52 protein-coding genes and 4 pseudogenes (1 of these 56 cut by a window edge) are annotated in these 55,705 nt (G+C 72.1%); 28 read left to right on the forward strand and 28 right to left on the reverse strand.

The genetic code is table 11. The features are described 5' to 3' along the window. Positions 1–89 precede the first annotated feature (89 nt). Positions 90–653, forward strand: a complete 564-nt coding sequence (locus ACIBJF_RS24700; protein WP_399176727.1) for an FG-GAP repeat protein — start codon at positions 90–92, stop codon at positions 651–653. Further along, positions 653–1,513, forward strand: a complete 861-nt coding sequence (locus ACIBJF_RS24705; protein ID WP_399176730.1) for an FG-GAP repeat protein — start codon at positions 653–655, stop codon at positions 1,511–1,513. The genes ACIBJF_RS24700 and ACIBJF_RS24705 overlap by 1 nt, the downstream gene beginning before the upstream one ends. A gap of 160 nt (positions 1,514–1,673) precedes the next feature. On the opposite strand, the gene ACIBJF_RS24710 is transcribed toward ACIBJF_RS24705, so the two are convergent. The 6 genes and pseudogenes from ACIBJF_RS24710 to ACIBJF_RS24735 form a co-directional block, all read right to left on the reverse strand. Next, on the reverse strand, positions 1,674–2,609 hold the full coding sequence (locus ACIBJF_RS24710) for an EamA family transporter (RefSeq protein ID WP_399176731.1): 936 nt from the start codon (positions 2,607–2,609) through the stop codon (positions 1,674–1,676). 112 nt (positions 2,610–2,721) lie between these two features. Further along, a pseudogene (locus ACIBJF_RS24715) lies at positions 2,722–4,639 on the reverse strand (ABC transporter ATP-binding protein). Positions 4,640–4,725: 86 nt separating this feature from the next. After that, positions 4,726–4,857 (reverse strand): hypothetical protein, encoded by a 132-nt coding sequence (locus tag ACIBJF_RS24720; RefSeq protein ID WP_399176733.1) that lies wholly within the window; start codon positions 4,855–4,857, stop codon positions 4,726–4,728. Between the two features lie 168 nt (positions 4,858–5,025). Further along, on the reverse strand, positions 5,026–6,147 hold the full coding sequence (locus ACIBJF_RS24725; RefSeq protein ID WP_399176735.1) for a lipid II:glycine glycyltransferase FemX: 1,122 nt from the start codon (positions 6,145–6,147) through the stop codon (positions 5,026–5,028). Between the two features lie 162 nt (positions 6,148–6,309). Then, positions 6,310–6,822: a DUF1772 domain-containing protein gene (locus ACIBJF_RS24730; RefSeq protein ID WP_399176737.1), complete on the reverse strand. Its 513-nt coding sequence runs from the start codon at positions 6,820–6,822 to the stop codon at positions 6,310–6,312. Between the two features lie 122 nt (positions 6,823–6,944). After that, positions 6,945–9,869, reverse strand: a complete 2,925-nt coding sequence (locus ACIBJF_RS24735) for an FAD-binding and (Fe-S)-binding domain-containing protein (RefSeq protein WP_399176738.1) — start codon at positions 9,867–9,869, stop codon at positions 6,945–6,947. Between the two features lie 157 nt (positions 9,870–10,026). Between ACIBJF_RS24735 and serC the strand changes: the two genes are divergently transcribed. Further along, the gene (gene serC, locus ACIBJF_RS24740; RefSeq protein ID WP_399176740.1) at positions 10,027–11,145 is read left to right on the forward strand and encodes a phosphoserine transaminase; all 1,119 of its coding nucleotides are present in this window, start codon (positions 10,027–10,029) and stop codon (positions 11,143–11,145) included. A 156-nt stretch (positions 11,146–11,301) separates the two neighbouring features. Here serC and ACIBJF_RS24745 read toward each other — a convergent pair whose 3' ends face one another. Next, a complete protein-coding gene (locus ACIBJF_RS24745) occupies positions 11,302–12,282 on the reverse strand; it encodes a WD40 repeat domain-containing protein (protein WP_399176742.1) in 981 nt (326 codons plus the stop codon). 113 nt (positions 12,283–12,395) lie between these two features. Here ACIBJF_RS24745 and ACIBJF_RS24750 point away from each other — a divergent pair, with 113 nt between their 5' ends. The 4 genes from ACIBJF_RS24750 to ACIBJF_RS24765 all read left to right on the forward strand — a co-directional run bounded on the left by ACIBJF_RS24750 (position 12,396) and on the right by ACIBJF_RS24765 (position 15,137). Then, positions 12,396–13,079 carry a GDSL-type esterase/lipase family protein gene (locus tag ACIBJF_RS24750; RefSeq protein WP_399176744.1) on the forward strand — a complete coding sequence of 228 codons (684 nt, stop codon included), beginning with the start codon at positions 12,396–12,398 and terminating at the stop codon, positions 13,077–13,079. An 88-nt stretch (positions 13,080–13,167) separates the two neighbouring features. Next, complete coding sequence (locus tag ACIBJF_RS24755; RefSeq protein ID WP_399176746.1) at positions 13,168–13,749, forward strand: Uma2 family endonuclease; 582 nt, start codon at positions 13,168–13,170, stop codon at positions 13,747–13,749. 25 nt (positions 13,750–13,774) lie between these two features. Further along, positions 13,775–14,074, forward strand: coding sequence for a putative quinol monooxygenase (locus ACIBJF_RS24760; RefSeq protein ID WP_390682219.1), 300 nt, complete (start codon positions 13,775–13,777; stop codon positions 14,072–14,074). A 67-nt stretch (positions 14,075–14,141) separates the two neighbouring features. Beyond that, positions 14,142–15,137 (forward strand): aldo/keto reductase, encoded by a 996-nt coding sequence (locus tag ACIBJF_RS24765; RefSeq protein WP_399176749.1) that lies wholly within the window; start codon positions 14,142–14,144, stop codon positions 15,135–15,137. A 166-nt stretch (positions 15,138–15,303) separates the two neighbouring features. On the opposite strand, the gene thpR is transcribed toward ACIBJF_RS24765, so the two are convergent. After that, positions 15,304–15,876: an RNA 2',3'-cyclic phosphodiesterase gene (thpR, locus tag ACIBJF_RS24770; RefSeq protein WP_399176750.1), complete on the reverse strand. Its 573-nt coding sequence runs from the start codon at positions 15,874–15,876 to the stop codon at positions 15,304–15,306. A gap of 39 nt (positions 15,877–15,915) precedes the next feature. Here thpR and ACIBJF_RS24775 point away from each other — a divergent pair. Further along, positions 15,916–16,435 (forward strand): annotated as a pseudogene (locus ACIBJF_RS24775) (GNAT family N-acetyltransferase). 34 nt (positions 16,436–16,469) lie between these two features. Here the strand turns inward: ACIBJF_RS24775 and ACIBJF_RS24780 are convergent. The 3 genes from ACIBJF_RS24780 to ACIBJF_RS24790 form a co-directional block, all read right to left on the reverse strand. Next, a complete protein-coding gene (locus ACIBJF_RS24780) occupies positions 16,470–17,651 on the reverse strand; it encodes a TIGR03118 family protein (RefSeq protein WP_399176752.1) in 1,182 nt (393 codons plus the stop codon). Positions 17,652–17,777: 126 nt separating this feature from the next. Continuing rightward, positions 17,778–19,124: an MFS transporter gene (locus ACIBJF_RS24785; protein WP_399176754.1), complete on the reverse strand. Its 1,347-nt coding sequence runs from the start codon at positions 19,122–19,124 to the stop codon at positions 17,778–17,780. Between the two features lie 28 nt (positions 19,125–19,152). Next, the gene (locus ACIBJF_RS24790) at positions 19,153–19,590 is read right to left on the reverse strand and encodes a MarR family winged helix-turn-helix transcriptional regulator (protein WP_399176756.1); all 438 of its coding nucleotides are present in this window, start codon (positions 19,588–19,590) and stop codon (positions 19,153–19,155) included. A 135-nt stretch (positions 19,591–19,725) separates the two neighbouring features. Between ACIBJF_RS24790 and ACIBJF_RS24795 the strand changes: the two genes are divergently transcribed. Further along, a complete protein-coding gene (locus tag ACIBJF_RS24795; RefSeq protein WP_399176758.1) occupies positions 19,726–19,980 on the forward strand; it encodes a ribbon-helix-helix protein, CopG family in 255 nt (84 codons plus the stop codon). On the opposite strand, the gene ACIBJF_RS24800 is transcribed toward ACIBJF_RS24795, so the two are convergent. Continuing rightward, positions 19,950–21,401, reverse strand: coding sequence for an NCS2 family permease (locus ACIBJF_RS24800; RefSeq protein ID WP_356303897.1), 1,452 nt, complete (start codon positions 21,399–21,401; stop codon positions 19,950–19,952). The genes ACIBJF_RS24795 and ACIBJF_RS24800 overlap by 31 nt on opposite strands. 171 nt (positions 21,402–21,572) lie before the next feature. On the opposite strand from ACIBJF_RS24800, the gene ACIBJF_RS24805 reads away from it, so the two are divergent. Together ACIBJF_RS24805 and ACIBJF_RS24810 are read left to right on the forward strand one after the other, a co-directional pair. After that, complete coding sequence (locus tag ACIBJF_RS24805) at positions 21,573–21,839, forward strand: DUF2530 domain-containing protein (RefSeq protein WP_399176760.1); 267 nt, start codon at positions 21,573–21,575, stop codon at positions 21,837–21,839. A 46-nt stretch (positions 21,840–21,885) separates the two neighbouring features. Then, complete coding sequence (locus tag ACIBJF_RS24810) at positions 21,886–24,285, forward strand: HAD-IC family P-type ATPase (RefSeq protein ID WP_399176761.1); 2,400 nt, start codon at positions 21,886–21,888, stop codon at positions 24,283–24,285. Positions 24,286–24,385: 100 nt separating this feature from the next. On the opposite strand, the gene ACIBJF_RS24815 is transcribed toward ACIBJF_RS24810, so the two are convergent. The 6 genes and pseudogenes from ACIBJF_RS24815 to ACIBJF_RS24840 all read right to left on the reverse strand — a co-directional run bounded on the left by ACIBJF_RS24815 (position 24,386) and on the right by ACIBJF_RS24840 (position 31,820). Beyond that, a complete protein-coding gene (locus tag ACIBJF_RS24815) occupies positions 24,386–25,216 on the reverse strand; it encodes a hypothetical protein (RefSeq protein WP_399176763.1) in 831 nt (276 codons plus the stop codon). A 129-nt stretch (positions 25,217–25,345) separates the two neighbouring features. Beyond that, positions 25,346–26,275: a hypothetical protein gene (locus tag ACIBJF_RS24820; RefSeq protein WP_399176764.1), complete on the reverse strand. Its 930-nt coding sequence runs from the start codon at positions 26,273–26,275 to the stop codon at positions 25,346–25,348. Positions 26,276–26,409: 134 nt separating this feature from the next. Continuing rightward, positions 26,410–27,168: a calcium-binding protein gene (locus ACIBJF_RS24825; protein ID WP_399176766.1), complete on the reverse strand. Its 759-nt coding sequence runs from the start codon at positions 27,166–27,168 to the stop codon at positions 26,410–26,412. Positions 27,169–27,299: 131 nt separating this feature from the next. After that, the gene (locus tag ACIBJF_RS24830; protein WP_399176768.1) at positions 27,300–30,449 is read right to left on the reverse strand and encodes a sacsin N-terminal ATP-binding-like domain-containing protein; all 3,150 of its coding nucleotides are present in this window, start codon (positions 30,447–30,449) and stop codon (positions 27,300–27,302) included. Positions 30,450–30,600: 151 nt separating this feature from the next. Then, positions 30,601–30,827 (reverse strand): annotated as a pseudogene (locus ACIBJF_RS24835) (hypothetical protein); the annotation flags it as partial. Positions 30,828–30,893: 66 nt separating this feature from the next. Further along, positions 30,894–31,820 (reverse strand): DUF3027 domain-containing protein, encoded by a 927-nt coding sequence (locus ACIBJF_RS24840; protein ID WP_399176769.1) that lies wholly within the window; start codon positions 31,818–31,820, stop codon positions 30,894–30,896. A gap of 288 nt (positions 31,821–32,108) precedes the next feature. Between ACIBJF_RS24840 and ACIBJF_RS24845 the strand changes: the two genes are divergently transcribed. The 4 genes from ACIBJF_RS24845 (at position 32,109) to ACIBJF_RS24860 (ending at position 35,705) form a co-directional block, all read left to right on the forward strand. After that, a complete protein-coding gene (locus ACIBJF_RS24845; RefSeq protein ID WP_399176770.1) occupies positions 32,109–33,515 on the forward strand; it encodes an MFS transporter in 1,407 nt (468 codons plus the stop codon). Between the two features lie 138 nt (positions 33,516–33,653). Beyond that, entirely contained in the window at positions 33,654–34,127 is a 474-nt protein-coding gene (locus ACIBJF_RS24850; RefSeq protein WP_399176772.1) for a DUF2771 domain-containing protein, read from the forward strand. Continuing rightward, complete coding sequence (locus tag ACIBJF_RS24855) at positions 34,100–34,858, forward strand: futalosine hydrolase (protein ID WP_399176773.1); 759 nt, start codon at positions 34,100–34,102, stop codon at positions 34,856–34,858. Before ACIBJF_RS24850 ends, ACIBJF_RS24855 begins: the two co-directional genes overlap by 28 nt. Continuing rightward, a complete protein-coding gene (locus tag ACIBJF_RS24860) occupies positions 34,845–35,705 on the forward strand; it encodes a 1,4-dihydroxy-6-naphthoate synthase (protein WP_399176775.1) in 861 nt (286 codons plus the stop codon). Before ACIBJF_RS24855 ends, ACIBJF_RS24860 begins: the two co-directional genes overlap by 14 nt. A 7-nt stretch (positions 35,706–35,712) precedes the next feature. Here the strand turns inward: ACIBJF_RS24860 and ACIBJF_RS24865 are convergent, their stop codons facing one another. After that, positions 35,713–36,096, reverse strand: coding sequence for a cold-shock protein (locus tag ACIBJF_RS24865; protein ID WP_351805449.1), 384 nt, complete (start codon positions 36,094–36,096; stop codon positions 35,713–35,715). 154 nt (positions 36,097–36,250) lie between these two features. Between ACIBJF_RS24865 and ACIBJF_RS24870 the strand changes: the two genes are divergently transcribed. Beyond that, positions 36,251–36,502: a hypothetical protein gene (locus tag ACIBJF_RS24870; protein ID WP_356303861.1), complete on the forward strand. Its 252-nt coding sequence runs from the start codon at positions 36,251–36,253 to the stop codon at positions 36,500–36,502. Here ACIBJF_RS24870 and ACIBJF_RS24875 read toward each other — a convergent pair. After that, entirely contained in the window at positions 36,478–37,104 is a 627-nt protein-coding gene (locus tag ACIBJF_RS24875; RefSeq protein WP_399176777.1) for an HAD family hydrolase, read from the reverse strand. The two genes, ACIBJF_RS24870 and ACIBJF_RS24875, sit on opposite strands and share 25 nt — an antisense overlap. A gap of 103 nt (positions 37,105–37,207) precedes the next feature. Beyond that, positions 37,208–38,251 (reverse strand): hypothetical protein, encoded by a 1,044-nt coding sequence (locus ACIBJF_RS24880; RefSeq protein ID WP_399176779.1) that lies wholly within the window; start codon positions 38,249–38,251, stop codon positions 37,208–37,210. Between the two features lie 133 nt (positions 38,252–38,384). On the opposite strand from ACIBJF_RS24880, the gene ACIBJF_RS24885 reads away from it, so the two are divergent. Together ACIBJF_RS24885 and ACIBJF_RS24890 are read left to right on the forward strand one after the other, a co-directional pair. Then, positions 38,385–40,961, forward strand: a complete 2,577-nt coding sequence (locus ACIBJF_RS24885) for a helicase-associated domain-containing protein (RefSeq protein ID WP_399176780.1) — start codon at positions 38,385–38,387, stop codon at positions 40,959–40,961. A gap of 65 nt (positions 40,962–41,026) precedes the next feature. Next, entirely contained in the window at positions 41,027–42,679 is a 1,653-nt protein-coding gene (locus tag ACIBJF_RS24890) for a DNA repair helicase XPB (protein WP_399176782.1), read from the forward strand. Between the two features lie 310 nt (positions 42,680–42,989). Here the strand turns inward: ACIBJF_RS24890 and ACIBJF_RS24895 are convergent. Further along, positions 42,990–43,127 (reverse strand): annotated as a pseudogene (locus ACIBJF_RS24895) (transferase); the annotation flags it as partial. Positions 43,128–43,159: 32 nt separating this feature from the next. After that, positions 43,160–43,342 (reverse strand): hypothetical protein, encoded by a 183-nt coding sequence (locus ACIBJF_RS24900; RefSeq protein ID WP_399176885.1) that lies wholly within the window; start codon positions 43,340–43,342, stop codon positions 43,160–43,162. A 282-nt stretch (positions 43,343–43,624) separates the two neighbouring features. Here ACIBJF_RS24900 and ACIBJF_RS24905 point away from each other — a divergent pair, with 282 nt between their 5' ends. After that, positions 43,625–45,670 carry a HelD family protein gene (locus ACIBJF_RS24905; protein WP_399176784.1) on the forward strand — a complete coding sequence of 682 codons (2,046 nt, stop codon included), beginning with the start codon at positions 43,625–43,627 and terminating at the stop codon, positions 45,668–45,670. Positions 45,671–45,726: 56 nt separating this feature from the next. Next, positions 45,727–46,416, forward strand: coding sequence for a hypothetical protein (locus ACIBJF_RS24910; RefSeq protein ID WP_399176786.1), 690 nt, complete (start codon positions 45,727–45,729; stop codon positions 46,414–46,416). Between the two features lie 21 nt (positions 46,417–46,437). On the opposite strand, the gene ACIBJF_RS24915 is transcribed toward ACIBJF_RS24910, so the two are convergent. Beyond that, entirely contained in the window at positions 46,438–47,130 is a 693-nt protein-coding gene (locus ACIBJF_RS24915; protein WP_399176788.1) for a copper homeostasis protein CutC, read from the reverse strand. A gap of 72 nt (positions 47,131–47,202) precedes the next feature. Then, on the reverse strand, positions 47,203–47,871 hold the full coding sequence (locus tag ACIBJF_RS24920; RefSeq protein WP_399176790.1) for a maleylpyruvate isomerase family mycothiol-dependent enzyme: 669 nt from the start codon (positions 47,869–47,871) through the stop codon (positions 47,203–47,205). A gap of 72 nt (positions 47,872–47,943) precedes the next feature. On the opposite strand from ACIBJF_RS24920, the gene ACIBJF_RS24925 reads away from it, so the two are divergent. Both ACIBJF_RS24925 and ACIBJF_RS24930 read left to right on the forward strand, forming a co-directional pair. After that, positions 47,944–48,588, forward strand: coding sequence for a hypothetical protein (locus tag ACIBJF_RS24925; protein WP_399176791.1), 645 nt, complete (start codon positions 47,944–47,946; stop codon positions 48,586–48,588). Between the two features lie 26 nt (positions 48,589–48,614). Beyond that, positions 48,615–49,700 carry a GNAT family N-acetyltransferase gene (locus ACIBJF_RS24930; RefSeq protein WP_399176793.1) on the forward strand — a complete coding sequence of 362 codons (1,086 nt, stop codon included), beginning with the start codon at positions 48,615–48,617 and terminating at the stop codon, positions 49,698–49,700. 36 nt (positions 49,701–49,736) lie between these two features. Here the strand turns inward: ACIBJF_RS24930 and ACIBJF_RS24935 are convergent, their stop codons facing one another. Both ACIBJF_RS24935 and ACIBJF_RS24940 read right to left on the reverse strand, forming a co-directional pair. After that, positions 49,737–50,015 (reverse strand): DUF4031 domain-containing protein, encoded by a 279-nt coding sequence (locus ACIBJF_RS24935; protein WP_399176795.1) that lies wholly within the window; start codon positions 50,013–50,015, stop codon positions 49,737–49,739. Further along, positions 50,012–50,395 (reverse strand): hypothetical protein, encoded by a 384-nt coding sequence (locus tag ACIBJF_RS24940; protein WP_399176797.1) that lies wholly within the window; start codon positions 50,393–50,395, stop codon positions 50,012–50,014. Before ACIBJF_RS24940 ends, ACIBJF_RS24935 begins: the two co-directional genes overlap by 4 nt. A gap of 56 nt (positions 50,396–50,451) precedes the next feature. Here ACIBJF_RS24940 and ACIBJF_RS24945 point away from each other — a divergent pair, with 56 nt between their 5' ends. The 4 genes from ACIBJF_RS24945 (at position 50,452) to ACIBJF_RS24960 (ending at position 54,019) form a co-directional block, all read left to right on the forward strand. Next, positions 50,452–51,357, forward strand: a complete 906-nt coding sequence (locus ACIBJF_RS24945) for a MurR/RpiR family transcriptional regulator (RefSeq protein ID WP_399176799.1) — start codon at positions 50,452–50,454, stop codon at positions 51,355–51,357. Positions 51,358–51,445: 88 nt separating this feature from the next. Continuing rightward, on the forward strand, positions 51,446–52,369 hold the full coding sequence (gene murQ / locus ACIBJF_RS24950; RefSeq protein WP_399176801.1) for an N-acetylmuramic acid 6-phosphate etherase: 924 nt from the start codon (positions 51,446–51,448) through the stop codon (positions 52,367–52,369). Positions 52,370–52,385: 16 nt separating this feature from the next. Next, positions 52,386–53,801: a PTS transporter subunit EIIC gene (locus ACIBJF_RS24955; protein ID WP_399176802.1), complete on the forward strand. Its 1,416-nt coding sequence runs from the start codon at positions 52,386–52,388 to the stop codon at positions 53,799–53,801. Then, the gene (locus ACIBJF_RS24960) at positions 53,798–54,019 is read left to right on the forward strand and encodes a hypothetical protein (RefSeq protein ID WP_399176804.1); all 222 of its coding nucleotides are present in this window, start codon (positions 53,798–53,800) and stop codon (positions 54,017–54,019) included. Before ACIBJF_RS24955 ends, ACIBJF_RS24960 begins: the two co-directional genes overlap by 4 nt. 10 nt (positions 54,020–54,029) lie before the next feature. Here the strand turns inward: ACIBJF_RS24960 and ACIBJF_RS24965 are convergent, their stop codons facing one another. Next, positions 54,030–54,689 (reverse strand): class I SAM-dependent methyltransferase, encoded by a 660-nt coding sequence (locus tag ACIBJF_RS24965; RefSeq protein WP_399176806.1) that lies wholly within the window; start codon positions 54,687–54,689, stop codon positions 54,030–54,032. A gap of 95 nt (positions 54,690–54,784) precedes the next feature. Between ACIBJF_RS24965 and ACIBJF_RS24970 the strand changes: the two genes are divergently transcribed. Then, on the forward strand, positions 54,785–55,555 hold the full coding sequence (locus tag ACIBJF_RS24970; protein WP_399176808.1) for a calcium-binding protein: 771 nt from the start codon (positions 54,785–54,787) through the stop codon (positions 55,553–55,555). 102 nt (positions 55,556–55,657) lie between these two features. Next, positions 55,658–55,705, forward strand: partial view of a hypothetical protein gene (locus tag ACIBJF_RS24975; RefSeq protein WP_399176810.1) — the 5' portion only. Its footprint extends 522 nt past the window's final position; 48 of the gene's 570 nt are visible here — the first part of the coding sequence; its start codon is at positions 55,658–55,660; the stop codon falls past the right edge of the window.

The following is a 55,705-nucleotide window of genomic DNA, read 5'->3' on the forward strand; positions in this document are numbered from 1 at the left end:
CCTGACGGCGATCCGGCTATCCCTGCCCTGCTCCGCAGGAGTCCGATTCCTCCCCGGCCTGAAGGCCGGGGCATCCTCGGAGGAACCCGGTGAACAAGCTTGGTCTGCGCGGCGGATGGAGAACGGGAGCGGTGGTGAGCGCCGTCGTCATGGGCGCTTCGCTGCTGTCGGCCACGCCCGCGGCAGCCGTGCACGGCGCGGTCCCCGGCGACTTCAACGGTGACGGTTACCGCGACGCGGTCCTGCCCGCGCCCGGCGCGAACGTCGCCGGCAAGGAGGGAGCCGGTGCCGTGGTCGTGCTCTACGGAGCCAGGTCGGGGCTGTCGACGGCCAGGCGGGCGACCATCACGCAGAACACCGCCGGCGTGCCGGGCACAGCCGAGGCGAACGACGGCTTCGGCGCCTCCACCGCGACGGCCGACCTGAACCGGGACGGCTACGCCGACCTGGTGGTCTCCGCCCCCTACGAGGACACCGCGGCGGGCAAGGACGCCGGCACCGTGACGGTCCTGTGGGGCAGTCAGAAGGGGTTGACCGCCGGCCGGACCTGCCGGCGACCACTCCCGGCACGTACTACGGCCTGGACGTGCAGGCGCTCAGCACGGGCCCCGGCGCGAAGACGGAGGTTGTCGTCGCCGGGTACGAGGGGTTGATGCGCTTCTTGGGACCGTTCAGCCGCCGCGGCACCTACGGCCAGGCCGTGGAGAACCGGGCCACAGCTTCCGTCGGAAGCGTCGCTCTGGGCGACTTCGACAACGGGGGCTCCCCCGACGAGGTGGCCGTCACCGTCCGGCTGAGCGGTCTGAGCGGCGGCGAGGTGTACGTCGACCCCGTCTACGGGGGCGCGCAGCAGGCGGGCAACGGCCTGATCGCGGCCAGTGGGGACGTCAACGGCGACGGATACGCCGATCTCGTGGTCGGCGACCCCGACGAGCCGGACAGGGCCGGAGCCGACGGGGCGCTCGGCGGCCGGGTCCTCGTCTGGTACGGCTCGGCGCACGGCATCGCGCGGGACGCGAAGCCCGTGCAGCTGACCCAGAACACCCCGGGTGTGCCGGGTTCGAGCGAGAAGGGGGACGCCTTCGGTGGCGCCCTCGCGGTGGCCGACCTGAACGGTGACGGGCTGGCGGACATCGTGATCGGCTCGCCGTTCGAGGACACGGGCAAGAGAAACGCCGGCCAGGTGACGGTCGTCCCCGGCCGCCGCACGGGCGCCCTGGGCGGCAACGCCTACGCCTTCACCCAGGACACCGCCGGCATCCCCGGCACCGGTGAGGTCGACGATTCTTTCGGGACCACCGTCGCCGTGGGTGACATCGACAAGGACGGCAGACCGGAACTCTTCATCAGCGCCGCGGAGGAGGACAGCTCCACCGGCGCCGTCTGGGTCCTTCCAGGCGGAACCGGCGGCCCCACCGCCAAGGGCAGCCGCATGATCACCGCCCCGTCCGTCGGCTTCTCCCAGAAGGAGAACACCCTCCTCGGTGGCTACGGACTACTCGGAGTCATCTGACGCCCGCCACCTGCGCACCAGGTCCCCCTCCGTCGTCAGCCAGGTCCCGTCGCCGAGGGCCCGTGGGTCGGAACACGTCGTGCCGGGACAGTCGGCCTCGGCCACCGGCTGGAGGTCGGGCTGTCAAGTTCGCGTCCTGCCCCGTGACGAGACCGGCACGTCAGGCTTCCGGCATCGCCGGAGCCGTGCCCCGGCCCACCTGGGTGCGGACCGCGCCGATGCTCGCCGCGATGACCAGGGCGATGGCGGCGGCCTCCGTGGCGGACAGGGACTGGCCGAGGATCAGGAAGCCTGCCGTTGCGGCGATCGCCGGTTCCAGGCTCATCAGGATCGCGAAGGTGGAGGCGGGCAGGCGGCGCAGGGCCAGGAGTTCGAGGGTGTAGGGCAGGACGGAGGAGAGCAGGGCCACCGCCGAGCCGAGGGCCACGGTGGTGGGGTTCAGCAGGCGGCTGCCGGCCGAGGCGATGCCGATGGGCAGGAAGAGGAGGGCCGCTATCGCCATGGCCAGGGCCAGGCCGTCCGCCTGGGGGAAGCGGCGGCCCGTACGGGCGCTGAAGAGAATGTAGATCGCCCACATGGCGCCGGCGCCCAGGGCGAATCCGACACCTGTGGGGTCGAGGCTGCCGAAGCCTCCACCGCTCAGCAGGAAGACGCCCAGCAGGGCCAGGCCCGCCCACAGCGCGTTGATGGCCCGGCGGGAGGCCAGGACGGACAGGGACAGAGGGCCGAGGACCTCCAGGGTGACCGCCGGACCCAGCGGGATGCGGGCGACCGCCTCGTAGAAGAGGCCGTTCATCGCGCCCATGGCGATACCGAACGCGATGACCGTGCCCCAGTCGGCACGGGAGTGGCCGCGCAGCCGGGGGCGGCAGACGAGGAGGAGGACGACGGCCGCCGCGAGGAGGCGGAGGGTGACCACGCCCGGCGCTCCGGCCCTCGGCATCAGGGTCACCGCCAGGGCCCCGCCGAACTGGACCGAGATACCGCCGGCCAGCACCAGGCCCACGGGGCCGAGCGAACCTAGCGAGCCGAAGCGGCGCGGGCCTCGGGCAGGGGTGACCGGGGTCGGCGTGGCGGTGCTGGAGGTGGCGGTCACGGGCGGTCCTGTGCTTGATCGGGTTCGTTCATCTCGATGTACTAATGAGTCCAGAGTAATGGACTCTGACAGGTGCGTGAACCCTTTAAGGAACTGTCCCGAATGCTGGAAGTCAGATGCCCGGCCAGGCGTCGGCGGCATAGGGGCCGTAACCGTACGGCTGCTGGTACGGCGGCGTCTGCTCGTACGCGGGAGCCGGCACCGGTGCCTGCTGGTGCTCCCACAGCGGCATGCGCAGCTCGCCGGTGTCCATCACCGCGTTGTTCTGCGAGCGGTGCAGCCGTGCGTAGGCCCCGCCCCGGGCGAGGAGTTCGTCGTGCCGGCCGGTCTCCACGATCCGGCCCCGGTCGACCACCAGGACGCGGTCGGCGTCGGGGGCGAGGTTGAGGTCGTGGGTGATCATGATCGTCGTACGGCCGGCCATCAGGCGGCGCAGGGGTTTGACGACGCGGCGGGCGGCCATCGCGTCCAGGCCCGTCGTCGGCTCGTCCAGGACCAGGACGGGCGCGTCGCGCAGGAGGGCGCGGGCGATGGCGAGGCGCTGGAGCTGGCCGCCGGACAGGCGGGCCAAGTGGGGGTCGACCCGGGTGTCGTACCCGTCGGGCAGCCGCGAGATGAACTCGTGTGCGTCGGCCGCCCTCGCCGCCTCCTCGATGACGCGGTCGCTGGCGCCGGGCCGGCCGCAGGCGATGTTGGCGCGGACCGTGTCGTGCAGGACGAGGGTCTCCTGCGGCAGGAGCGTCACGTACTCGCGGAGGCGGGCCAGGGGGAAGTCGCGCACCGGTACGCCGTCCAGCAGGACGTCTCCGGAGTCCGGATCGTAGAAGCGCAGCAGGAGCTTGGAGACCGTGGACTTGCCCGCGCCGCTCGGGCCGGTGACGATCACCAGCTCGCCGGGGCTGACCGTGAAGGAGAGGTCTTGGAGGGCGGTCTTCTCGGCGCCGGGGTAGCGGAAGGCGACGCCCCTGACCTCGACCGTGCCGTCCGGGCGGCCGGTGTCCGCGGGGTGACGCGGGTCGGTGACCGAGGGGCGGACGTCCAGGATCTCGATGAGCCGCTCGGCGCCGGCCGTGGCAGCGGTGACGGTGAGGCCGAGCTGGGCCAGGCCGCGCACCGGTGGATAGAGGTAGCCGAGGAAGGCGGCGAAGGCGAGGAGCTGACCGAGGGTCATCCGGCCGGTGGAGATCTCCCAGGCGCCGATGCCGATCACCGCGAGCACGCACACCGTCTCGATGACCTGCACTATCTGTTCGTAGGCCTCGTTCAGGCGGGTGGAGCGGACCGAGGCGCGGAACCAGGCGTTCGCCTCCTCGCGCAGCCGGCGGCGTTCGGCGTCCCGGCGGTCGTAGGCCTGGGTGAGCCACGATGTTGCCGAGGGACTCCTCCACCACGGAGGTGATCGCGCCGTCGGCGACCCGGCCCTCGCGGGAGACGTCCTTGATGGAACCGGAGAAGCGGCGGGCGGCCAGCCAGAACAGGGGCGCGAGGACGAAGGTGGCGGCGGCCAGGTCCCAGCGCAGCCAGAACGCGGCGGCCGCGTAGAAGAGGGCGGAGAAGGCGGCCGAGGCGGCGCCGACCAGGCCGGAGACGACCATCGTCTCGATCGCCTCGACGTCACTGGTCAGCCGGGAGAGCAGATCGCCCTGGCGGTGGCGCTGGAAGAAGTGCGGCGGCAGCTGCTGGACATGGTCGAAGACCTGCTCGCGCAGCCGTATCACGAACCGCTCGGTCACCCAGGCGGCCAGGGAGTTGCCGGCGTAGGCGACGACGGCGCCGACCACGGCGATCGCCAGCCACTTGCCCGCCGGGCTCCAGAACGCGGCCAGTGAGCCCTTCTGCAGGGCGTGGTCGGTGAGGTCGCCGAACAGCAGGATGGCCTCGGTCTCGGCGAGCGCGGCGAGGACCGTGCACAGCCAGACCAGCAGCAGCCATTTTCTGAGCCCCCTGGTCGGCGGCCAGAAACGGCGGAATGCGGTACGGGTCGAAATGGTCGGGGTGTCGTACTCGAATTCGTCACCCTCTTCATCCACAACGGATTCCCTTCTGAATCACCATCCTGAATGAAACGAAAAGGGGCCGACGGTGCACCATCGGCCCCTTTCACATCAGCGCCGGATCAGTGGTCCTGGCCGGGCAGCGGCTTGGGCAGCGGCTTCGGCGCGTGCTTCTTCTTGTGCTTCGGCGGGGGCGGGGGCGGCAGCTGCTTCTTCGGCTTCGGGGGCAGCGGGGCGAGCTTCTTCAGGCTCATTCCGACTCCTAATGTCGCACTGTACGTGTGGGTGCTGAATTCCGCGTCCGGAACCCGACACAGAAGAACGTACACGCCTCTCATGTCCCCGAACGGCAAAAATGGCAAAGGGGCGCTGTGAATACCCTTGGAAATGCTGGGTGTTTGTTTGCGAAGCTGAGAGTGCGCTCAGCGCAGCGTCATATAGACGTCGAGTGCCTTGTGCAGGAGGCGGTTCAGCGGGAAGTCCCACTCGCCCACGTACTCCACGGCCTCGCCGCCCGCGCCCACCTTGAAGCGGAGCAGGCCGAGGAGGTGGTCGGACTCCTCCAGGGTGTCGGTGATGCCCCGGAAGTCGTAGACGTGCGCCCCGAGTTCGTGGGCGTCGCACATCATGCGCCACTGCATCGCGTTGCTGGGCTGCACCTCGCGCCTGCGGGCGGTGGAGGCGCCGTAGGAGTACCAGACGTGCCCGCCGACGATCAGCATCGTGGCCGCGGCGAGGACCTCGCCGTCGTGGTGGGCGAGGTAGAGCCGCATCCGGTCGGGGTCCTCGGCGGTGAGCGCGCTCCACATGCGCTGGAAGTACGGCAGCGGACGCGGGATGAACCGGTCGCGCCGGGCCGTCTCGGCATACAGCCCGTAGAAGACCGGCAGGTCCTCGTAGCCGCCCCGGACGACCTTCACCCCCGCCTTGTCGGCCTTCTTGATGTTGCGCCGCCACTGCTGGTTGAGGCCCTGCCGGATGTCGTCCAGCGACCGTCCGGCGTACGGCACCTGGCACACGTACCGGGGCTGCCCGGCGGCGAATCCCTCCTCGCCGCCCGGCTCGGCCTGCCGCCAGCCCATCCGGCGCAGCCGGTCGGCCAGGTCCACGGCGCCCTGTTCGGACGAGGTCGGCGGCACGTCCCGCAGCCGGTGTGCGTCCGGGTCGGCGATCGCTGCCTTGACCGCCTCGGGACTCCAGCGCCGGGCCACCACGGGCGGGCCCATCTTCACCGAGAACGCGCCCAGCCCCTTGAGATGGGCCAGCATCGGCTCCAGCCAGCGCTCCAGTTCGGGCGAGTCCCAGTCGATGACCGGCCCCTCCGGTAGGTAGGCCAGATACCGCCTGATCTTCGGCAGCGGTCTGAGCAGCACCAGCCCGGCCCCGACGAGCCGTCCGTCCGGCTCGAACCACCCGAGGCTCTCCGCTCGCCAGTCCGCCTTCACATCCCCCCACGACGGCACCTGCATATGGCTGACGGAGGGCCGGCCCGCCACGAAGGCGAGGTGTTCGGCACGGGTGATGGTCCGCAGGGTGAGAGACATGGCCGCTCCTTGAACATCACAAGATCGCAGTTTCACCTCACCCTACGAAGCACCCCGCCCGTCCAGCGGTTCCCGGGCCGTCGGCACCCTCGCCCGCGCGCACGGCTCAGCCCTACGGCCCTGCGCGAGACACGGCTCCGGCCCATTGGGGGGACGGCGCGCTCATCTCGCTGCGGGTGTGCGGGCGGAGAGCCGCAGGGCCCAGGCCACGCAGGCGAAGGCGGCGGTGCAGGTCAGGGCGCGGACCACGTTCCAGCGGACCCAGGTGGTCTCGAAGGCGGCCCGGACGGCGGCGGGGTCGGCGATGTGGTCCGGCGCACCGGCCGCCGCCAGCCGGTTGTTGAGCGGGACGTTGACCACACCGGTGATGACCAGCATGGCCAGCTGGAACGCCGCCGCCGCGGCGATCCACAGCAGCACCCCGCGGCTGCCGCTGCCGCCTCTGAGCTCCAGCACGCCCGCGACGCCGATCAGCACGAGGGCGCCCAGGAAGGACAGCATGAACCAGCCGTTGAGGATGGCCACGTTGATCTGCTGCATCACCTCCACGAAGCTCCGGTCGTCGGCGCGGGCCAATCCCGGCATGACCGAGCAGGCGTACGAGTAGAACAGCCCGGCGCCGAGTCCGGTGGTGAGCGTCGCCCCGAACAGGACGACCGTGCGAAGAGCCGGCATTTCGTAACCCCCCGTTCCTGTGGTGTGCCGTCAGTCAACCGGCCGGCCGGGTCCCGGGCCATCGTCGAGACGCTCGACCCCATACGCGACTGTCCAGCGGGCCCTGCGCCGCCCTGTACCGATCACCCGGCTTCCTCGCTTCCCCGCCTCTGCCCCTCCAGCGCCTCCGCCAGCACCTCCGCCAGATGCCGGCCCCGCACCCCGGCCAGCTGCTCCAGCTGGGTGCGGCAGGAGAAGCCGTCGGCCAGGATCACGGTCTGCTCGGGCGCGTCCCGGACCGAGGGCAGGAGCTGTTCCTCCGCGCAGGCCCTCGACACCTCGAAGTGTCCTTTTTCGAAGCCGAAGTTGCCCGCGAGGCCGCAACAGCCGCCGCTCAGCTCGCCGGTGAGGCCCGCGGCCGCGCGCAGCCGGCGGTCGGGGGCGTCGCCGAGCACCGCGTGCTGGTGGCAGTGGGTCTGTCCGGCGACCGGACGCTCCACGGCGGGCGGGCTCCAGTGCGGGGCGTGCCGCTGCAGGGCTTCGGCGAAGGTGACGACGGCCGAGGCGAGACGGGCGGCCCGCGGGTCCTCGTGCAGCAGTTCCGGCAGGTCGGTGCGCAGGGCCGCCGCGCAGCTCGGTTCCAGGACGACGACCGGGGCCCCGGCCCGCAGCACCGGCTCCATCAGGTCCAGCGTGCGCCGCAGGACCGTGCGGGCGCGGTCGAGCTGGCCGGTGGAGATGTAGGTAAGGCCGCAGCAGACGCGGGCCCGGCGGGCGGCGAGCAGCGCGATGGCGGACCGGGTCCTGCCGTCGGCGATCCTTCCCCCGCGGGGCAGCAGCGTCGGCGGCAGGGCCACCCGCAGCCCGGCGGCCTCCAGCACCCGGACGGCGGCCCGGCCGACGGCCGGTGACAGATGCTCGGTGAAGGTGTCCGGCCAGAGCACGACCAGGTCCCCCGGGCCCGAGCCCCACGGCACCGGCCCCCCGGTGCCGCCGCCGGCGGGCCTCCTGCCGCGCCACCAGCCGGTGAACGTCCGCGTCGCCAGCCGGGGAATCCCCCGCTCGGCCGCGATCCCGCCCAGGCGTTTGCCGGCCTGGGCCAACGGCCGTACCGAAGCGAGCGCGTTGAGCAGGGGGGCCGTGCGGGTGGCGGCGACCCAGCGCAGCCACTGCGGCAGCCGGCCCATGGCGAGGTGCGCGGCGGGACGGCGCCGGCCGGCGTAGTGGTGGTGCAGGAACTCCGCCTTGTAGGTGGCCATGTCGACGCCGACCGGGCAGTCGGAGCGGCAGCCCTTGCAGGACAGGCACAGGTCGAGGGCGTCACGCACCTCGGTCGAACGCCAGCCGTCGGTGACCAGTTCGCCGGCCAGCATCTCGTGCAGCAGCCGGGCCCGGCCGCGCGTGGAGTGCTCCTCCTCGCCGGTCGCCCGGAAGGACGGGCACATCACGGCGGGTCCGGAGGCCGTGGTCGTACGGCACTTGGCGACGCCGACGCAGCGGCGGACGGCGGCACGGAAGTCGCCTTCGTCGGCCGGGTAGCCGAAGGCCACGTCGACGGGCTTACCCGGAAGGACGGAGAAGCGGAGGTTCGCGTCCAGCGGGGACGGGCGGACCAGCATGCCGGGGTTGAGCAGGTCGTCGGGGTCCCAGACCGCCTTGGCCCGCTCGAAGAGCCGGACCGTCTCCGCGCCGTACATGCGCGGCAGCAGCTCCGCGCGGGCCTGTCCGTCGCCGTGCTCCCCGGACAGGGAGCCGCCGTGCTCCACCACCAGGTCGGCCAGTTCCTCGGAGAAGCGGCGGAAGCGGCCGACGCCGGCCTCGGTGAGCAGGTCGAAGTCGATACGGACGTGGATGCAGCCGTCGCCGAAGTGGCCGTAGGGCGTGCCGCGCAGGCCGTGCGCCGACAGCAGGGCGCGGAAGTCGCGCAGATAGGCGCCGAGCCGGGCGGGCGGAACCGCGCAGTCCTCCCAGCCGGGCCAGGCCTCGCTGCCGTCGGGCATACGGGTGGCCGTACCGCTCGCGTCCTCGCGGATGCGCCACAGGGTCCGCTGGGCGGCCGGGTCGGTCACCACGAGGGAGTCGATCACGTCGGCCGCGCGGACGACGTCCTCCGCACGCGCGCGTGCCTCGGCCGCCGACTCCCCGCCCGTCTCCACGAACAGCCAGGCGCCCCCCTTGGGCAGCCCGGCCGGCGAGCGCACCAGGTCGGCCGCCATGCCCTCCACGGTCAGCGGGCCGAGCGGAAGGAGGCCGGCGGCGGCCTCGGCGGCGGCGCTCTCGTCGCCGTAGGCCAGCACGGCCAGGGCACGCGCGCGTGGGGCCCGAACCAGCTGGACGACGGCCTCGGTGAGGATGCCGAGGGTGCCCTCGGATCCGCAGAAGGAGCGGGCGACATCGGCGCCCTTCTCGGGCAGCAGCGCGTCCAGCGCATACCCGGAGATGCGGCGGGGCAGCTCCGGGAAGCCGGTGCGCAGCCGGGCCAGCTCCCCCTGCGCGAGCTCGCGCAGCCCGTCCGGCGCCCCGGCCCAGTCCCGGCCGAGTCGCAGCCGGTGCCCGCGCGCGGTGAGGACGGACAGCTCCCGCACGCTGTCGGCGGTCGTGCCCCAGGCGACCGAGTGCGAGCCGCAGGAGTTGTTGCCGATCATTCCGCCGAGCGTGCACCGGCTGTGCGTGGACGGGTCCGGGCCGAAGCGCAGACCGTGCGGGGCGGCGGCCTCCTGGAGCCGGTCGAGGACGAGCCCCGGTTGGACGACGGCCGTTCGGGTGCCGGGGTCCAGCTCCAGCAGGCCGTTCATGTGCCGGGTGAAGTCCAGCACCACGCCGGCGCCGGTCGCCTGCCCGGCGATCGACGTGCCCCCACCGCGCGCCACCACCGGCACCCCCCGGGTCCGGCACACCTCCAGCGCCGCGGCCACGTCGTCGGCGTCTCTCGGGGCGACGACACCCGCCGGGACACGCCGGTAGTTGGACGCGTCCATGGTGACCAGCGCCCGGGAGGTGGTGTCGAAACCGACCTCGCCCCGGACGGCGCCGCGCAGCTCCGCTTCGAGATCCGAGTGATCCGTCATGCGTCCAGGATGCATCCGCTCACGGACAGTCACCGGAAGTTTTCCACAGCCCCGCGCATACCGTCGTACAAGTTCACAAGTCCAGTGACCGGTGATCTCGTCTCATCCGACGGACACCGCTCTGCCCGGTTTCGCCCACCGCGATACTCTCCGACTCGTGGCCGACATCCAGATTCCCGCTGACATCAAGCCCGCCGACGGACGTTTCGGCGCGGGCCCCTCCAAGGTGCGTACCGAGGCGCTGGACGCCCTCGCCGCGACCGGAAGCTCCCTGCTCGGCACCTCCCACCGCCAGGCGCCCGTCAAGAACCTGGTCGGCAAGGTCCGCGAGGGCATCTCCGAACTGTTCTCCCTGCCCGAGGGCTACGAGGTGATCCTCGGCAACGGCGGCTCGACCGCCTTCTGGGACATCGCCACCCACGGCGTGATCGAGAACAAGTCCCAGCACCTGAGCTTCGGCGAGTTCTCCTCCAAGTTCGCCAAGGCCGCCAAGCTCGCCCCGTGGCTGGCCGAGCCCACCGTCATCTCCACCGACCCCGGCACCCACCCCGAGGCGCGGGCCGAGGCGGGCGTCGACGTGTACGCCTTCACCCACAACGAGACCTCGACGGGCGTCGCGATGCCCATCAAGCGTGTCGACGGCGCGGACTCCGGTGCCCTGGTCCTCGTGGACGCCACCTCCGGCGCCGGCGGTCTCCCGGTCGACGTGTCCGAGACGGACATCTACTACTTCGCCCCGCAGAAGTCCTTCGCCTCCGACGGCGGCCTGTGGATCGGCCTCTTCTCCCCGGCCGCGATCGAGCGCGCCGAGCGCGTCCACGCCTCCGGCCGCCACGTCCCGGAGTTCTTCTCGCTGCCCACGGCGATCGACAACTCCCGCAAGAACCAGACGTACAACACCCCGGCCCTCGCCACCCTGTTCCTGCTGAACCAGCAGCTGGAGTGGCTCAACGGCCAGGGCGGCCTGGACTGGTCCACGGCCCGTACCAAGGACTCCTCGACCCGCCTGTACTCCTGGGCGGAGGAGTCCAAGTACGCCACCCCGTTCGTCACCGACCCGGCCAAGCGCTCGCAGGTCATCGGCACGATCGACTTCTCCGACGAGATCGACGCCGCCGCCGTCGCCAAGGCCCTGCGCGCCAACGGCATCGTCGACACCGAGCCCTACCGCAAGCTCGGCCGCAACCAGCTCCGCGTCGCCATGTTCCCGGCGATCGACCCGGCGGACGTCGAGGCGCTGACGCACTGCATCGACTACGTGATCGAGAGGCTCTGACCCTCCGGGCACGACAGTCAAGGGCGCCCCGCGGAGTTCGTTGCGCGGGGCGCCCTTCGTCGCGTGCCGTCGTCCCGGGCCGTGCCCCCAACGCCGGTCAGGGACGCCCGCGTCGAGAATGACCGGGTACGGCCCCCGCAGGACGCCCGAGCCGCCTCACCCCCGCCTCCGCAGCAGCCGCAGCCCGAACAGGGCGGCCAGCCCGACGGCGGCGACGGCGGCGCCGATCTTCAGGCCGTCGCCGCTCACCCCCGACGACGCGGCTCCCGAACTCCCGCTCGCCGAAGGGGAACCGGACTCCGGCCCGCCGGGCGCGTTCTTCGCCACGACCTCGCTGCCCGCGCCCTCGCTGCTGTACAGCAGCTTGGTCCCGTCGGCCGAATAGGAGACGCCCTCTCCCTGGCCCTGGAGGGGCACGTCGAGGCGGCCCTCGCGTTTGATCCGGCCGCCGTTCCAGTCGTAGTAGATCCCGCCGAAGTACCCGCGCACGGCGAGCTGCCGGCCGTCCGGTGAGAAGGCCGCGTCCGTGGCCCACAGGTCGACGGTCGCGACCGGCTTGAAGATGTTCGCGCCGGAGGCGGACAGGGTGGCCGGGCCCTCGTACAGGTGCCCCCCGTCCTCCTTCTTGTCGATGATGTAGACCCGTCCGGTCTTCGGGTGGACGATCAGCGACTCCGCGTCGCGCGGCCCGTTCGCGTACTTCACGACGTACTGCGTGGCCGTCACCGTCCGGTCCTTCAGCTCCTTCGGCTCGGGCAGCCGGTAGATCCACACGTACGGCCACTTGCCGCCGAGGTTGTCGCCGATGTCGCCCAGGTAGATCTCGTTGTGCGGCCCGATGGAGATGGCCTCGACGTCCCGGGGGGCGCCGATGCCGCGCAGGGTGATCCGGGCGACGGTCTTCCCGGTCCGGCTGTCGACGGCGTAGATGTGCGGGCCGTCGCCGCTGTCGTTGTGCGTCCAGTAGATGCCGGGGTGGAGCCGGGAGGCGGCGAGCCCGCTCGACTCGGAGACCCGCGGATCCTTGAACGTGAACCCCTGGTCGCCGTCCCCGCCGGCGCTCTCGGCGGCGGAGGCGGGCAGCGCACAGGCGCCGGCGAGCAGCAACCCGGCGAGGACGGCGGACGATCGACGCATGTCTCAAGATTGCCATTCGCTTCCGGGGTTCACCCGGCATGCTCCCGCCGGGGCCCGCCGGACGTGGTGGGCCTCACATCCCACCGGCGCGCGTGATCGTCCATCATGACCGGATGCTTAGGTTCATGCCCGTAGGTGACTCCATGACGATCGGGAGCGCGGGCGAGCACACATGGCGTTACCGGCTGTGGCGGCATCTGTGCGACACGCACAACGGCGCGTTCACCTTCGTCGGCCCGCGCGAGGAGCTGTACGACAAGGCGGCCGACGCCCCGACGTCCCACGCCTACGCCGAGCCCGGCTTCCCCCGCCGCCACCTGGCCGGCTGGGGCGAGGGCTGGCTGCACATGGCTCCGCTGATCGGCGACGCGGTACGGGAGCACCGTGCGGACGTGCTGCTGGTCTCCCTCGGGCTCATCGACCTGGGCTTCTACACCAACGCCGAACAGACGGCGCAGAACGTGCGCGCCTTCGTCGCGGGGGCCCGCGAGACCAGGCCGCGCATCCGCATGGTGCTGCTGCCGGTGATCCCGAACATACGGGCCGCGGCGGACCCGTCCTTCGCCGAGGAGGTCGACCGCTTCAACGTCCTGCTCGCCAAGGCGGTCGCCGACCTGGACGAGCCCCGGTCGCCGATTCTGCTGGCCTCGCCGCCTCAGTCGTACGACATCCATGCCGACACCTACGACGGCACCCATCCCAACGCGCGCGGGGAGCACCGGATCGCGGGGGCGTTCGCGGGGGCGATGTGGGAGGCGTGGGGGGTCGGAGAAGTGTACGTGGCCGGAACGGGTTGACCGAATTCCGGCGTCTCCCGGTCACCGTGCGTATCGTTGAACTGCGCGGCTGCTCCTGTCCGTGGGGCAGCTGGGGAGGAGCGCCACGATGACCGTCCTTGAAGACAGGATCGCGATGGCCGAGTGCGACGACGAGAGCATGCTCGACGAGATGTTCGAACGGCTTGAGCCCACCCCCGAGGGATACAAGGTCGAGATCGTCGAGGGGACTGTCTACACGTCGCCGCAGCGGGACACTCATTGGCACATCACCCTGGACCTCATCGAGCAGCTGCGACGCAAGTACGCGCGAGGGCGGTTGAAGTCCGATGTCCGGATCGACTACCCGGGTCGCCTCAACGGTTTCGCGACGGACGTGACAGCCATCAGGGAAGGTGCTGCCAAGACTGAGAAGGGCCGCTGGCGCTACCAAGACGTCGAGTTCGTCGCCGAGGTCATCTCCAAGGGCACCGCAGCCAACGACTACGGCCCGAAGAAGACCGCATACGCCACCGCCGAAGTCCCGGTGTATTTCATCGCCGACCCCTACAAGGGCATGTGCTACGTCTACACCCAGCCCAAGGAAGACGACTACATCACGAGGACGAAGGTCGACTTCGGCAAGGACATCGACCTGACCGGCACCGTGATCGACCTCGTCCTCAAGACCGACGAGTTCCCCCGCGACTGACACGCCGGATGCCAGGATGCGGCCCATGACCTACGGCTGCATCGCCTCCATGAAGACCACCCCCGGCTCCCGCGACGAGGTCGTGGCCATCCTCCTCGGCGCCGCCGAAGGCCTCCGCGCGGCCGGCTGCCACGCGTACATCGTGGGCCTCGCCGACGAGGACGACGTGACGATCCGGGTGACCGAGGTCTGGCGCAGCAAGGAGCACCACGACGCCTCGCTGCAACTACCGGAGGCCCGCGCGGCGATCGCGAAGGCCATGCCCCTGCTGACGGGCGAGTTCACCAAGCAGGAGCTGGCGGTCGCGGGCGGTCTCGGGCTCTGAGACAGCAAACCCCCAGGCCCCGAAAGCCCTTGCATAGAGCGCACTTCAAGCCGTTGGCTAGAGGACCATGAAGTACACGCAGCTTGGACGCACGGGACTCAAGGTCAGCCGACTGGTCCTCGGGACGATGAACTTCGGGCCGCAGACCGACGAGGCCGACAGCCACACCATCATGGACGCGGCGCTGGACGCGGGCATCAACTTCTTCGACACGGCCAACGTGTACGGCTGGGGCGAGAACAAGGGCCGCACCGAGACGATCATCGGCAACTGGTTCGCCAAGGGCGGCGAGCGCCGCGACAAGGTCGTCCTCGCCACCAAGGTCTACGGCAACATGGCCCTCGACGACGAGACCGCCTGGCCCAACCACGACAAGCTCTCCGCGCTGAACATCCGCCGGGCCGTGGACGCCAGCCTGAAGCGGCTGCAGACCGACTACATCGACCTCTACCAGTTCCACCACATCGACCGCAGCACCCCGTTCGAGGAGATCTGGCAGGCCATCGACACCCTGGTCCAGCAGGGCAAGATCCTCTACGCCGGCTCCTCCAACTTCCCCGGCTACAAGATCGCCCAGGCCAACGAGATCGCCGCCCGCCGCGGCGGCACCATCGGCCTGGTCAGCGAGCAGTGCCTGTACAACCTCGCCGAGCGCCGCGCCGAGATGGAGGTCATCCCGGCCGCGCAGGACTACGGCCTCGGGGTCATCCCATGGTCGCCGCTGCACGGCGGCCTGCTCGGCGGGATCATCAAGAAGGAGGTCCAGGGCGGCCGCCGCGCCACCGGCCGGGCCGCCGACACCCTCAAGGACCCGGCCGCCCGCGCCCAGATCCAGGCGTACGAGGACCTGGTCGACAAGCACGGCCTGGAGCCCGGCGAGGTGGCCCTGGCCTGGCTGCTCACCCGCCCGGGTGTGACGGGTCCCATCGTCGGTCCGCGCACGGCCGAACAGCTGGAGTCCGCGATCAGGGCTTCGGAGCTGGAGCTGAGCGAGGAACTGCTGGCGGGCCTGGACGAGATCTTCCCGGGCACGGGTCCGTCCCCGGAGGCCTTCGCCTGGTAGTTCCGGGAGGGGCCGGCCCCCGTGGAGGCGGCGGGGCCGCATGGGACATGCGGCTCCGCCGTCGAGCCACTACCTGACGGCCGCCGAGACGGCCACCACTACGAACATCAGCACAAGCACACCGGCCATGATCCGGTTCCGGGTCTTCGGGTCCACGTATTCGAGCCTAACCGGAGGCACCCAGTGCCCAGCGGGCGACCGCCTCATAGCGCGGCTGCTCCCCCGCCACACCCGAGCGCGGCAGATTGCTCCGCACCAGCACCAGCTCGTTCACCGTCCAGGTCCCGCTGGTGAACTCGCGGAGCAGATCGACATACGGCCGTACGTCCACCGAGTCCCGGCTCCGCGCCACCGTCAGGTGGGCCTTGTACCGCCGGTGCTCCCCCATCGGCACGCCCACCTTCCGCGCCGCCGCCTCCGCCCGGTCGGCGAGCAGCCGCATCGCCTCCACCTCCCCGTAGGCGCCGGTCCACAGGGCCTTGCCGTGCCCGAACTGGCCGCCGCCGGAGAGGGCCAGGTCGAAGGGCGCCGTACGGTGGGCCGCGCGGGCCAGGCGGTCCGACAGGTCCGGTACGAGGTCGTCGGCGACCTCGCCGTAGAAGGCGAGGGTGAAGTGCCAGCCCGGGCGGTTGGTCCAGCGCAGCCGCTCCGCTCCGGGCAGGCGCTTCAACTTGGCGACCTCGGCGGCGAGTTCATGGACGACGTGCTCCGGGGGGAGCACCGCGGCGAAGAGTCTCATGCCTTCACCTTGGCAGACCCGCGCGGGCAGGATGACCCCATGACGATCACCATCCGCGAGGGCGGCCCCGACGACATCCCCGCGATACTCGGCATGCTGGACAGCAGTGTGGAGTGGCTGGTCTCACACGGGCGCACCAAACAGTGGGGCACCAAGCCGCTGTCGGAGAACCCGAGGGTGGCGGAATCGGTCACCGGGTTCATGGAGCAGGGCACCGCGTACCTCGCCGAGATCGACGGTGTGCCGGCCGCCACCCTCATCCTCACGGACGCGCCCGGCGCCTACCTGTCGCACCTGCCGTCGCCCGGCGAGCCCGAGCGGTACATCCACTGGCTCGCCTCCGACCGCCGTTTCAAGGGACAGGGCGCCGGGGCCGCGCTGCTCGCCCACGCCGCCGAGGTGACCCGCCGGGCCGGTGTCCGCCTGCTGCGGGTGGACTGCTACGCGGGCGGCGACCGCAGGCTCGTCGCCTACTACGAGGCGAACGGTTTCACGCCGACGCAGACGTACACCACCGGCGAACGACTGGCCGGGGCAGGTGCTCGCCCGGCGGGTGTGACCGCCCGGCGAGCACCCCATACCCGGTCGACGGGTCAGCGCTCGGCGCGCAGGGTGCCGAGGAGCCCGTCCTTCTCGTCGTTGATGCCCGCGGCGAACCAGACGCTGTCCCTGCCGCCGGACCGGTCGGTGCCCTGCTGCAGGCCCCACAGTCCGTCGATCTCGATCGGGCGCCCGTTGCGGTCCCTCAGGGTTCCCTGGAACCGGCCGCTGTTCAGGTCGAAGGCGTGGATGCGGCCGTCGCCGAAGTTGCCGACGAGCAGGTCACCGGCGAACCTCCCGAACCCCCTGGGCGCGACCTCCAGGCCCCAGGGCGAGTTGAGCTTCTTGCGCTTCCTTTCGCTCACGAAGCGCTTGATCAGCTTGCCCTCGGTGGTGAACACGTCGATGAAACCGTTGCCCGCGCCGGGGACGTCGTCCTCCTTGTCCGCGTCCTGCAGGGCGTACGTCACGAAGACCCGGTCGCCGATCTTCTTGACGTCGAAGGGCGCGAAGCCCTCGGGGAGGTGCCGGTCCCGGAACGCGTTGGCGGACAGCTTCAGCGGGTTGAAGTCGGCGTCGAAGGCGTCGATGCGCGCGTCACGGAAGTTCGCGACGAGGAGGCGCGCCCGCCGGTCGCCGCCCTTACGGCATTCCTTGCCCTTCGCGTCCTTCTTCCGGCGGTCCACCAGTGTCAGGCCCTTGAACACGGCGTCGGGATCGTCGTCCTGCGCGACCTGGAAGGCGTGCGTCGGATCCACGTTCGGGCTGAAGGCGAAGAGGCGGCCGCCCTCCCCCGCGAAGATGTACCGCGCGCGACCGGACCTGCCGTCCACGCTGAAGCGGAAGGCGCCGGTGTCGTTGCGCACGATCCCGGTCGGGTCGGCGCCGTCGGGGAGCTGGATCACGGGTGTGAGGGCGGTGACCGGCCGACCGTCCCGGGCGCCCGCGTACACCGTGGACGTGCTGGTCCCGTTGTTGGCGACCCTGATCGCACCGCTCGGCGTGCGCACCAGCCCCCAGGGGTTCTTCAGGTTCTGGTCCTCCAGTTCCGCCCCGCCAATGTCGGAGACGAGATCGCGCTCCCGGAAGCCGTGGTCGGCCCGGTGCCGTGGTGCGCCCACGGCTCCGGACGGCACGGCGGCGGCGAGCGCGCCGACCGTGCCGAGGGTCAGCGCGACCGCCGCCAGCCGCCGCACGCGGGGGCGGGATCTCGGGGTCGAAACCTGTGATGCCATGCGGATGCTCCTGTCCCATACGGGTGTCAAATCGGGCGTACAGGCAGAAGTAATCTCATACCGTGCCAATCACACCGGCGATCGACACGCAACCGCACAGCCGTACGACCACGGCAGCGGTGCCCCCTACGCCGCCGTGGCCAACCGCTCCCGCTCGCGCGGTACGAAGCGGACCCGCGGGTGGCCGTGGTGCCAGCCCACCGCCAGTCGCAGACCGCCGATGCGGGCCAGGACCAGACCGATACCGGCGGCGGCCGCGGCCGAGACCAGGCCGCCGAGGACGAAGCCGACCCGGGCGCCGTAGGTGTCGGTGATCCAGCCGACGATCGGCGCGCCCAGCGGCGTGCCGCCCATGAACACCATCATGAAAAGGGACATCACCCGGCCGCGCATGGCCGGGTCGGTGGCCATCTGCACGGCGGTGTTCGCGGTGACGTTGACCGTCAGGCCGAAGACCCCGATCGGGACCATGAGCAGCGCGAACAGCCAGTACGACGGGGCCAGTGCAGCCACCACCTCCAGCGTGCCGAAGGCCAGCGCGGCGGCGATCAGGACGCGCAGCCGGGCCGTGCCGCGCCGGGCTGCCAGCAGGGCGCCGCACAGGGAGCCGACGGCCATCAGGGTGTTGAAGAGGCTGTAGGAGCCGGCGCCGGAGTGGAAGACGCCGCCCGCGTAGGCCGACAGCCACACCGGGAAGTTGAAGCCGAAGGTGCCGATGAAACCGACGAGGACGATCGGCCAGATCAGCTCGGGGCGCCCGGCCACGTACCGCAGGCCCTCCCGCAGCTGGCCCTTGCCGCGCGGCGCGCGCTGGACCACGTGCAGTTCACGGGCGCGCATCAGCAGCAGACCGGCGATGGGCGCGACGAAGGACAGGCCGTTGGCGAGGAACGCCCAGCCGGTGCCCACACCGGTGATCATCACACCGGCGACGGCGGGGCCGACCAGGCGGGCGGACTGGAAGTTGGCCGAGTTCAGACTGACCGCGTTCTGCAGCTGCTCGGGGCCGACCATCTCGGAGACGAAGGACTGGCGGGCCGGGTTGTCGAGCACCGTGGCGAGGCCGACGGCGAAGGCGGCGACGTAGACGTGCCAGACCTGGACGTGGCCGGTGAGCGTGAGGAAGGCGAGCGCCAGGCCCGTCACGGCCATGGAGGCCTGCGTGACCAGCAGCGTGGGGCGCTTGGGGAGGCGGTCGACCAGGACTCCGCCGTAGAGGCCGAAGAGGAGCATCGGCAGGAACTGCAGGGCCGTCGTGATGCCCACGGCGGCGGAGGAGCCGGTGAGACTGAGGACGAGCCAGTCCTGGGCGATGCGCTGCATCCAGGTGCCGGTGTTGGAGACGACCTGGCCCATGAAGAAGAGGCGGTAGTTCCGGATCCTCAGCGAGCTGAACATCGAGCCCTTGCGGGCGGCGGGGGTAGTAGTGGCGGTCGGTGCGGGGGCGGAAGGTGTTCCGGATCCCGTACTCAAAGACGTTCGCCTCCTTCGGACGGCTTGCTTACAGGTGTGCGAGCTTCTCCAGCACGGGGGCGGCGGCGCGCAGCTTGGCCCACTCGTCCTCGTCGAGGCCCTCGACCAGGCCGGCCAGGAACGCGTTGCGCTTGCGGCGGCTCTCCTCGAGCATCGCCTCGGCCTGTTCGGTCTGGGTGACGACCTTCTGGCGCCGGTCGTCGGGGTGCGGCTCCAGCCGGACCAGCCCCTTGGCCTCGAGCAGCGCGACGATGCGGGTCATCGACGGCGGCTGGACGTGCTCCTTGCGGGCGAGCTCGCCCGGGGTGGCCGAGCCGCAGCGGGCCAGGGTGCCGAGCACCGACATCTCGGTGGGGCTCAGCGACTCGTCGACCCGCTGGTGCTTGAGCCGACGGGACAGCCGCATCACGGCGGAGCGAAGGGAGTTCACGGCGGCAGCGTCGTCGCCATGGGTGAGGTCCGGCATGTTCTTTAGAGTAACTCATTACTCTCCCTAAAGACCACCTCGACACGCCCGGATGCTCGTGATGCCTGCCACTGAACAATCGATCGCCCAAATGGGTGAGTCAGGTGCCGAATGTGACGCATGGGGTGGCCGGATATGGCGACCCTCGTACGCATGGCGACCAGTGTGCTCAGCCTGCGCATGGACGAAGAGCTGCTCGAAAGACTCCGGCAGCACGCGGCGAAAAGAGGAATGAGCGTGCAGGACTATGTGGTCCGCACGCTCATCCGGGACGACTTCGACGAGCGGTTCAAGGCCGCCGTCGAGGAGACGGAGCGGTTCTACGGCATCCCCCTGACGCCGGAGAAACCGCAGAAGGCTCAGGTCAGGCCCAGGGCCGGCATCAGGTAGTAGAAGGCGAAGACCGCCGAGACGACGTACATCGCGGCCGGGATCTCCCGGAACCGGCCGGCGGCCAGGCGCAGCACGGTGAAGGTGATGAAGCCCATGCCGATGCCGTTGGTGATCGAGTAGGTGAACGGCATCAGCAGCATCGTCACGAACGCCGGGATCGCGATGGTGTAGTCCGCCCAGTCGATCTCCTTGATCGAGTTGGACAGGATCAGGAAACCGACCGCGATCAGCGCCGGGGTCGCCGCCTGGGACGGGACCATCGTGGCGACCGGGGTGAGGAACAGCGCGACGGCGAAGAGGCCGCCCGTGACGACGTTGGCGAGGCCCGTGCGGGCGCCCTCGCCGACACCGGCCGTGGACTCCACGAACGCGGTGGTGGCCGAGGAGGAGCTGGCGCCGCCCGCCGCGACCGCGAGGCCGTCGATGAACAGGACCTTGTTGATGCCCGGCATGTAGCCCTCGGCATCGGTCAGCTTGGCCTCGTCGCTGACGCCCATGATCGTGCCCATCGCGTCGAAGAAGCACGACAGCAGGACCGTGAAGACGAAGAGGACGCCGGTCAGCACGCCGACCTTGGAGAAGCCGCCGAACAGGCTCACCTGGCCGACCAGGCCGAAGTCGGGGCTGGCGACCGGGTTGCCGGGCCACTTCGGCACCGTCAGGCCCCAGGACGGGATCGTGGTGACCGCGTTGATGATCACCGCCAGGACGGTCATGCCGACGATCGAGATCAGGATCGCGCCCGGCACCTTGCGGACGATCAGCGCGAAGGTGAGCAGCGCGCCCAGGATGAAGATCAGCACCGGCCAGCCGTGCAGGTGACCGCCCACGCCGAGCTGGACCGGGACGGTCGTCTGGGCGGCATCCGGCATCCGGGTGACGAAGCCGGAGTCGACCAGGCCGATCAGCATGATGAACAGGCCGATACCGATCGAGATCGCCTTGCGCAGCCCGAACGGCACGGCGTTCATCACGCGCTCGCGCAGACCCGTGGCGACCAGCAGCATGACCACGAACCCGGCCAGGACGACCATGCCCATCGCGTCCGGCCAGGACATCCGGGGCGCCAGCTGGAGCGCGACCACCGAGTTCACGCCGAGGCCGGCGGCGAGCGCGATCGGGACGTTGCCGATGACACCCATCAGCAGCGTGGTGAACGCGGCCGTCAGCGCGGTCGCCGTCACCAGCTGGCCGTTGTCCAGGTGGTGCCCGTACATGTCCTTCGCGCTGCCGAGGATGATCGGGTTCAGCACGATGATGTACGCCATCGCGAAGAAGGTGGCGAAACCACCGCGGATCTCCCGGGCGACGGAGCTGCCGCGCTCGGAGATCCTGAAGTAGCGGTCGAGGGTGCCCTGGGCGGGCGCACCGCCCGGTATTTCGGGGGTGGGGACCTTGGCGGGAGCCGAGGTGGACATGCGAGACCTCATCACCGACGGGGTTCCCCCGAGCCCCGTTGGAGTTTCATACGAACAGAAGCGGCCAAAGACAAACGGTTTCAGTATGAACATATAAGCGCGAGATCGCCATCTCCGCGCGTAGACAGATCGGGAAGCAGCGGGGAAGCGGTCGCCTCGTAAGCTGTGCCCATGGCCAAGTGGACCCCCAAGCACGAGGCGCCCGAGCCCCTGGAGGGCCCCGTGGTCGCCACCATCACCGGCGGCACGATCGTCTGGTTCGTCCTCTTCCTCGTCCAGCTCCCCTTCTACGGCTGGTTCAAGGACCACGGGCATCTGTGGTGGCTGTGGACCTGCCTGGCCGGAGGCGGGCTGGGCCTGATCGGCATCTGGTACGTACGCAAGCGGGACGCGGCGATCAAGCGCTCGGCCGCCCTGCAGTCGACGGCGGCCGAGTAACCCGTAAAGCGGGCAAGCGGGCAAATCCGCACGTACCGTCGATGACATGACCCACATAGACGCGGGAGCGGAGCTCGACCCCGTGCATCCGGTGGCCCTACCGATGACCAGGTCGGCAGGGCTGACCGGTGCCGAAGTCGCGGAGCGCGTCACCCGCGGCCAGGTCAACGACGTACCGGTGCGCAGCAGCCGGTCGCTGGGCGGGATCGTCCGGGCGAACGTCCTCACCCGGTTCAACGCGATCATCGGCGTGCTCTGGCTGATCATGCTGTTCGTCGCGCCGATCCAGGACAGCCTCTTCGGCTTCGTGATCCTCGCCAACACCGGCATCGGCATCGTCCAGGAGCGGCGGGCCAAGCAGACCCTCGACTCGCTCGCGGTGATCGGGGAGGCCCGGCCGACGGTGCGCCGGGACGGCACCGCCACCGAGGTGGCCACCAGCGAGATCGTGCTGGACGACCTGATCGAGATCGGGCCCGGGGACAAGGCCGTGGTGGACGGCGTCTGCGTCGAGGCCGACGGGCTGGAGATCGACGAGTCGCTGCTCACCGGCGAGGCCGACCCCGTCGTCAAACGCCCCGGCGACGCGGTCATGTCCGGCAGCTTCGTCGTCGCGGGCGGCGGCGCCTTCCAGGTGACCAAGGTCGGCCGCGAGGCCTACGCCGCCCAGCTCGCCGAGGAGGCCTCCCGCTTCACCCTGGTCCACTCCGAGCTGCGCACCGGCATCTCCACGATCCTCAAGTACGTCACCTGGATGATGGTCCCGGCGGCCGTCGGGCTCGTCGTCACCCAGCTCGTCGTCCAGAGCAACGGCTTGAAGGACTCCATCGCCCGCACGGTCGGCGGCATCGTCCCGATGGTCCCGGAGGGGCTGGTCCTGCTCACCTCGGTCGCCTTCGCCATCGGGGTCATCCGGCTCGGCCGGAAGCAGTGCCTGGTGCAGGAGCTGCCGGCGATCGAGGGGCTGGCCCGCGTCGACACCGTCTGCCTGGACAAGACCGGAACGCTCACCGAGGGCGGCATGGACGTCACCGAGCTACGGCCGCTCGACGGGGCCGACGAGGGGTACGTGCGCAAGGTGCTCGGCGCCCTCGGCGAGTCCGACCCGCGCCCCAACGCCTCCCTGAAGGCCATCATCGACGCCTACCCGGACACCGAGGAATGGCGGTGCGTGGAGTCGGTGCCCTTCTCCTCGGCCCGCAAGTACAGCGGGGCCGCGTTCAGCGAGGCCGACGGCGAGATCAGCACCTGGCTGCTGGGCGCCCCGGACATCCTGCTCGCCGACGGCGACCCGGCCCTGGCCGAGACCGGGCGCCTCAACGAGCAGGGCCTGCGGGTGCTCCTGCTGACCCGGGCGAGCCGCGACCTGGACGACCCCGAGCCGGCCCGCGGCGCCCGCCCCACCGCCCTCGTCGTCCTGGAACAGCGGCTGCGGCCGGACGCCGCCGACACCCTGCGCTACTTCGCGGACCAGAACGTCCGCGCCAAGGTCATCTCCGGCGACAACGCGGTCTCGGTCGGCGCGGTCGCCGCCAAGCTGGGCCTGGACGGTACGACGGTGGACGCGCGGCACCTGCCCGCCGACCGGGCGGGGATGGCGGACGCGCTGGACCGGGGGACGATCTTCGGGCGGGTCGCCCCGCGGCAGAAGCGGGACATGGTCGGCGCACTGCAGTCGCACGGGCACACGGTCGCGATGACCGGCGACGGCGTGAACGACGTGCTCGCCCTGAAGGACTCCGACATCGGGGTCGCCATGGGCTCCGGCTCGGAGGCGACGCGGGCGGTGGCGCAGATCGTGCTGCTGGACAACAGCTTCGCCAGCCTGCCGTCGGTGGTCGGCGAGGGCCGCCGGGTGATCGGCAACATCACGCGCGTGGCGACGCTGTTCCTGGTGAAGACCGTCTACTCGGTGCTGCTGGCCGTCCTGGTGGTCTGCGCGCAGGTCGCCTACCCCTTCCTGCCCAGACACCTGACCCTGCTGTCCACCCTCACCATCGGCGTCCCGGCGTTCTTCCTGGCCCTGGCGCCCAACAAGGAGCGGGCGAAACCGCACTTCGTGCGCAGGGTCATGCGGTACTCGATCCCGGGTGGGGTGGTGGCGGGGGCGGCGACCTTCATGACGTACCTGGTCGCCCGCGACCACTACACGGGGAACGGCCAGCTGGACGCGGAGACCAGCGCGGCGACGCTGACCCTCTTCCTGGTCTCCATGTGGATCCTGGCGATCATCGCCCGCCCCTACACCTGGTGGCGGGTGACCCTGGTGGCCGCGATGGGGGTGGCGTTCCTGCTGGTCCTGGTCGTCCCGGCGTTGCAGGGCTTCTTCGCGCTGAAGCTGGTGGGGGTCACGATGCCGTGGACCGCCGTCGGCATCGCGGTGGTGGCGGCGGCCGCCCTGGAGTTCCTGTGGAAGTGGGTCGACCGCCGCGAGGCGCTGCGCTGAGCCGGGGCCGACGACGTCCGGGGTGATTGACGCCGGAGGGGAACTGCGGGTCCGCTGTGGCTGGTCGCGCAGTTCCCCTCGCCCCTTCGGGGGCGTTACATCACTTCGCGCCCACGTACACGCCCGTGGCGCTGACCGCCGGGGTCGTGGAGACGCCCGCGAAGGAGTAGCGCCAGTAGCCGCTGGAGTTCACGGTGGCGGTGGTCTTCGCGTTGCCGTACGAGTCGGTGGTCACCGTCTTGATCGTGGTGTACGTGCTCGTGCCGGCCTTGCGGAACTGGAGCTTGACGGGCTGGCCGCCGAAGTTGTTGTAGGTGTGGTGCTCCCAGTCGGCCCGCGTCAGCTTGCCCGACACGGTGACGCTCTTGCCCTTGTAGACGGACGTCGAGCTCACCGTGGTCGTCAGCTTGGAGTAGCGCTGCACCAGGCTGGTGCCGAGGCCGCTCTGGTCCTTGAAGCCGACCTTGCTCATGTCGGGGTTGTTCGGGTCCTGGCCGTTGAAGGCGATGGCCTCGGCGGCCACGCTCCAGCTGCCGGCCCAGGCGTTCTTCAGGTCGCCGTCGGCCGGGTAGATGTTGACGGACCCCTTGCAGGTGGCCGTCGTCGACGAGGTGGCGGTGCAGGTCGCCGAGTCGTCGCCGTACAGCTCGGGGGCGGTGTCGCTGTAGGTGCCGTGGTAGAGGAAGGCGTCCGTGTAGAAGTCCTTCGCGGCGATGTTGACGTCGGTGCCGTGCGTCAGCGTGTACGAGTACGCGACGGTCACCTCGTTGGTGGTGCCCACCTTGATCGACTTGGCGATCGAGACGTTGGAGAAGCTTGCGTTCAGCGTGTACGGCGCGCCCGAGTCGGTGACGGCCTGCGCGGCCGGGACTGCGAGGGCGGTGAGGGCCAGGGCGCCGGAGACGGCGGCCACGGTGGCACGTATGCGCATGTGCGTTTCCCCTGGAGGGAGAGTGATCGTGGAGTCGGTTGACTCACGCGATCAGATCCGCGAGGGAGGCCGCCGGTTGTACGGCCGGTGCCCTCGCGGACCAGATTTTGTGCCGCGCTTACTGATCCATTACCGCACGTCGACGAAGTCGCCCGTGGCGTTGACCGCCGGGGTGGTCGAGGTGCCCGCGAAGGAGAAGCGCCAGTAGCCGTCGACCGACGCGGTGGCCGTGGTCTTCAGGTTGCCCGTGGAGTCCGACTTGATGGTCTTCAGCGTGGTGTAGGTGCTGGAGCCGGACTTGCGGAACTGCAGCTTCACGTACTGGTTGGTGTAGCCGTGGTACTGGTTGTCCTCCCAGTTGGCCCGGGAGAGCTTGCCGGTGACCGTGACGGTCTTGCCCTTCGCCACCGGCTCCGGCGAGGCGTTGACCGTCAGCTTGGAGTAGCGCTGGACCAGCGTGGTGCCGAGGCCGCCCTGGTCGGCGTAACCGACCTTGGTGATGTCGAAGTCGGCGCTGGTCGGGTCCTGGCCGTTGTACGCGATGGCGAGGGCCCCGCCGTTCCACGTACCCGCGTCGGAGTTCAAGAGCTCGCCGTCGGCCGGGTAGACGTCGATGTTGCCCTTGCAGCTGGCGGTGGTCGACGAGGTGGCCGTGCAGGTGGCCGGGTAGTCGCCGATCAGCATGTTGTCCGGCATGTCGTACGAGCCCTTGTAGATGTAGGGGCCGGTGAAGAAGTCGTCGGCGGTGATGTCGACGTCCGTGCCGTGGGTCATCGTGTAGGTGACCGTGGTGGAGACGTGGTTGGTCGTTCCGACCTTCACCGCACCGGCGATCTTGAAGTTGGAGAAGGTGACGTCCAGCGGGTACGGCGCGCCGGTGTCGTCCGAGGCGGCGAACGCGGTCTTGCCCGAGGAGGCGGCCTGAGCGGCCTCACGGATCTTCAGGATGTCCGCCTTGGACGGCGTCGCCGAGCCGCCGGCGGCCTGGGCGGCCGGCATGACAAGAGCGGAGAGGGCCAGGGCGCCGGAGACGGCGGCCACGGTGGCACGTATGCGCATGCGTTCCCCTGTGTGGAGAAAGTGGACACGGGGTCCAAATGACCAAGGAGTCAGTCGACTCGCGTGGTCAGACCCGTGAAGGAATGGAGTGGTTGTACGGATGAAGCCGTGAGTTTCCGATGGAAACCGGATGGCTACTGCACGTCGACGAAGTCACCGGCGGCGCTGACCGCGGAGGTGGTCGAGTTGCCCGCGAAGGAGAAGCGGTAGTAGCCGTCGACCGTCGCCGTGGTGGTGGTCCTCAGGTTGCCCGCGGAGTCCGCCGTGATGGTCTTCAGCGTGCTGTAGGTGCTCGAACCCTTCTTGCGGAACTGGAGCTTGACGGACTGCGAGCCGTAGCCGCCGTACTTCAGCGACTCCCAGTTGGCGCGGGTGAGGGCGCCGGTGACGGTGAGGGTCCTGCCCTTCTTCACCGGCTCCGGGGCGGCGTTGACCGTGAGCTTGCCGGCGCGCTGGAACGAGAAGGAACCGGCCTTCTCCTTCCAGACGAAGTCGCCGTCCTCGGCGTTGACGAACGCGTCGACGTACCAGGTGCCGGCGTTCTTGTTGCTGTAGTAGTCGACCTTCGGGTCGACCGTCACCGAGGCGGTGCAGGTGGAGGTGGTGGAGTTCACGGCCGTGCACGTGGGCTTGCCGGTCGTCTCGATGCCGTAGTCGGGCCCGTTGAGCGTGAAGTACTCGGCGTCCTCGATGCCCGAGTCGTCGGTGGCCGTGACGCTGACCTTGAGGGTCACCGGGCTGGAGACGCCCATGGACACCTTGTTGTCGCCGTCCACGACCACCTTGGTGATCCTGGTGTCGCCGTAGCCGCCGTCGGCCTGCGCGGCCGGGACGGCGAGGACGGACAGGGCCAGAGCGCCGCCGACGACGGCGACAGAGGCGCGCATACGCATGTGTTCCCCTGCGTGCGTAGTGATCGGTGAGCCGGTTGGCTCCGGTGGGTCAGACTCGGCACACAGGGGAACGGTTGTACGTAAGTTGAAAAGTTGGTAAGAGAATTGTGGAGGCGGATGCTCCGGGGCCGTCAGTCGAACCAGCGGTCCCTGGCCAGCTCCTCCGTCCGGGACGGGTCTTCCAGCAGGGCCGCCACCTCGAAGCGCCGCGGCCACTGGCCGGCCGCCCACGCGAGCCCCGCGGCGACCCCCTCCAGGGTGGCCGCGTGCAGCACACCGTCGTCGGTGAGCCGCCAGTCGATCTCCACGCCGTCCACGACCAGTTCCTCGTGCTCGACGTACGTCTCGGGCGTATCCGGTCCGAGCAGCACCCGCACCGACTCCGGTACGTCGTGCTCGGTCCCCTCGGAGTGCACCTCTCCGGTGACGGACTCGCTCAGCCGCCGCACCTGGAACAGCTCCGCCAGCTCGGCCGCGCGGGACGGCCGCACCGGCAGCAGCGCGACCCCGCCGGTGAACGGCAGCAGATCGGGCGAGTCGACCACGACCGCCTCGCCCGCGTCCACGACCTCCACCCGGCCGTCGACCACGGCCCGCAGCTCGTCCGGCAGCGTCACCTGCTCCGGGTCCAGCTCCGCCAACGCCCCGTACAGCCCGTGCAGTTGGGCGGCGGTGACCGGCCGGTCGGGGTCGGCCAGCCGGTCCAGCAGCTCGGCCGCGCCGCCGGGCTCGTCCAGCAGGGCCGCGACGGAGGTGCGCACGCCCAGGGCCCGCAGCACCTGCTCGTCCTCGAACCCGGTCGCGTCGGCCTCGTCGTACAGGCCGCGCAGCAGCGGGTCACCGCCCGCCGCGAGCAGACCGGCCGGCCGGCGCCCGTCGAGGACGGGGTGCCCGCGCAGCCACCATGCCGTGTACGGCCGCACGATCTCGTGGGTGCCGTCGTGCAGCAGGACGCGCACCGGCTGGGTGAGGGCGTCCCGCAGCGGCGGCTGGGCGAGCAGCGCGAGCGCCTGCGGCCAGTGCTCGTCGTCCACCAGGTCCAGATCGCGTACGGCGACCAGCTCGGTGGCGACCGGGGGCACCGGGCTGTCCGGGAAGCGGTCGAGGATGTCCTCGCACCACACGTCGACGGCATCCAGCAGACCGGCGTCGTCCGGCTCGGCGAAGTCGCCCTCCCGCGGCTCCAGTTCGTCCGGGTCGAGGACGACGTCGGTGGCGCGGACCAGCGCGAAGTTCGCGAGGACGCCACAGGCGGCCAGCGGCTGCTCGCCCCACCTGTCGGCCAGGTCATGGTCCACGGCGGCCAGTTCACCCTCGCGGATCACCCGGGCGAAGGGGCTGCCGGGGAAGACGAGCTCACCGGCGGGGGCCGGTTCCCCGTCCTCGTCGGGCAGCGCGAGGGCGCCGAGCCAGGGTTCGTCCCCGGGCTCCAGGCCCGCGTCCCGGACCAGGGCCAGAACGGTGTCGGCCAGTTCCTCCGGGTCCGGAGCGTCCTCCTCCCAGCCCCCGATCGCGCCCTCCTCGTCCAGCGAGGCGGCGACGGCGGCCCGCACCTGCGGGGTGGTCAGCACCGCGCGCGGGGTCGCGGGCAGCGCGCCGAGCTTCTCCAGCAGCGGGTGCGCGGCGTCCTCGTGGGCCACCTTCAGCCCGAGCCGGCCGAGGACGTCCGCGTCGGTGCGGGCGGCGTCCGGGGTGGGCAGCAGGACCTGCCGGGGGCCGATGGTGGTCCGCCCGTCCGCGAGCGGTACCGGCAGCCCGGACAGCCGCTCGGGATCGACCCCGGCGAGGCTGTCGTAGAGCCGCCACCACCAGCCGGGGTCCTTCTCCAGGCCGGCGAGCCGGTCGACGGCGTCGGCGAGCCGCAGCCGGGCCACCCCGAGGGTGCGCAGCTCCACGCGCCGTTCGAGACCGGCGGGCAGCAGCGTGGGCAGCACCTCGGCGAGCACCCGGACGGTGGCGGCCCCGGCGCCCTCCACGATCTCCGCGTCCCTGGGGCGCAGCGCCTCCGGAAGCTCGTGCTCGTCGTCCGCCTGCGGCACCACGGCCGGGTGGGCGGGTGGGAGAAACTCGGTGCGCGGCAGCCGCTCCAGCACGGCCTGGCGCAGCGCCCCGTCCAGCTCGCCCTTGCCGAGCGGCCCGGGCACGAGGTCGATGATCCCTTCCGTCACGGGCCGCCAGTCGGCGAGCAGTTCGGCGTAGACGTCGGCGGCGCGCTGCACCAGGAAGTCGGTGAGCGGGCCGGGAGCCGTGTGCCGGCGGGTGGTGTCGAGGGGGAAGGAGGCGATGAGCAGGGCGGGAACGCCGAGGGCTTCGTCACTGGGCGTGGGCGCGTGCACCACGGGCGTCGTACGAGGCCGCACCGGACGCCCGCCCTCGTCCTCGGGTACGGCCCAGGTCACCGACCAGTGGGGCCGCAGCCGCTCCTCCACCGGCCGGTCGGCGAGCAGATCGGGCGTGAGCGGCCCGTGGGCGGCGGCGGTACGCCACCGGGTGACCCCCTCGCGCGAGTCCTCCACGACGACGACGGCGCCCTCGGTACGGCGCCGCAGCACGCGCTGCGCCTCGCCGCCGACCTCCACGACGACCTCCTCCAGGCCCGGCAGGGCGAGGAGCAGCGCGTCGTCGACGGAGTCCAGCAGCCGCTCGGCGAGATCGGCGGCGGCCGCGTCGCGCAGGGGGAGGATGACGGCGGTGTCGTACGGGTCCGGGGCGGTGCCCTCGGCGGCGAACGGCAGCCGGAGCAGCGGCACATGACCGTCCCGGCGCCGGATCTCGTCCCCGAGTCCGGGACTGTGCCGTGCGGTGTCGGCGGCCAGTTCCCGTGCCTCGCCGAGGGACCAGCGCACACCCCCGTGGCGGCCCACGATCGCGGGTTCGTCGGTCACCGCGAGCACGGCGGCGAACCCGACGCCGAACCGCCCGACGGGCCCCTGGGCGGCCTCGAGGTCCCGCTTGGCCGAGGCGCGCAGCGTGGACAGCGACTCCACTCCGGCCGCGTCCAGCGGGGCACCGGTGTTGGCGGCGACGAGGACCCCGTCCCGCAGGGTGAGCCTGAGCCGCCCCGGCACCCGCGCCCGGGCGGCGGCGTCGGCGGCGTTCTGGGCCAGCTCGACGACGAGCCGGTCCCGGTAGCCGCCGAGGACCAGGTCCTCCTCGGCGTTGGCGTCCTCACGGAACCGGGCGGCGCTGGTGGCCCAGGCGTCGAGGACGCCACGGCGCAGCCGGGCCGTTCCGAAGGGATCGGCACCCTCGGCCGCCGGCCGCACGTACTTGCTGCTCACGCTTACCCATCCTCCCGGCTTCGGGCGAGGAGCCCCTGGCCTTCGCGCCGGGGTGGAGCGCCTCGCGCCTGCGGATCGTATCCCGTGGCAGCGACACCGGGCGCCGCCCTCCGCGGTCCCTTGCCGTCAGCCGCAAACCCACCCAAATCTTTCAGGGCAACTGCGTTGCCGGGGGCCGCCGTTGGACCTGTGCGGGGGCCGCCCGGCGGTAGACCTGCCCGGAGCCGCCCTCCGGGCCGGGGCCGGCCGGTTCGGCCGGGGTGAAGCCGAGGCTCTCGTAAAGGCACGTGCGCCGCTCGTCACCGCGCCGGGACGGTCCGGGCCGAACGTGACCAGCCGAAGAGCAGGGCCCCGAGCAGGCCCGCTCCCGGTTCCTCGGCCTGGGCCGCCGGCGCGAGGAACCCGGGGACGTCCCGCCGCGTCGCAGGTCTGACGATCACGGGGTCAGGAGTGGCCCAGTTCCGCCGTCTCCTCGTCGCCCGCCTCCGGGACCGAACCCGAGTCGCGGGCGGGACGCAGGGGGAAGGGGTCCACCCGGGTCTCGTCGATGACCGGCGGGGCCGGCTGCGGGGGCTTGGGCATGACCGCGGCCTCCGAGTGGCCGCCGCAGCCGTAGGACAGGGAGACCACACGGCCGTCGGCCGGGGAGAACTCGTTGGCGCAGACGCCGAAGGCCTGGCCCAGGGAGCCGCCGATGGGGGTGAGGAAACCGCAGCTCATGCAGGTGGCCGGGGCCGCCTGGGCCATCGCGGTCTTCGGGCCGTACGACTCCTCCCAGCGGTCCGCGGCGACGTGCAGGCCGTAGCGGGACAGGACGCGGGCCCGGCGCATGCCCAGCTCCTCCGCCACCGCCGCGATCGAGCCTCGGGCGGGGGTCGTGGGCTGGGCGGCGGGGGCGCCGGGGGTGACGTCGGCGTCCTCCGCCTCCGCCAGTTCCGCCATCTCCTGGGAGACGAGCGAGTTCGGCGGCGGCTCCTCCTCGCCCGTGTAGCCGGGCTCCAGGCGCAGGTCGTCCTGGTCGGTGGGGAGCAGGTCGCCGGGGCCGAGGTCGCCGGGGCGCAGCCGCTCGCTCCACGGGACCCACTCGGGAGCGAGCAGGGCGTCGGGGCCGGGGAGCAGGACCACCTCGTCGAGCGTGACGATCTTGGCACGCGAGGCGCGGGCCACGGTCGCCGCCCAGCGCCAGCCGCGGTAGCCCGGCTCCTTGCACTCGAAGAAGTGCGTGACAACGCGGTCGCCCTCGGAGACGAGGCCGACGTGCTCTCCGACCACACCGGGGGCGGCGGCCTCCTCGGCGGCGGCGCGGGCGAGATCGACCGCCTCGGCACACAGACGGTCGGGGGTGCGGCTTCGCGTTGTCGCTGCGCTCACAGGTATCGCTTCTCTCCTACGCCGTCTCGTCGAGGGCGGCTGCCTCGGGCGGGCCTGCCGACGGAGCGGACCGGGGGACCGCATCGACGTCTGCATCCGCGCGCTGGGCGCACCTCTGCCATCCATTCTGCGTTATGGCTGAGATAGGCACGCTACACCGAACAGGATTCGCTGCCTCTACGCGGCAGGTTTTCTCCGCCGCCCGTCCGGCCCGGCACGCCGACCCCGCGGTTCGGTTCGGCGCCATGCGCGTCGTATGCGCACTATCCGGCCGCTTCTCGGGGCACTATGAAGCACGTGGCGACCGCGGACAGGCGTGGTGTTCGGGGTGGCGGCGCGAGCCGGGTCGGTGGCGCCGTCCGTTCCGTCGGGCGTGCCCTGCACTTCCCGGTCACCGGGGCCGTGCGCGGGATCCGGAAGGCCACGCACGCGCACGGGGCGGGTGAGTCGGGGCTCGGCAAGCTGATCGAACTGCACGCCGTGAACGGCGCGGGTGATGTGATGATCACCGTGGCGCTCGCCTCCACCGTGTTCTTCTCCGTGCCGACCGACGAGGCCCGCGGGCGGGTCGCGCTCTACCTCGCCATCACGATGGCGCCCTTCACCGTCCTCGCCCCGGTCATCGGTCCCCTCCTCGACCGGTTGCCGCACGGCCGGCGCGCCGCGATGGCCGGGGCCATGCTGGCCCGCGCCCTGCTCGCGCTCGTCATCTCGGGCGCCGTGGCGAGCGGCAGCCTGGAGCTGTATCCCGCCGCGCTGGGGGTGCTGGTCGCGTCCAAGGCGTACGGGGTGGTCCGCAGTGCGGTCGTACCGCGGCTGCTGCCGCCCCGGTTCTCGCTGGTGAAGGCCAACTCGCGGGTCACCCTGGCGGGGCTGCTGGCCACCGGTGTGGCCGCGCCGGTCGCCGCGGGGCTGCACCAGGTCGGCGATCCCTGGCCGCTGTACGGCGCCTTCGTGATCTTCGTCGCGGGCACGTTCCTGTCGTTCTCCCTGCCGCCCAAGGTGGACTCGGCCAAGGGCGAGGACGTGGCGCTGCTCGCGGCCGACGAGCAGCATCTGCACGGGCCGCAGCGCCGGAGGGAACAGGCGAAGCGGCCGGGGCTGCGGACCGTGGGCCCCGCCGTCACCCACGCGCTCGGCGCCAACGCCGCCCTGCGCTGCCTCTCCGGCTTCCTGATCTTCTTCCTCGCCTTCCTGCTGCGCGAGCACCCGCTGACCGGCGAGAGCGCGGCGGTCTCGCTCGGGATAGTCGGTGTCACCGCCGGTGCGGGCAACGCGCTGGGCACGGCCGTCGGGGCCTGGCTGAGATCACGCGCCCCGGAGATCATCATCGTGACCGTCGTCGCGGTGGTGCTCGGCACCGCGATCGTGGCCGCCCTGTTCTTCAGCGCGCTGCTGGTGGCCTGCCTCGCGGCCGTCGCCGGATTCGGGCAGGCGCTGGCCAAGCTGGCCCTGGACGCGCTGATCCAGCGGGACGTACCGGAACTGGTGCGCACCTCGGCGTTCGCCCGCTCGGAGACGCTGCTGCAGATGGCGTGGGTGTTCGGCGGCGCCGTCGGCATCGTGCTGCCGCTCAACGGCACCGTCGGCCTGCTGATCGGCGCGGCGTTCGTGGCGGTCGGCTGGCTGGCCACCCTCAAGGGCCTGCTCGCCTCGGCCCGGCACGGCGGCCGGCCCCGGACCCGCGTCGCCTGAGGTGCCCCGGGACAACCCTGACCTCGGCATAACGAAGGGGACACGGTTTGCCGAACCGCAGGCACGGCTGGCGTAACGAACCGGGCACGCCGCACCCCACGTGGCCGGACGGCTCCGGGTGCCCGATAGCCTTCGGCCATGACCACGCTGCAATCCGTTGTGCGACGCCGCCGCGCCGTCGCCGCCGCCGGCGCCGTTTCCGCCGGACTGCTCCTGCTCACGGCCTGCGAGAAGCCGACGCCCGTCGCGACCGTCACCGTCGACGACAGCTCGGTCAACTCCGAGGCCCTCTGCTACAACGACGGCAACGCGCTGGACGCCAAGTCGCTGGCGCAGTGCGTCAAGAACGTCGGCAAGGCCGAGTCCATCAAGGTCGACCAGGACGAGACGGTCCGCGTCGGTGTCGACCCGAAGATCGCGGACGCCGGCTGGGTCCTCCTGGTGAACGGCCAGCAGTTCACCAACGTCAGCAAGAAGACCTACACCACCATCCCGGGCAGCGCGTTCTTCAACCAGCAGTACGGCACCCAGGGCGACACCAACACGCTCACGATCCGGATGGGCGAGAAGGCCAACCAGGGCATGTGGTCGTTCAAGCTGAAGAAGGCCTGATCACGGCTTCCGTGCGCGTCCGACACGTCCTCGTGGCCACCGCGGTCCCGGCAGAGCGGGACGCGGTGGCACGCGCGTTCCCCTCGCCGGTGGAGCGGGTCCCGCTGCCCGGCGCGGGTCTGACGCGTACGGCCGGCGGCTGGGACCTGCTCGACGCGGGTGTCGGCCCGGCCCTCGCCGCGGCCTCCGTCTCCGCCGCGCTCACCGCGGCCCGTCTCGCCGGCACCCCGTACGACCTGGTCGTCTCGGCCGGGATCGGCGGCGGCTTCCAGCCCGAGGCGCCCGTCGGCTCGCTCGTCGTCGCCGACCGGATCACCGTGGCCGACCTGGGCGCCGAGACCGCCGACGGCTTCGTCCCGGTCACCGAACTGGGCTTCGGGACCGTCACCCACCATCCGCCCCGGTCCCTGGTGGGGATCGCGTCCGAGGCCACCGGCGCCCCGGCCGGCACCGTCCTGACCGTCTCCACCGTCACCGGCACCGCCGCCCGCGCCGCCGAGCTGCGCGCCCGGCACCCACGGGCGCTCGCCGAGGGCATGGAGGGCTTCGGGGTCGCGGAGGCGGCCGCCACGCACGGAACGGCGGTGCTGGAGATCCGCGCGGTCTCCAACCCGGTCGGCCCGCGCGACCGCGCCGCCTGGCGCATCGGCGACGCCCTGGCCGCCCTCACCGAGGCATTCGGGAAGCTCGCGCCCGCATTGGAGAGTTGGAACCCTCATGACGACCAGTGAGCAGCGGTCCCTGCGGATCGCGTACTCCCCCTGCCCCAACGACACCTTCGTCTTCGACGCCCTCGCCCACGGCCGGATCCCCGGCGCCCCCGCGCTGGACGTGACCTTCGCCGACATCGACATCACCAACGGCATGGCCGAGCGCGGCGAGTTCGACGTGCTGAAGGTGTCGTACGCCGTCCTGCCGTACGTCCTCGGCGAGTACGCGCTGCTGCCGTGCGGCGGTGCGCTGGGCCGGGGCTGCGGGCCGCTGGTGCTCACCCGCGAGGCGGGCGTCGATCTGACGGGCCGCACGGTCGCGGTGCCGAGCGAGAAGTCGACGGCGTATCTGCTGTTCCGGCTGTGGGCGGCGGACACGCTGTCCGGCGGCGGGGTCGGCGAGATCGTCGTCATGCCGTTCCACGAGATCATGCCGGCCGTGCGGGACGGCAAGGTGGACGCGGGGCTGGTCATCCACGAGGCCCGGTTCACCTACCAGAACTACGGGCTGCACAAGCTCGCTGACATGGGCGAGCACTGGGAGCGGACGACCGGGCTGCCGATCCCGCTGGGCGCGATCATCGCCAAGCGCACGCTGGGGGCCGAGACCCTCACCGGGCTCGCCGACTCCGTGCGCGCCTCCGTACGCGCCGCCTGGGACGACCCCGAGGCGTCCCGGCCGTACGTCATGGCCCACGCCCAGGAGATGGACCCGGCCGTGGCGGACCAGCACATCGGCCTGTACGTGAACGAGTTCACCGCAGGCCTCGGCGAGGACGGCTACGCCGCGGTCCGCGGGCTGCTCACACGCGCGGCGGCCGAGGGGCTGGTACCGCCCCTCGGCCCGGATGCGCTCGCGTTTCCCTGACGGGTGCCTACACGTCCAGCTGGTCGGCGACCGCCCGCAGCAGTCCGGCGATCTTCTTGCCGGAGGCCTTCTCCGGATACCGGCCCTTCTCGAGCATCGGCGTGATGTTCTCGAGAAGGGTCGTCAGGTCCTGCACGATGGAGGCCAGCTCGTCCGGCTTCTTGCGCTGGGCCGCGGCGACCGACGGCGTCGGATCCAGCACGGTCACCGACAGCGCCTGGTCACCGCGCTGACCGGCGACGACGCCGAACTCAACGCGCTGTCCCGGCTTGAGTGCGTCGACTCCGGCGGGGAGAACAGAGGAATGGACGAAGACGTCACCGCCGTCGTCGCGGGAGAGAAAGCCGAAGCCCTTCTCGCTGTTGAACCATTTGACACGCCCGGTCGGCACCGTCTGTCCTCGTCCTCGCACTAGTCGGGAAAAGTGCTCTTGATAGCACTAGAGCGGGTCCACCATGACCCGCCGCCATCAAGGCTAATGGTCTCGGGGCGGGTGACAAGACGTCCCCCGGTTGTTCCCTCGCGCTGGGAACTACCCTGGTCCGGTGCGTGACAAAACCCAAACGAATTCCGCCGCGCCCGGTGACCGGCTGATCCGCGCCGGTGCGATCGTCTTCTTCATCGGGGCCGTGGCCACTCTGGTCACGGTGGCCCCGCTGTTCCTCGGCGCAAAGCCTTTTCCGACGTACATGTTCGGTTTGAGCATGCTCATGGCCGTCGGTTTCCTCGTCGCCGGCGCGGGCGTCCTGCGGTCGATCGCCGCAGGCCGGCGTCAGGCGCGGGGCGCCTCACGGTAGTCGGACAGCCACGCCGGGAAGACGGACAGGTCCGCCAGGACCACGTCCGCGCCGGCGGCGCGCAGCTCGTCCGCGGGGCACGGCCCGGTCGCCACGGCGACCGACAGCGCTCCCGCCGTACGGGCCCCGCGCACGTCCCCGACGTGGTCGCCGACGTAGACGCCGGCGCGGTACTCGCGCAGCGCCTCCGCCTTCTGCTCGGCCCACAGGTCGCCCACGACCACGTCCGGCTCGATGCCGAGGTGGCTCAGGTGCAGCTTGGCGTTGGGCTCGTACTTCGCCGTGACCACCATCGTCCGTCCGCCGGCCGCCCGCACCGCGGCTATCGCCTCCCGGGCGCCGTCCATGGCGGGGGTCGCGGCGATGGCGATCGCCGGGTACATCTCCCGGTACAGGTCGGCCATCGCGGGCACCTGCTCCTCGGGGAACCAGTTGATCAGCTCCTCGGCGAGCGGCGGTCCGAGCCGGGTCACCGCCAGATCGGCGTCGATGTACGTCCCGGTCCGCTCGGACAGCGCCACGTAGCAAGCGTGGATGCCGGGCCGCGAGTCGATCAGGGTCATGTCGAGGTCGAATCCGACGGTGAATGTCATATGCGTCATTGTGTCAGCCGCGAGGGTGGCCGGTGAGCGTCCCGAAGGGCGCGGGCAACCGCGCGAGCGACCATGACGGACCCGCCAGGCACGCACCGCAGCCCTGCGGTGCTCACCTGCTCCTTTGTGACCGCCACACCAGGTACAGCGCCGAGGCCACCGCCGCCCCACGGACCACCCACGGCCATGTCCCGGCGACCGCGTCGTTCATGTGGCCCTGGGCGATCGGCTGGCCCCAGCGGCCGTTGACCCTCCCCCACAGCCACACCGTTCCGGCCGCGACCGCCGCACCCGGCAGGAACATCACGGCCACCTTGGTCTCCGCGGGGGTCAGCCGCCGGGAGCCGTAGGCGATCACCCAGCCCAGGAGCAGCGCGAACCAGTTCCCGAGCACCGCACCGGCGACGAGCGCGGCGGCGGCCAGCAGCAGGAGGGGGTTGGTCCAGCCGGCGGCGGGGCCGGGGAGCAGACGCCGGCGTGCGGCGGAGGACGCGGGCTCGGCCTCGGCCTCGGTCGCCCCCGGTTTCGGCTCGGTCGGCTCCGGGGCCCGGTCCGCCGGCTCCCGCTCCCTCGGTGGCCGCCTGAGCAGCTCCGGGATCTCCACGCCGCCCACGAACCCCGGCACCGAGTCCGTCTCGGCCGCGACGCCGAAGGAGTTGCCGCCGAGACGCCACCAGTCGGGCTGTGCGGCGCTGTCCCCGAGTTCGTGCGCGGCGGCCAGGTGCGGCGGGGACGGGGCGTCGCGCGGGACGGAGGGCGCGGACTCGGTCCCGGTCCCGCTCCCGGCGGGGCGGGGGCCGGGGACGATCCGGCGCAGGCCCTTCAGGCCCTTCGGCTTCGGTTCCGGTTTCCGTTCGCGCGGCGCGGGCTGTACGGGCACGGCGGCGGCGGGCGGCTGCGGAACCCGGCCGGTGCCGGACGTGCCGGACGTGCCTCCGGCTGCCGCGACGACCTCGTCCGGGGTGCCCAGCCGGTCCAGGATGCGGCGGACCGCGGCGGGACTGTCGACCGTCGCCTTGGCCCGGTGCCGGTCGATCTCGTTGCGCAGCTCCGACACGAGCCGCATCCGTGTCGCCGACGGCAGCTGCCGTTGCTGAGCGATGTCTCCGACACGGCTCAGGTACTCGTAGACGACCTGGTCGCTCTCGATCCCCAAGGAACCCCTCCGGGGTGACGGCGATGAAACCCCGTGAGGACGGTAGCGCAGAGTCGTGCCGCCCCACCCGTACCGGGGGTCGGCGCCTGCGGGGGCGCCCCTTCCGGGGACGGCAACCGCTACCGTGGGTCAGATGAGCCAAGCGGCCCACCCAGCCCCCCGTTCCCTCGCGGAAGCGCTCCGCGCGCGGGACGACGCCTCCCTGGCCGCGCTGCTGCGCAGCCGCCCCGACCTCATCACGCCCGTCCCGACCGACCTCACCCAGCTGGCCACCCGCGCCGGGACCCGTGCCTCGGTGCTGCGCGCGCTGGAGCGGCTGGACCGGTTCGCGCTGCAGACGGCGGAGGCGCTGGCCGTGGCCCCGGACCCGGCGTCGTACGACACGCTGCTCGCGCTGATGGCCGGGGACGCGGGGGACGAGGCGGTCGCCGCCGCGCTGCCGCACACCCTCGCCGGCTTGCGGGAGCAGGCGCTGGTGTGGGGCGACGACGAGCGGCTGCGGCTGGTCCGCACGGCCCGCGAACTCCTCGCGCCGTCCCCGCAGCACCCCTCCCCGACGGGGCTCGGGCCCGGCGTGCAGGAGGCCACCTCGGGCATGTCGCCGGGCCGGATCCAGGAGATCGTCACGGCGGCCGGGCTGCCCTCGACGCACGACTCGGTGTCCGCCGTGGCCGCGCTGACCGCGCTGTTCGAGGACCGGAAGAAGATGGCCGAGCTGCTGGCCGGAGCCCCGGAGGCGGCCCGCGAGGTGCTGGCGCGGCTGATGTGGGGGCCGCCGTACGGGCAGGTCACCCCGGAACCGGCGGCGCATCTGCGCTGGCTGCTCGACCGCGGGCTGCTTCTGCCGACCGCGCCCGGCACGGTCGTCCTGCCGCGTGAGGTCGCCCTGCATCTGCGCGAGGGCCGGGCCCACCGGTCGCCCGAGCCGCTCCCGCCCGCCGTGGAGCCGGCCGCGACGCATGGCCGGCAGGTGGTGGACGCGACGGCGGCCGGGCAGGCGTACACCGCGCTCGCCACGGTCGAGGAGCTGCTGAAGGACTGGGACGAGGGCGGCCCGGCCGTGCTGCGGGCCGGGGGGCTGAGCGTCCGCGACCTGAAGCGGACGGCCGTCGCGCTGGACGTGTCCGAGCCGGTCGCCGCGTTCTGGGTGGAACTGGCGTACGCGGCCGGGCTGATCGCCTCCGACGGCGAGGCCGACGAACGGTACGCGGCCACGCCCGCCTACGACGAGTGGCTGGAGCGGCCCTCCGCCGAGCGCTGGGCGCAGCTGGCGGAGGCCTGGCTGGCGGCCACCCGCACGCCGGGGCTGGTCGGCGGGCGCGACGCCAAGGACCGTACGCTCGCCGCGCTCGGCCCCGGCCTGGACCGCTCGGCCGCGCCCGAGGTACGGCACCGGGTGCTGACCCTGCTGGCCGGACTGCCGGCGGGCGCGGCACCGGACACCGAGTCGGTGCTGGCCCGGCTGCGCTGGGAACGCCCGTTGCGCGGGCCCCAGCGCGACGGCGAGGAGGATCTGCGCTCGCGGCTCGCCCGCTGGACCCTGTCCGAGGCGGAGGCGCTGGGCATCACGGGGCGTGGCGCGCTGTCGACGCAGGGCCGCGCCCTGCTGGGCGCCCCTGCGGCGGAGGCGGGCCCGCGCGCCGCCTCGGGCGCCCCGGGCGCCGCCGGCCCGGCCGCGAAGGCCGGCCCCGGCGACAAGCTGCCCGTCCACCATCACCACCGCCCGGCCGCCGCCCCGGTCCCCCTCTCCCCCGCCGAGCAGGCCGTGGCGACGGCCGCCGCCGCCCGCCTGCTCGCGCCGCTCCTGCCCGAGCCGCTGGACCACGTGCTGCTCCAGGCCGACCTGACGGCGGTGGCGCCAGGGCCGCTGCAACGCCCCCTCGCCGATCTGCTGGACGTGCTCGCGGACGTCGAGTCCAAGGGCGGCGCGACCGTGTACCGCTTCACCCCGGCCTCGGTACGGCGGGCCCTGGACGCCGGCCGTACCGCCGCCGATCTGCACGCCTTCCTCGCCGAGCACTCCCGCACCCCGGTGCCGCAGCCGCTCGCGTATCTCATCGACGACGTGGCCCGCAGGCACGGCCACCTCCGGGTCGGCGCGGCCTCGGCGTACGTGCGCTGCGACGACGACGCCCTGCTGAACGAGATCCTCGCCGACCGGCGCGCCGCGGCCCTGCGGCTGCGCCGGCTCGCCCCGACCGTGCTGGCCGCCCCGTGCGACCCGGCCACACTGCTGGAGGGCCTGCGCGCGATGGGCTTCGCGCCGGCCGCCGAGTCCGCCGAGGGCGACGTCCTGATCACCCGCGCCCACGCCCACCGCACCCCGCCGCGCACCGCGCCCGAGCCGGTCCCGGACGGCCCGCCGCCGCCCGACGCCACGCTGCTCGCGGCGGCGATCCGCGCGATCCGGGCCGGCGACCTGGCCGCCACCGCCCCGCGCAAGGCCGCCGGGGCCGGGGCCCCGCCGGCGGGCGGCGAACTGCCCCGCACCTCCTCCGCCGAGACCCTGGCCACCATGCAGGCCGCCGTGCTGACCGGCGGGTCCCTCTGGATCGGCTACGTCAACGCCGAGGGCACCGCCAGCCAGCGCGTCATCGCCCCGGTCAAGGTGGAGGGCGGTTTCGTCACGGCGTACGACCACACCGCGGACGAGGTGCGCACCTATCCGCTGCACCGGATCACGGGCGTGGCGGAGCTGGCGGAAGACTGACGGTGATCGTCGGCGTTTAGGGCACACTGGACGTTTGGTTGTTGTGGAAAGGGTGTGTGCCGCACGTGAACGGACCGCTGATCGTCCAGTCCGACAAGACCCTGCTCCTGGAAGTCGAGCACGAGCGGGCCGACGACTGCCGGCGTGCCATCGCGCCGTTCGCCGAGCTGGAGCGGGCGCCCGAGCACATCCACACCTACCGGGTGACCCCGCTCGGGCTGTGGAACGCGCGTGCCGCCGGGCATGACGCCGAGCAGGTCGTGGACGCGCTGGTGCAGTACAGCCGGTATCCGGTGCCGCACGCGCTGCTGGTGGACATCGCCGAGACGATGGACCGCTACGGACGGCTCACGCTGAGCAAGCACCCCGCGCACGGGCTCGTGCTGACCACCACCGACCGGCCGGTGCTGGAGGAGGTGCTGAAGTCCAAGCGGATCGCCCCGCTGGTCGGGGCGCGGATCGACGCGGACACGGTCGTCGTGCACCCCTCCGAGCGCGGGCAGATCAAGCAGACGCTGCTGAAGCTGGGCTGGCCGGCCGAGGACCTCGCCGGGTACGTCGACGGTGAGGCGCACCCGATCGAGCTGCTGGAGGACGGCTGGGCGCTCAGGCCGTACCAGAAGCAGGCCGTGGAGAACTTCTGGCACGGCGGCAGCGGTGTCGTGGTGCTGCCCTGCGGTGCCGGCAAGACGCTGGTGGGCGCCGGTTCCATGGCCCAGGCCAAGTCCACGACCCTGATCCTCGTCACCAACACCGTCTCCGCCCGGCAGTGGAAGCACGAGCTGGTGAAGCGGACCACGCTGACCGAGGACGAGATCGGCGAGTACAGCGGTACGAAGAAGGAGATCCGCCCGGTCACCATCGCCACCTACCAGGTGCTGACGACCAAGCGGAAGGGCGTCTACCCGCATCTGGAACTCTTCGACTCCCGGGACTGGGGCCTGATCGTCTACGACGAGGTGCACCTCCTGCCCGCCCCCGTCTTCAAGTTCACCGCCGATCTGCAGGCGCGCCGCCGCCTCGGCCTGACGGCGACCCTGGTCCGCGAGGACGGCCGCGAGTCGGACGTGTTCTCGCTCATCGGGCCGAAGCGGTTCGACGCGCCCTGGAAGGAGATCGAGGCACAGGGGTACATCGCGCCGGCCGACTGCGTCGAGGTCCGGGTGAATCTGACGGACTCCGAGCGGCTGGCGTACGCGACGGCCGAGACGGAGGAGAAGTACCGCTTCTGTGCGACGACGGACACCAAGCGGAGGGTGACGGAGGCGATCGTCCGCCGTTTCGCCGGCCAGCAGATCCTCGTCATCGGCCAGTACATCGACCAACTCGACGAACTGGGCGAGCACTTGAACGCCCCCGTCATCAAGGGCGAGACCTCCAACGCCCAGCGCGAGAAGCTGTTCGACGCCTTCCGCGAGGGCGAGATCAGCGTGCTGGTGGTGTCGAAGGTCGCGAACTTCTCCATCGACCTGCCGGAGGCGACGGTCGCCGTCCAGGTGTCCGGCACCTTCGGCTCCCGCCAGGAGGAGGCCCAGCGCCTCGGCCGCGTCCTGCGCCCGAAGGCCGACGGCCACCAGGCGCACTTCTACTCGGTCGTCGCCCGCGACACCATCGACCAGGACTTCGCCGCCCACCGCCAGCGCTTCCTGGCCGAACAGGGCTACGCCTACCGGATCGTTGACGCGGACGAGATCCTGGCGGAGGACAGCACCGGCTGAACCGCCCGGAGCGCCACCGCCGCGATCAGCACCGGCCCCAGCAGTGGGATACGGCGAGGCCGGTGGCTGTTGCCACCAGGGCGGGTGCAGGTCGTGGTCGGCCTCGTGGGGGGGACCAGCCAGAGGGTGCGGGCCTGAAGGCCGTGACCGCGAAGGCCGCGATCGTGAGGGCCGCGAGGCGGATGCGGCCCTCGGCGAGCAGGACCGCGGCCACCACCGCCGGGAGCGCCCAGGCGAGGCCCGGCGGTGGCCCCGCAGGAGCAGGTACGCAACGAACAGCGCCGGGTCGGTTCGATGCCGGTGGGGATGCTCAGGAGACCGCTCTGCCCGCGAGACGGGCCGAGAGGACGATCAGGGCCGCGAGCAGGAGCGCGTTGCCCGCGAGGAAGGCGGCCTTCAGGGCCGGGACGGGCAGCCAGCCGGCCGGGACGAACGGGATCGCCGCGAAGGGCGGGTAGGTCTCGGGTGAAGCCTGTGCGGTTACTTGCGGCGTACGCCCGCTTCCTCGCCGTACTCGCCGAGGATGACCACGCCGAACGCGGCCTCCGCGAACACCTTGATCGCGCGGAGGGCGTTGCCCAGCCAGTGGTGATGCGGGCCGTCCACGGCTGTGGCGCCGGTCGGCGGTGGGACAGGGCCTGGGGAGACGGTTGCTGCGCTCATGTCTCCATGGTGGATCGCCGGGCATAAGACCCGCATCGGTCTCCAGAGCCAATCCCGGACGGCTCCGTGTAGATCTACGGGTGGACCGCGGCCCCTACTTCGGAGGCGGCGCGTCCCCTAGGGGCCGGAAAAGGGCGGGCGGAAAAAACCGTTGGCCCCCGCCGCGCGTTCTCGCCTAGAATCTCCGCTCTTGCCCGCCTCCCCTCCGCGGAGTGCCGTCGCCCGGTCGGAAACCGGGCGGCTTCGTCGTAGTCACCCAGCAGGTCCACCGGAGGCACCCCCGTGTCCACGTCCACGCCCGCCGACGACCCACTCGCCCGAGAGCGCTCCCACCTCGCCGCCTCCCGCGCCGCACTGCGCGCCATGCGCGAGGACGTGGAGTCGCTGGACATCCGCGACGTCACCGCGAACTGGGTCAACGCCGAAGTGCTGTCCCGCCAGATCGACGAGCGGATCAAGGCACTGGCCGACCTCAGCGACACCCCGCTGTTCTTCGGCCGGCTGGACTACCTGCACGCGCCGCGCGCGGACCAGGCCGAGGGCGCCGAGGGCGAGCGTTTCTACATCGGGCGGCGGCATGTGCACGACGCCGACGGCGACCCCATGGTCATCGACTGGCGCGCCCCGGTCTCGCAGCCGTTCTACCGGGCGTCCAAGAAGGACCCGATGGACGTCGGGCTGCGCCGCCGCTTCGGCTACACCGGCGGCGACCTCACGGCGTACGAGGACGAGCACCTCTCCGACCCGGCCGAGGCGGCCACCGCCAGCAAGCTGCTCCAGCAGGAGATCGAGCGGCCGCGTGTCGGCCCCATGCGGGACATCGTCGCCACCATCCAGCCCGAGCAGGACGAGATCGTCCGCTCCGGTCTGTCCGGCACGGTCTGCGTCCAGGGCGGCCCCGGCACCGGAAAGACCGCCGTCGGCCTGCACCGGGTCGCCTACCTCCTCTACGCCCACCGCGAGCGGCTCGCCCGCACCGGCACCCTGGTGATCGGGCCGAACAAGTCCTTCCTGCACTACATCGAGCAAGTCCTCCCCGCGCTGGGCGAGCTGACCGTGCGGCAGGCCACCGTGGACGACCTGGTCGCGCACGTCGAGGTGCGCGGCGCCGACGACGCGGCCGCCGCCGTGATCAAGGGCGACGCCCGGATGGCCGAGGTGCTGCGCCGGGCCCTGTACGCGCATGTGACCATGCCGACGGAGGCGGTCGTGGTGGTGCGCGGCTCCCGGCGCTGGCGGGTGCCGTCGTACGAACTGGAGGAAATCGTCCGGGAGTTGCTCCAGCGGGACATCCGTTACGGCGCCGCCCGCGAGGCCCTGCCGCAGCGGATCGCGCACGCGGTGCTGGTGCAGATGGAGCGCTCGGGCGAGGCGCCGGACGACCGGGTGCAGGACGCGGTGGCCCGCAACAGCGCGGTGAAGGCGGCCGTGAAGGAGATCTGGCCGGCCGTGGACCCGGCGAAGCTCGTGCTGCGCCTGCTGACGGACGCGGACTTCCTCGCCGAGCACGCCGCCGGGGTCCTGGACGAGGACGAGCAGAAGACGATCCTGTGGGCCAAACCGGTGCGCAGCGTGAAGTCGGCGAAGTGGTCCGCCGCGGACGCGGTGCTGATCGACGAGGCTGCCGATCTGATCCAGCGCACGCACTCACTCGGCCATGTCGTCCTCGACGAGGCGCAGGACCTGTCCCCCATGCAGTACCGGGCCGTCGGCCGCCGCTGCACGACGGGCAGCGCGACGGTACTGGGCGACCTGGCGCAGGGCACGACCCCCTGGGCGACCCGCAGCTGGGACGAGGCGCTGGCCCATCTCGGCAAGCGTGAGGGGGTGATCGAGGAGCTGACGGCCGGTTTCCGCGTCCCCACGGACGTCATCGCCTACGCCTCCCGCCTCCTCCCGCACATCGCCCCCGGCCTCACCCCCGTGGTCTCCGTCCGGGAGAACCCCGGCTTCTTCGAGATCCGCACGGTCACGGAGACGTCCGAAGTCGTCGCCGCCTGTGAGGAGTTGCTGCGCAACGAGGGGTCGACCGGCCTGATCGCCGCCGACGCCCGTGTCCCCGTCCTGGCCGAGGCGCTGACGGCCGCGGGCCTGCCGTACCTCGCCCCCGGCGAGGAGACCACCCAGGAGGCCCGCCTCACCCTGGTTCCGGCGTCCCTGGCCAAGGGTCTGGAGTACGACTACGTGGTCCTGGACGAGCCGCAGGCGGTGGTGGACGGCGAGCCGGACGAGCGCACGGGACTGCGCCGGCTGTACGTGGCGCTCACGCGTGCGGTGTCGGGCCTGATCGTGACCCACGCGGCAGCGGTACCGCCTCAGTTGGCCTGACGGCACGCGGCTAGGGTGTCGTGCCGTTCCGGCACGTCCCCGTGGAAAGGCCTTCGTTGAGCACACCGCCGTCCCCGCATCCCGGCTACCCGCAGACTCCAGGGTCGTACGCGCAGCAGCCGGGCCCGTACCAGCAGGCGCCTGGCCCGTACCCGCAGGCGCCTGGGCCGTACCCGCAGGCGCCTGGACCGTACGCACAGGCGCCCGGGGCATACCAGCAGCCGGCGCCCGGCCCCTATCAGCAGGCCCCGGCGCCGTACCCGCCCCAGCCGGCGCCCGCCGGCTACGGCCAGGCCGCTCCATACCAGCAGGCCCCCGGTGCCTACCCGTCCGCCGCCGTCCCCTCGCCCTCGGGCCCCGGGTGCGACGTGTGCGGAGCCGCGCCCGCCGCACGGGTGACGATCCGCGGCCATCAGGGCATGCTGATCGTGATGCGGAACCTGTGGCGGAAGGGCACCTTCTGCCAGACCTGCGCGCTCGCCGTCTTCCGGAAGATGCAGTCGGACACGATGGTGCAGGGCTGGTGGGGTCCGGCGTCGATGATCATCACGCCCATCACGCTGCTGATCAACCTCTTCACCCTGTCCAGGATCCGGAAGCTCCCCGCGCCGACGGCCGCCTTCGGCCCCGGCCTGGACCCGGGCCGCCCGGTCCTGCGGCGCCCGGCCGGAATGATCGGCCTGGTCCCGCTCACCGGCTTCTGCCTGGTGTTCCTCTTCGTCCTCGTCGCGCTCGCGACCGCGTGACGACGCTGGACGGGGGCCGTCCTACTCCCCGTCCAGCGCCCTGCGCCACTCGGCCACGGCCCCCTCGGAAACCGGCCCCTGCCACCCGGAGGGCCGCGCCGCGCCGCCGATGTGGAAGGCGTCGATGCCGGCGGCCCGCAGCCGCGGCACGTGTTCCAGCCGCAGGCCGCCGCCGACCAGGAGGGTCTGGCCGTACCCCGGCTCGCCCCGCCGGCCCGCCTCCGCGACCAGGGTCGGCAGACCCTCGTCGACCCCGCCGGCGGCGCCCGCGGTGAGGTAGGTGTCGAGGCCGGGCAGGTCGGCGAGCTGCTTGCGCAGGGCGTCGCGGTCGGCGGCGCGGTCGATCGCCCGGTGGAACGTCCAGGCGCAGCCGTCCAGCACGCCGACCACCCGCTCGACGGCGGCCAGGTCCGCCCAGCCGCCCCCGTCGAGGAACCCGAGGACGAACTGGTCGGCGCCGGCCTCGCGCAGGTCGCCGGCCACCCGGACCAGACGGTCCACGTCACCGGCCGCGAACCCGTCCGCGAGGCGGAGCATCACGCGCAGGTCGATGTCGACGGCGGCCCGGATCCCGGCGACGGTGGCGGGCGCGGGGCTGAGCCCGTCGGCCGCCATGTCGGTGACCAGCTCCAGCCGGTCCGCGCCTCCGGCCTGGGCGGCGACCGCGTCGTCCACGTCGAGCGCGATCACCTCCAGGACTGCACGCTTGCTCATGGCACCCCATTCGTCCATCGGTCCCTACAGGTCTAGTCCAATTCCAAGACTACGCCTGTGCGGGGGCGCCCTTCACCCGAAGATGTTGAGTTCCCCCTCCCGCGCGCCGGCCAGCTCGTATCCGCTCCCGTTCACCGGCCGCCCCGCGTACAGCCGGACGAGCGTGGGCGCGTCGCCGATGTAGCGCGCGGGCGGGCCGCCCGCCACCGCCGCCCCGAGCCGCAGCGGCTCGTCCACGTCGTCCAGGTCGGCGTGCAGGGGCAGGTGCTCCTTCTCACGGGTGATCCGGACGAGCAGCGTCAGCGCGTCCGGCAGCCCGGCCCCCGCGTACGCCCCCGGCGCGCCGAAGACCTCGCGCACGTCACCGGCGTGCACCCACTCCCCCAGCGCGATCATGTCGAGCACCCCGCCCGCCCTGGCGATCACCGGCCCGGCCTCGGTCATCCCGCGCTCCAACTCGTCCACGACCCGCGCGTTCGACCACTCGGCCCGCTCGGCGATGTCCCGGTCGTTGGACTCGGGCGAGAACACGCCCTTCTCGAACCGGCTCTCCACGACCCGCGTCAACGCGGCCGAACAGTGCGCCAGCACGTCCCGCACCGACCACCCCGGACACGCGGCGGTCGGCAGCGCGAAGTCCGCGTCCGGACGCGCCCGCAGCAGCGGTATGAGGGCGTCGCGCTCCAGAGCGAGCAGCCGGCCGGGGAGTTCGGGGTCTCGTACTTCCTGTACGTCAGTCATAGGGGCCACGCTAGGACGCCGACCGCACGCCTCACGGCAGAACGACGGCGCGCGTCGCGGAAGAATGGGCCCATGGCCGACCTCGATGCCCTGCGCCTCCGTTTCGCCCGTGCGCTGGAAGCCGCCCGTGCCCCCGGCGGCGGCCCGGATCCCGCGCCGTACGCCGACGACCTGCTCGCCCGCTGGCAGGAGCCGCAGCGCCGGTACCACACGGTGGCCCACCTCACCGCGGTCCTCGACCACATCGACGTACTGGAGAGGTACGCCGCCGACCCGGACGTCGTGCGCCTGGCCGCCTGGTTCCACGACGCCGTCTACCTCCCGGAGCGGTCCGAGAACGAGGAGCGCTCGGCGCGGCTCGCCGAGCGCGCCCTGCCCGAGGCGGGTGTGCCGGACGCGAGGACGGCCGAGGTGGCCCGGCTGGTCCGGCTCACCTTCACGCACGACCCGGCCGACGGCGACCGCGACGGCCAGGTGCTGTGCGACGCCGACCTCGCGATCCTGGCCGCGCCCCCGTCGGCGTACGCCGTCTACACCGCCGAGGTGCGCGAGGAGTACCACTTTGTGCCCAACGAAGCCTTCAGGGAGGGCCGTTCCGCCGTCCTGTGCCAACTCCTCGCCCTCCCACGGCTGTTCCGCACTCCCTACGGCCAGGAGAACTGGGAGGCCACCGCCCGCTACAACCTCGCCTCCGAGCTGGAAATGCTGTCGACCTGAGGGGACCGGCCCCCTAGGGTTCGCCCATGCGACCGATAAACGGGGACCATGTGACCGAGGCCGTGGCGGGCTGCACGGCGGCACTGCGCACGGCGGTGGACCGGGACTGGCGGGCGGTACGGGCCGGGCGGCTGGAGTGGGACTGCCACGCCACCGCCGTCCATGTCGCCGACGACCTGATCGCCTACGCCGCCAACCTGGCCGGACGCGCGCAGGACGCCTACCTCCCCTTCGAGCTCACCCTCGACGAGGGCACCGACAACGCGGGCCTGCTGCACGTCGTCGAGACGACCGGCGCGCTGCTCGCCGCCGCCGTCCGCACCGCCCCGCCCGGCGTCCGCGCCTTCCACCCCTACCCCTTCCGCAGCGCCGACGCCCAGGGCTTCGCCGCGATGGGCATCGCCGAGGTGCTGCTGCACACCCACGACATGGCCGAGGGGCTGGACATCCCCTACGAGCCGCCGGCCGAGCTCGTCGAAGCGCTCCTGGCCTGCCTCTTCCCGCACGTCCAGCCCGGCCCCGCCCCGTGGCCGACCCTGCTGTGGGCCACCGGCCGCGGCGAGCTGCCCGGCCGCGCCCCGATCACCGAATGGCGCTGGATGAACAACCTCGTCATCCCGGCCGGGCGCTTCACCCTGACCGGTCTGCGCCCGGCCGCCGCCCACGATCTGCGCCTGGGCGGCGACGGCGGCTTCACCTGGCTCGACGGCGGCCCGTACGAGGGCACCCGGGAGGCCGCCTCCTTCCTGATGAAGGCGTACGAAGGCGGCGTGCACCGCCCGGAGTTCGGGGTCTTCGTGCTCGTACGGCACGAGGACGGCCGCGCGATCGGCGGCCTCGGCTTCCACGGCGTCCCGGACGAGGACGGCCGGGTGGAGATCGGCTACGACCTGGTCGAGGGCGCCCGGGGGCAGGGGTACGCCACGGAGGCCCTGCGCGCGCTGGCGGACTGGGCGCTGGCCCGGGACGACGTCGGCTCGCTCTTCGCGACCGTCGAGCGGGACAACACGCCCTCGCAGGCGGTGGTCACCCGGGCCGGGTTCGTCCCGGTGAGCGGCGAGGACGGCACCGAGCCGGCCTCCGGACTGCTCCACTACGAGCTGCGCGGCTGAAAAGGCACCTCGGGGTCACACGGCTTGGGTCGGGGACTAGGAAACCCCCCGCCGCACCAGCCCCTTGGGCCTGCGCAGCCCGGATTCCCGCAGCAGCCGCACCACGTCGCGGCTGCTGACCTCCACCGCTCCGGCCGCGACCGCCTCCGCGTACCGGTGCGAGGGAACGTCGTAGTGGTCGCGCTCGAAGGCGCGCCTCGGCACGCCCAGCCCGTCGGCGAACGTGTGGAGTTCGTCGTACGACACATCGCTGACCAGGTGTGACCACATACGGCCGTGCCCCGGCCAGGCGGGCGGGTCGATGTACAGCGTCACGACGAGGCCATTCCGCCCGTGGCCGAGCCCAGGGATCCCACGGCCGCGACCTTCACGCCCGCCTTGTGGCACACCCAGTGCGGGTGGGGGCCCAGCTCGGGCTCCACGTCCAGCGCGTGCGGGTCGCCGGAGGGGCACACCGGGCACAGCGGCCAGCGGCCGTACCGGTCCAGCAGCGCGTCCTGCACGTCCTGGGCGATCAGCCCGGCGACATAGGACGCGCCCTCCGGCCACTGCTCCACCCACCAGCGGCGCTCCACGACGGAGTCCTCGACCAGCGAGACCACGTCCGCCTCCGCGACCTCGCCTGCGATCAGATCGGCGAGCACGAGGGCTCGGGCGGCGTGCAGCGCCTGTTCAAGGGGACTGATGGGCTCCATAACACCCATTGTGCGCACTCTTGACCACAACACCGAACCGAAAATATCTTTCATCTGTGACCCAGGACGTGAAGGAAATTTTCGGCAGTCCGGGCGGATCCCTCGCCGCCAAGGTGCGCACCCTCGCCCCCTCCATGACCCGCTCCATGCAGCGCGTCGCGGAGGCCGTCGCGAGCGACCCGGCCGGCTGCGCCGCCCTCACGGTCACCGGCCTCGCCGAGCTCACCGGCACCAGCGAGGCCACGGTCGTCCGCACCGCCCGCATCCTGGGCTACCCCGGCTACCGCGATCTGCGTCTGGCCCTCGCCGGGCTCGCCGCGCAGCAGCAGTCGGGCCGGGCGCCGGCGATCACGACCGACATCGCGGTGGACGACCCCATCGCCGACGTCGTCACCAAGCTGGCCTACGAGGAGCAGCAGACCCTCGCGGACACGGCCGCCGGGCTCGACACCGTCCAGCTCGCCGCCGCGGTGGGCGCACTGGCCGGCGCCCGGCGCACCGACGTGTACGGCATAGGGGCGTCCGGGCTCGTCGCCCAGGACCTCACCCAGAAGCTGCTCCGCATAGGCCTCATAGCCCACGCCCACAGCGATCCGCACCTCGCCGTGACCAACGCGGTGCAGCTCCGCTCGGGTGACGTGGCGATCGCGATCACCCACTCCGGCTCGACGGGGGACGTCATCGAGCCGCTGCGGGTCGCCTTCGAGCACGGGGCCACGACCGTGGCCATCACCGGCCGGCCGGACTCGCCGGTCACCCAGTACGCCGACCACGTACTGACCACGTCCACCTCACGGGAGAGCGAGCTGCGGCCGGCCGCGATGTCCTCGCGGACCAGTCAACTGCTCGTGGTGGACTGCCTGTTCGTGGGAGTGGCCCAACGTACGTACGAGACGGCGGCACCCGCGCTGGCCGCGTCGTACGAGGCGCTGGCCCACCGGCATCGCACCAGGCCCAGGTGAGTGACACTCCGGACGGTCCGGACGAGTGACACCCCGGGTGAGTAACAGGACGCGCAACGGCACCCAGACCTGAGAGAGCCGCACCCCCATGACCTCCCATGACCTGCGTCAGCAGTTGGCTTCCCTGACCACCGAAGCCTTCCGGCCCGAGCTCGCCGACATCGACCGCCTTCCCACCCTCGACATCGCCCGCCTGATGAACGCCGAGGACGCGGGTGTGCCCGCCGCCGTGGCGGCGCAGTTGCCCCGGATCGCCGCCGCCATCGACGCCGTCGACGCTCGCATGGCTCGCGGCGGCCGGCTGATCTACGCCGGCGCGGGCACCGCCGGCCGGCTCGGCGTCCTGGACGCCTCCGAGTGCCCGCCCACCTTCAACACCGACCCCGCGCAGGTCGTCGGCCTGATCGCGGGCGGCCCGGAGGCGATGGTGACCTCCGTCGAGGGCGCGGAGGACTCGGCGGAACTGGCCCGCCGGGACCTGGACGCGCTGGGGCTCACCCCCGACGACACCGTTGTGGGCGTCTCCGCCTCCGGCCGCACCCCCTACGCGATCGGCGCCGTCGAGCACGCCCGCGCCCTGGGCGCCCTGACCGTCGGCCTGGCCTGCAACGAGCACAGCGCGCTCGCGGCGGCGGCCGAGCACGGCATCGAGGTGGTGGTCGGCCCCGAACTGATCACCGGCTCCACCCGCCTGAAGGCGGGCACGGCCCAGAAGCTGGTCCTCAACATGCTCTCGACGATCACGATGATCCGGCTGGGCAAGACCTACGGGAACCTGATGGTCGACGTGCGGGCGTCCAACGACAAGCTGCGGGCCCGCTCCCGCCGGATCGTGTCCCTGGCCACGGGCGCCTCGGACGAGGAGATCGAGAAGGCCCTCACCGAGTCCGGCGGCGAGGTGAAGAACGCGATCCTCGCCCTCCTCGCCGAGGTCGACGGCCCGACGGCGGCCCGCCTTCTGGAGGAGTCCGGCGGCCATCTGCGTGCCGCGCTGGCGCACGCGGCCCGCTGACCCGCACGCTCGGGGCGTGCGCAACGACCCCGCCTCCGCCGCGACCGCCATCCTCCACCGGGTCGGCGGCCCGGCCAACATCACCTCCGTGGCCCACTGCATGACCCGCCTCCGGCTGACCCTCGCCGACCCGACGGCGGTGGACGAGGAGGGGCTGCGGGCGCTGCCCGGGGTGCTGGGGGTGGTGTCCGACGGGCCCACCCGGCAGATCGTGCTCGGGCCCGGAGTGGTCGACGAGGTCACGCAGGAGGTGGCGGCGCGGGTCGGCGCCACGGGTCGAACCGGCTCTGCGGAGGCGGGGTTGAAGGCGCGGGGACCGTTCAGGACGGCCCTGCGCCGGGTCGCGAACGTCTTCGTCCCGCTCATCCCCGCCCTGATCGGCTGCGGCGTCCTGGCCGGCCTGAACGGCCTCCTGCTGAACACCGGCCGGCTGCCGGCCCTGACTCCGGCCCTCTCCGCGATCGCCTCCGCGTTCCTGGCCGTGATCGCCGTGTTCGTCGGCCACAACACGGCGCGGGAGTTCGGCGGCACGCCCGTGCTGGGCGGCGCGGTGGCGGCGGTGGTCGTGTATCCGGGCGTGGCGAAGGTGACGGTGTTCGGGACACACCTCGCCCCCGGGCAGGGCGGGGTCCTCGGCGCGCTGGCGGCGGCACTGCTGGCGACCCGGGTGGAGAAGTGGGTGCGGGGCCGGGTGCCGGGCGCGCTGGACGTCCTGCTGACCCCGACCGCGACGGTCCTCGTCTCCGGCCTGGTGACGCTGTACGGCCTGATGTACGCGGCCGGCGCGGTGGCGACGGCGATCGGCACGGCGGCCGACTGGCTGCTGGCCACCACCGGTGCGGCCGCCGGACTTCTGCTCGGGGGCCTCTTCCTCCCCCTGGTCATGCTGGGCCTGCACCAGGCGCTCATCCCCATCCACACCACCCTCATCGAGCAACAGGGCTACACCGTCCTGCTCCCCCTGCTGGCCATGGCGGGCGCGGGCCAGGTCGGCGCGGCGCTCGCGGTGTACGTCCGCACGCGCCACGACGTCTCCCTCCCCACGGCCTCCCTGCGTGCGACGATCCGCTCGGCGCTCCCGGCCGGGCTGCTGGGCGTCGGCGAGCCGCTGATCTACGGGGTGTCCCTGCCGCTGGGTCGCCCGTTCCTGACCGCCTGCGCGGGCGGGGCGGCGGGCGGGGCGTTCGTCGGCTTCTTCGCGATGCTCGGCACGAAGGTGGGCGCGACGGCGATCGGCCCGTCGGGCTGGGCGCTGTTCCCGCTGCTGACGGGGAACCGGGGTGTGGGCCCGGCGGCGGCGATCTACGCAGGCGGCCTGTTGACGGCTTACGCGGTCGGCTTCGCGGCGACGTACCTCTTCGGCCTCCCGCGCGGCCCCGTGTGGCGGCACCGGCGTGACGCCATGCCGGGGCGGGTCGTTCCCCCGGCATGAAGAAGATGAAGCTCCTGGCCACGGCCGCCCTCACGGCCGCCTCCGCGGCCACCCTGGCCGCCCCCGCGCACGCCGACGACCACTGGACCGCCACGGACACCGCGACCTGTGCGGGCGACCTCGTCGTCGTCCCCGTGGTGAAGTCCGTGTCCCCGCTTCCGCTGGGCAACCCCTTGCCCAGGTGCGGCAAGGGCAGCCTGATCCATCACGGCCGCTGAGGGACGGGCCTCACGCAGCCCGCCAGACCAGCGTGTAACGCCAGAAGAGCCGCCGCCGGAACCGGGCCCCGGGAAGCAGCCGGCGAGCCTCCCGCTCGACCTCGCCGTAGCTCATCCCGGGCTCGCGGGTGGGCGCGGTCATGGACACGGGCCTCCGGGTGACCGCCCGCCCGCGATTCTTCACCCACCCGGTCGCCGCGTTCAGCGGTACGGCGACCAGCCCGAGCGCGTGGTCGAGCGGGCTGTCGGCCCGCGCGCAGCCGACGACGACGAGGATTCCACCGGGAGCCAGCCCCTTCTTGAGCCGGTCGAGGATGTCGGCGAAGGGCAGGTGATGGAGTACGGCCACACAGGTGATGACGTCGAAAGGGCCGGACGGAAGACCGTCGGGGGCGGAGGCGAGCCGGTAGATGACGGCGGCGTCGGGAGCCGTCAGCTGACGCGCCTTGCCGAGAATCTCCGGATCGGCGTCCACCCCGACGACCGACTCCGCCCGCCGAGCCAGCAACCGAACCAGGTCCCCGCTCCCGCACCCCACGTCCAGCGCGGCACGGAACCGCCGGGGCAACTGCCGTACCAGCCAGGGGTGATAGTGCGCGTTGTGGTCCCATGGGTGGGCGGCATTGAAGCGATGAAGGACGTCGACCAACCGGTTCGGCAGCACGGGCACACCCTACGGCTCCCCCAGGCAGAGGCCATCCTTTACAGTTCGTTCACCCGCCAGACGCCTACTTGGGCGACAGGCCACATTTCCTGAGGGAACACATGCGCAGACTCGCCATCGGTGCCGCTTCGTCCGGCGCGCTGGCACTCATCGCCCTCACCGTTCCGGCCGCTCACGCGGACACGGTGGTGGGCGACACCCAGGTCTCGAACGTGGTGGTGAACGGTGGCAAGGACGTCGCCGTCGGCACGACGAACAAGGTGACCTTCAAGGTCACGTTCACGGCCTCCGACCCGGCCGGCATAGCCTCCGGGCAGACGTACCTGTACCACGGCACCTGGAGCGACCCCGACGCCTTCTGGACCCAGGACTCGCCCAGCGAGACCACGTGCACGTCGGGGACCACGGTCACCTGCACGTCGACGTACACCGTCGTCCCCGAGTACGACCTGCACTACAACGCCTTCGCGGGCACCTGGCACTTCGGCGCGTACGCGAAGGCCAAGGACGGCGACTCGGCGAAGCGGACGAATCTCGGCACCTTCCACGTGCAGCGCTACTCCAAGCTCACGGTCAACGCCTCGCCGGAGCCGGTCGCCAAGGGCCGGACGATCACCGTCACGGGCAAGCTGAGCAGGGCGAACTGGGAGGACCACCTCTATCACGGGTACGCCGGACAGCCGGTCGAGCTGCAGTTCCGCAAGGCCGGCAGCAGCACGTACAGCACCGTCAAGACCGTGAACACGGACGGCAGCGGCAATCTGAGGACCACGGTCACCGCCTCCGCCGACGGCTACTGGCGCTACTACTTCACGGGCACGAGCACCACGCCCGCCGCCAAGGCCACGGGCGACTTCGTCGACGTGAACTGACGAGCCCCGCCCAAGGGCCCGACCCCGTCGAGTCGGCCGCTTTGCCGGTCGCTCTCGTACCCTTGGGGGACGCCGAGGAACTCAAGGACTGCGCAGGCTGCCATGAATCACGCCCAGCTCGCCGCTCTGGGAAGGGCCCTCCGGGTGCTC

The sequence above is a fragment of the Streptomyces sp. NPDC050743 genome, from assembly GCF_044456925.1.
In the GTDB taxonomy this organism is placed as follows: domain Bacteria; phylum Actinomycetota; class Actinomycetes; order Streptomycetales; family Streptomycetaceae; genus Streptomyces.

Bases quoted from the DNA above. Each gene is read 5' to 3' on its own strand.
- ACIBJF_RS24730 (WP_399176737.1), bottom strand. From the start codon at position 6,822: ATGCCGGCTCTTCGCACGGTCGTCCTGTTCGGGGCGACGCTCACCACC.
- ACIBJF_RS24800 (WP_356303897.1), bottom strand. From the start codon at position 21,401: ATGTCCACCTCGGCTCCCGCCAAGGTCCCCACCCCCGAAATACCGGGC.
- ACIBJF_RS24750 (WP_399176744.1), top strand. From the start codon at position 12,396: ATGCTTAGGTTCATGCCCGTAGGTGACTCCATGACGATCGGGAGCGCG.
- ACIBJF_RS24820 (WP_399176764.1), bottom strand. From the start codon at position 26,275: ATGCGCATACGTGCCACCGTGGCCGCCGTCTCCGGCGCCCTGGCCCTC.
- murQ (WP_399176801.1), top strand. From the start codon at position 51,446: ATGACCTCCCATGACCTGCGTCAGCAGTTGGCTTCCCTGACCACCGAA.
- ACIBJF_RS24760 (WP_390682219.1), top strand. From the start codon at position 13,775: ATGACCTACGGCTGCATCGCCTCCATGAAGACCACCCCCGGCTCCCGC.
- ACIBJF_RS24915 (WP_399176788.1), bottom strand. From the start codon at position 47,130: ATGAGCAAGCGTGCAGTCCTGGAGGTGATCGCGCTCGACGTGGACGAC.
- ACIBJF_RS24850 (WP_399176772.1), top strand. From the start codon at position 33,654: ATGACCACGCTGCAATCCGTTGTGCGACGCCGCCGCGCCGTCGCCGCC.
- ACIBJF_RS24925 (WP_399176791.1), top strand. From the start codon at position 47,944: ATGGCCGACCTCGATGCCCTGCGCCTCCGTTTCGCCCGTGCGCTGGAA.
- ACIBJF_RS24960 (WP_399176804.1), top strand. From the start codon at position 53,798: ATGAAGAAGATGAAGCTCCTGGCCACGGCCGCCCTCACGGCCGCCTCC.
- ACIBJF_RS24930 (WP_399176793.1), top strand. From the start codon at position 48,615: ATGCGACCGATAAACGGGGACCATGTGACCGAGGCCGTGGCGGGCTGC.
- ACIBJF_RS24735 (WP_399176738.1), bottom strand. From the start codon at position 9,869: ATGACGGATCACTCGGATCTCGAAGCGGAGCTGCGCGGCGCCGTCCGG.
- ACIBJF_RS24885 (WP_399176780.1), top strand. From the start codon at position 38,385: ATGAGCCAAGCGGCCCACCCAGCCCCCCGTTCCCTCGCGGAAGCGCTC.
- ACIBJF_RS24875 (WP_399176777.1), bottom strand. From the start codon at position 37,104: ATGACGCATATGACATTCACCGTCGGATTCGACCTCGACATGACCCTG.
- ACIBJF_RS24970 (WP_399176808.1), top strand. From the start codon at position 54,785: ATGCGCAGACTCGCCATCGGTGCCGCTTCGTCCGGCGCGCTGGCACTC.
- ACIBJF_RS24805 (WP_399176760.1), top strand. From the start codon at position 21,573: ATGGCCAAGTGGACCCCCAAGCACGAGGCGCCCGAGCCCCTGGAGGGC.
- ACIBJF_RS24795 (WP_399176758.1), top strand. From the start codon at position 19,726: ATGGCGACCCTCGTACGCATGGCGACCAGTGTGCTCAGCCTGCGCATG.
- ACIBJF_RS24765 (WP_399176749.1), top strand. From the start codon at position 14,142: ATGAAGTACACGCAGCTTGGACGCACGGGACTCAAGGTCAGCCGACTG.
- ACIBJF_RS24940 (WP_399176797.1), bottom strand. From the start codon at position 50,395: ATGGAGCCCATCAGTCCCCTTGAACAGGCGCTGCACGCCGCCCGAGCC.
- ACIBJF_RS24790 (WP_399176756.1), bottom strand. From the start codon at position 19,590: ATGCCGGACCTCACCCATGGCGACGACGCTGCCGCCGTGAACTCCCTT.
- ACIBJF_RS24705 (WP_399176730.1), top strand. From the start codon at position 653: ATGCGCTTCTTGGGACCGTTCAGCCGCCGCGGCACCTACGGCCAGGCC.
- ACIBJF_RS24900 (WP_399176885.1), bottom strand. From the start codon at position 43,342: ATGAGCGCAGCAACCGTCTCCCCAGGCCCTGTCCCACCGCCGACCGGC.
- ACIBJF_RS24825 (WP_399176766.1), bottom strand. From the start codon at position 27,168: ATGCGTATGCGCGCCTCTGTCGCCGTCGTCGGCGGCGCTCTGGCCCTG.
- ACIBJF_RS24755 (WP_399176746.1), top strand. From the start codon at position 13,168: ATGACCGTCCTTGAAGACAGGATCGCGATGGCCGAGTGCGACGACGAG.
- ACIBJF_RS24745 (WP_399176742.1), bottom strand. From the start codon at position 12,282: ATGCGTCGATCGTCCGCCGTCCTCGCCGGGTTGCTGCTCGCCGGCGCC.
- ACIBJF_RS24725 (WP_399176735.1), bottom strand. From the start codon at position 6,147: ATGTCTCTCACCCTGCGGACCATCACCCGTGCCGAACACCTCGCCTTC.
- ACIBJF_RS24920 (WP_399176790.1), bottom strand. From the start codon at position 47,871: ATGACTGACGTACAGGAAGTACGAGACCCCGAACTCCCCGGCCGGCTG.
- ACIBJF_RS24860 (WP_399176775.1), top strand. From the start codon at position 34,845: ATGACGACCAGTGAGCAGCGGTCCCTGCGGATCGCGTACTCCCCCTGC.
- ACIBJF_RS24845 (WP_399176770.1), top strand. From the start codon at position 32,109: ATGAAGCACGTGGCGACCGCGGACAGGCGTGGTGTTCGGGGTGGCGGC.
- ACIBJF_RS24810 (WP_399176761.1), top strand. From the start codon at position 21,886: ATGACCCACATAGACGCGGGAGCGGAGCTCGACCCCGTGCATCCGGTG.
- thpR (WP_399176750.1), bottom strand. From the start codon at position 15,876: ATGAGACTCTTCGCCGCGGTGCTCCCCCCGGAGCACGTCGTCCATGAA.
- ACIBJF_RS24815 (WP_399176763.1), bottom strand. From the start codon at position 25,216: ATGCGCATACGTGCCACCGTGGCCGCCGTCTCCGGCGCCCTGGCCCTC.
- ACIBJF_RS24720 (WP_399176733.1), bottom strand. From the start codon at position 4,857: ATGAGCCTGAAGAAGCTCGCCCCGCTGCCCCCGAAGCCGAAGAAGCAG.
- ACIBJF_RS24780 (WP_399176752.1), bottom strand. From the start codon at position 17,651: ATGGCATCACAGGTTTCGACCCCGAGATCCCGCCCCCGCGTGCGGCGG.